The organism is Halonotius roseus (assembly GCF_006861655.1).
In the GTDB taxonomy this organism is placed as follows: domain Archaea; phylum Halobacteriota; class Halobacteria; order Halobacteriales; family Haloferacaceae; genus Halonotius; species Halonotius roseus.
Genome location: NZ_SESI01000001.1, coordinates 1 through 55,247 on the forward strand (window position 1 = coordinate 1; position 55,247 = coordinate 55,247).

Below are 55,247 nucleotides of genomic sequence, written 5' to 3' on the forward strand. Positions count from 1 at the left end.
CGCGGACGATGCTCTACGACATCAACGAGCTCGAATGGGACGACGAACTCCTCGACGAGTTCAACGTTCCGCGGGAGATCCTCCCCGAAGTTCGTCCGTCCTCGGACGACGAAACCTACGGTTCCACCGACGCCGACGGCTTCCTCGGCGCCGAAGTGCCTGTTGCAGGCGCGCTCGGCGACCAGCAGGCCGCGCTGTTCGGCCAGACCTGCTTCGACGCAGGTGACGCCAAGAACACGTACGGTACCGGCTCGTTCATGCTCATGAACACCGGCAACGAGGCCGTCAGCTCCGATCACGGTCTGCTCACCACGATCGGCTTCCAGAAATCCGGCGGCGACGTCCAGTACGCCCTTGAAGGTTCGATCTTCATCACTGGCGCGGCCATCGAGTGGCTCGAAGACATGACGCTCATCGAGGACGCTGCGGAGTCCGAAGAACTCGCACGCAGCGTCGACTCAACTGACGGCGTCTATGTTGTCCCGGCGTTCACTGGCCTCGGTGCCCCGCACTGGGATCAGCGCGCACGCGGGACGATCGTCGGCATGACGCGTGGTACCCGACGCGAACACATCGTTCGCGCCACGCTCGAATCCATCGCCTACCAGACGAAGGATGTCGCCGAGGCAATGGTCTCGGACGCCGACATCGATCTCTCCAGTCTGCGTGTCGACGGCGGAGCTGTGAAGAACAACTTCCTCTGTCAGCTTCAGTCGAACATCATCGGCACGGAGATCGTCCGGCCGGTCGTCGACGAGACGACCGCCCTCGGTGCAGCCTACGCCGCCGGCCTCGCCGTCGGCTACTGGGACACGGTTGACGAACTCCGCGACAACTGGCAGGTCGACCGACGCTTCCCTGTCGACGAGGACGCCGACATCGAAGTCAACTACGACCGCTGGAAAGACGCCGTCGAGCGATCCGAAGACTGGGCCCGAGACGAAGAGTAAGCCGTCCCGAGTTCCGTTATTTTTTGCTGTGCGAAACCCTCATGCCGACAGCGTGCCGAGCGTCGCGTATGCGCTGGAAGCTGTTTGCGGATCTCGCCGAGCGCGCCGGTGACGACGAGATCGAGGTCTCCGTCGATGGCAGCGAGCCAACCGCCGACGACGCGCTTGCGGCCTTACTGGCTGACTACCCTGAGTTGGAAGAACGGGTGTTCACAGCCGACGGCGATCTCGAATCCCATCTCAATCTGCTGCGGAACGGCGAGAACGTCAGCGACACCGGTCTCGCCACCCCCGTCAGCGACGACGACGAGCTCGCGCTGTTTCCACCGGTCAGCGGTGGGTAACCGACCGCTGCCACCGCTACCCACAGACTCAACACGGTATAGCGACACTGCGCAGATATGTATGCGGTCGTCGGCTGCAACAACTGCAGTATGCTGTGGCTCCTTACTGATCCCGACAGTGCTGACTCCGCGCAGTGCCCGCGATGTGAGCGAACGCATCAAACAAGCAAGCTGAAACGGTTGTTCGAATCCGAGGATCGATCGGCGGCCAGAGAGGCCCGGTCGGCGTTGCTGGCGAAAAAACAGGGCGACTCCGAAGCCTTCGCCGATGTCGCCCATATCTCCGAACTCGAACAGCAGGCCGAGGACGCCGGGATCGACGACCGCGAGTATCTGGAAGGATCCGGTATCGACGCCGACAGCGTCGCTGCCGCGGGCGAGACGACACGCGAGACGGCGGGCTCCCACGACGAGATCGTCCGCGAAGCCGTCCGCGAGGCTGGCGACGATGACCGACCGACAGCGTCCGAAATCGTCGCCTACGCCGCCGACCGTGGCGTGCCGAACGAAAAGACACGCAAACTCCTCGAAAAGCTCTGTCGGGTGGGCGATGCCTCCGAAAGCCGCGGTCGGTATCGGCTGCTGTAACTCGCGGCGGCGACCGCACCTCGCAGTCAGCGACCCAGCGATTCGTGCGCACTCGACAGATGCCGCGAGCCGAGCGCGGCGAGCAAGGAGAGTTCGCCCGCCAACGCGCCGACCGCGATCGCCTCTGCCAGCGCGTCGGCGTTGCTGCCGGCGGGATCGCCACCGCCGCCGACGCCGAGGATGTCGAGAGCCTCTGATTGGGTTGGGAGCTTCGTTCCGCCGCCGACGGTGCCGACTTCGAGACTCGCCAGCGACACCGACATGTAGAGATCGCCGTCGTCAGTCTCTTCGGCGGTCGTGATCGCGTTCGCACCCTCGACGACTTGGGCTTCGTCCTGTCCAGTGGCCAGAAACATCGCCGCGACCGGGTTGGCGACATGGGCGTTGAACCCGAGCGCGCCCGCTTTTGCCGAGCCGAGCAGATTCTTTCGGGTGTTGATCTCGGCGATCGCTTCGGGTGTCGTATCCAGCGTCTCGGCGACGACCTCACCGGGCACAACGACATCGGCGGTCACCGAGCGGCCGCGGCCCTCGACGGCGTTGATGGCGGCCGGTTTTTTGTCCGTACAGAGGTTCCCCGACAGCGCGACTAGGGAGGCGGCCGTCTCGCGTTCGACGACCTCGCAGGCCGCTTTCGTGGCGATGGTGACCATGTTCATTCCCATCGCGTCCTTCGTATCGTAGCGGAATCGGAGATAGACGTTGTTGCCGACGACGTAGGGTGTCACGTCCTGTAACTCGCCGTGGTTCGTCGTCTCCTCGGCGGCCTCCCGCAGCGTGGCCTCGTTGTCCCGAACCCACTCGACGAGCGCGAGGGCTTCGGCCACGTCGGTAACGCTGAACACCGGCGCGCGCGTCATCCCGGCTTTCGTCACGCGGGCGGTCGCGCCGCCGGATTTGTTGATGACCGAACAGCCCCGATTCACGGAGGCCAACAGCGCGCCCTCGGTCGTCGCCAGCGGGAGGTATCGCTCGTCGTCCAGCGCGGCCCCGTTGATATCGACCGGGCCGACAACGCCCAGCGGCACCTGCACGGTGCCGATCATATTTTCGATGTTTGGCTCGGCGACCTCCGCCGGGAAGCCGTAGTCGCCGATGGCCTCGCAGTCAGCGTCGGCAGCGGTTTCGACGACCTGCCGGCGGACGGCGGCGGCGGTGTCAGGATCGGTGTGGTCGGCCAGTTCGTGGAGGCGAAGCTTGCCGGCCTCGACGCGCTCGACGAGATCGGCCACGCGGTCGGCGTCTGCGGTCATAGGGAGGCCTGCGGGCGGCGGTTGCTAAGGGTTGTCGGTTGTCGCTGTCGACGGCGGCCGATCACCGTACGATCACCACCGATGGTCGACTGTCGACCGGAGGAACGTGAGTTGGTGGCCGACGACTGTCTCAAAGTCGGCCTCGAAAACGCTCATGTGGTCGGCCGGGAGTTCGATGTACGTCGACTCCGGGATGCGGTCGGCGGCGGCTGCCGGCCCCTCGGCGGGAACGATCTGGTCGTGACTCCCGCCGATGACGAGCGCGGGACAGCGGATCTCATCGACGGTCGTGATCGGTCGATATCCGGGCAGCGCGAGAAAAATCTGTGCCGGCAGTCGATTGACCCAGTCGGAGTCGCGGTCGACCGCATCGAGGATCGCTCGCCGCGCGCCGGGAGCAGTCAGCACCGCGAACTCGCCGGGCTCATCGACGAGTCGCACCTCGTGACCCCGGCCGACTTTTGCGCCGACTGCGTCCCGCAAACCAGCAAGCGTTGATCTGAGAAACCGCTTGGGCTGTCGCAGCGAGCGGCGAAGTTCCTGCCGGCCGTCGACGAATGGGGCCGTTGTGATCACCCCAGCGACACGAAAATCGTCGGCAGCGACCGAGAGGACGTGACCACCCGAAAAGGAGTACCCCCAGAGAACGAGCCGGTTACTGTCGACAGCATCGGTGTCGATCATCGTCTCGATCGCGGCCTCGTAGTCAGCGATCTGTTTGGCTGGATCAGCGAGCCCCCGTGGCTCGCCGTCGCTGTCGCCGTGGTGCCGGAAGTCGAAGACGAACGCGGCGAAGCCGGCGGCCGCGAACCGCTCGGCGACCGCCGGGAGGACGAAGGATCGCCACATCCCGAGGCCAGGAGCCATGACGACGACCGGCGGCGTGTCGACGTCGGCAGGCAGATACAGCGTGCCCACACAGGTCTCGCCGTCGCTGTCGAACTCGATGGTGCGGGTCGAGTACGCCTCCGGCGTCGGGCGGCGAAGCGACTGCTGGGCTCGCGCGTTCGGGCGTCGACGGCCACGGGGGCGAGCTGACTCGCTCATCGGGCCTCCGGGTGCAGGGTGGCTGTGTTGGTCATACATCCTCTCTGTCGGCTGGGAACTAAACCGTTGACCCGAACCATCGACCAAGAGCCAAACTGCACATCGTTTGTAAGCGACCGCAAACGACCACTTGCGAGCCGGGTAGTGACCAAATTCAGTATATCTGATGCTAAGCGTCGTTTCGAGGCTTTTTTATCTTGTAGCGACGATCTACTCGGATAGTACCCCGTCATGAGAGCACGGCTCCAGCGCGCGTTCGAAACCATCGGGTGGGCCGGAACCGCCCTCCTGTTGGTGCTTTTCGGCCTCTATCAGGGGATCCAACAGCAGGTGCTCACCGTCGAACTGCTGTGGCTCTCCCTCGAAGTTGTCTGGCTTGATGCCGTTTCGGCCAGCCTCGTGTTTACCGGCTTCATCCTATTCACAGGATTACTGCTGATTCACGAAGTCTCGACGCCCGCGACCAACGTGACCGAGATCACCGATGGCCCAAAGCTGACTGCCATCATCCCGGTGTACCGCGACGGCAACGTCCTGTATCGGAGCGTCGAGAGCCTCCGGGAGTCGAGCTACGAGAACCTCGAGATCGTCGTCGCCTGCGAACCCGACGACGAGGCGACGATCACGACTGCTGAATCCATGGCTGACGATGTGGTGTCGGTCATGATCAACGAGTATCCGGGCTCGAAAGCCGGCGCGATCCAGACGGTTGTCGAGCGATCCGCAAGCGACTCGTTCGCCGTCTTCGATGCCGACGAGGTCGTTGACAAGTCGTTCCTCGCCAGCGGTATGGGCGCGCTCCACGTCGAGGGCTACGACGTGTTTCAGGGCCGGCGGGTTCCCGAGCCGACCGGGCTCGTCGAGACGCTGGCGTACTGTGAGCGCGTCACGTTCCACGCCAGCTACAAGCTGGTCGAACTCACCGGGTTCCGCAACTGCCGGAGCTCATCGACCGTGTTCACCCGCGAAGCCTACGAGACGGTCGGTGGCTACGACGACCTGCTGACCGAGGATCTCGCCTTCGCCCACAAATGCTACCGCCACGACCTCTCGGTTCGACAGGCCCGAAACTACACCAGCCTGATGGAAGCCCCGCATACGCTCGCGGATTTCTGGGGCCAGCGCAAGCGGTGGCGGATCGGCCAGGTTGAGGTGCTGCACGCGTCGCTGACGGGCCGACTCACCGACGGGATCCGACACCGCCGCTGGATCTCGATGTCGCGGATGATCACGAGCATCGGCGGGAGCATCTTCCTGCTGGTGTTGCTCTCGAAGCTGTTCGTCCTGGTGTTGCTCAACGCCACACTGTACTACCTGCTGCCGATCGTCGCCACCGCGCTCGTCGCCGCCGGTGTCGGGTGGGCCGACTCACGAGCCGGTGATATCGGCTCGGTCGTCCCGATCACGCTCGTCGCGCCGCTGGTCTACCCGGTCTTCGGCGTGTTGATGCTCCGGTCGATCCTTGAGTACGCCCTCAGCTGGGATGGCACGTGGTACCACGTCGAGAAGACGGGTACCTGACCGGTATCCGCGTCACTTATTGAACTCGCCGACCCACCTCGGGTATGTCCCGACTGCTGCGCGACCGGCAGTCCCTCCCTGCCCGTGATGATCTGCCGTGGTGGCTGTCGCCGGTGCCGACGACGCTGGAGAACCTTGGCTTCCGGCTCGTCTGGCTCGTCGTCGCCATCAACCTCGCGGGCACCGCCTTCGGGTTTTGGTACTACCGGGCGCAGTTTGCCGCGACGCCAGCCGAGATGTGGCTGTTCGTGCCTGACAGCCCGATGGCGACGCTGTTTATTGCTGGTGCGTTCGCGCTGTGGGCACTCGGACGGCAACACGACACGCTGACCGCGCTGGCGTTTTTTGGCAACATCAAACTCGGGCTCTGGACGCCGTGGGTGCTCGTTGTCTTCGCCGAGGAGTTCCTTGCGTTCACCCCACTGCCGCTGTATGCGTTTCTGCTCGTGAGCCATCTCGCCATGGTCGTCCAAGCGTTCGTCCTCCACCGTCTCACCGACTTTCCGGTTCGGGCGGTCGGCCTCGCAGTCCTGTGGTATACGGTCGATCTCACGGTCGATTACTTCGTTCCAATCGTCGGCGAGCCACATCATACGGCGATCCCGCTGGCCCGCGAGACACCGATCGCGCTGGAGGCGACGGCGTTCCAGCTGGCGGCGTGGGGCGCGGTCGTCCTGACCATTATCCCGCTGTTTTGGGCGTTGGCAACGCGGGTTCGGAAGCGCGACAGCGAGCGGCCACGCGATAGCTAACCGGGAGGCGACGAGAGGTTTTACCGGCTGGCACGCCAGGGATCTGTATGTCCACAGACGACGAGGTTCGGCTGTGTATTGTGGGTGCCGGACTCGCCGCGGCGGGGATGGCCGACGCGCTCAGCGAGGAGGGGATCTCGATCACGGTTCTCGAAAAGAGCCGCGGCGTCGGCGGCCGCGCGGCCACCCGTCGCCGCAACGGCTGTCGGTACGACCACGGCGCGAACTACATCAAAGACAGCGACGAGCGAACCCGTGAGCTGCTGGAGTCGCTCGGCACAGACGGCCTCGTCGATATCGACGCCCCGGTGTGGCCCTTCGATTCCGACGGGACGATCTCCGAAAGCGAGCGGCCGGAGTCCCACAAATGGACGTGGGAGGCCGGCATCACCCAACTCGCAAAGCGGCTGTTCGGCCGGACTGACGCTGAGATCCGAAAAGAAACCCGTGTCGACGCGCTTCGAGAGGATCCAGCAGGCTGGACGATCAGTGATACGGACGGAGCAACACACGGCCCGTTTGACGCCGTCGTGTTGACGCCGCCGGCCCCTCAGACAGCCGATCTGCTTCGAGCAACCGAACTCGTCGACGGCGAGGGCGACCTCGCCGCGGCCACCGACGCTGTCGATCAGGTACCGTATCGGACGATCCGAGCGGTCCTGCTGCATTACCCCTTTGAGATCGATCGCCCCTACTACGCACTGGTCAACGACGACCGCGAGCACGAGATCGGCTGGCTGTCGCGGGAATCCTGCAAACCCGGTCACGTGCCGGCCGGCGAGGAGTTGCTTGTCGTTCAGATGGCTCCCGACTGGTCGACAGCGAACTACGATATCCCGCTCGACGACGCCGCAAGCGAGGTTGCTGAGCAGGCGGCACAGCTGCTCGATGACGACCGCCTCACAGAGCCCGACTGGGTCGACGACCAGGGCTGGCGGTACGCCCTGCCGGATGCTGGCGTCGACAGCGAGGCCGTCGCACCGCTGGAAGCACACGGCCTCTATGTCGCTGGCGACTGGGTTGTTGGCGAGGGCCGAGCCCACGAGGCCCTGTGGTGCGGCGTCGACGTTGGCGAACGACTCGCGGCGACGATATGACCGACCGCCGAGTACAGAGCTTTTTGTCCGTGTAGGGCATCGTGATCCGTATGACAACCCTCCAGATCGATTTCCACGTCCACTCGGAGGGTTCCTACGACGGCCACGAGCCGGTCGAACTCATCCTCGAACACGCCGCCGACATCGGCCTCGACGCTGTCGTCATCACCGACCACGACGTGATTCACGAATCCACGCGTGCAGCCGATCTCGCGGCCGACTACGGCCTCATCGGGATCCCCGGTGTCGAGGTCTCGACCGCCCACGGCCACCTGCTTGCGATCGGTGTCGAGGAGATGCCGCCACGCCGCGCCCCCTACGAGGAGACGGTCGCCTGGATCCGCGACCACGGCGGCGTCGCCATCGTCCCCCACCCATTCCAGCGCACCCGCCACGGCGTCCGCAAGAAGAACATCCCCGATGTCGACGCGATCGAGACGTTCAACGCGTGGCTGTTCACCGGCTACAAGAACCAACGCGCCAGGCGGTACGCCGAGGCCTACGGCTACCCGACGGTCGCCGCCAGCGACGCCCACACGCTGCCGTACGTCGGCCGCGCATACACCGAGATCACGATCCCGGAGGCCGACCGCACGGCGGTCACAAGCGCGGACGTGTTGACGGCGATCCGGGAGGGGTCGACAGCGGTACAGGGGCGGCGCGCGCCTGTGCCGATGGCGGCCAGACATTACGCGATCGGCGCGGCGCGGAAAAGCGGCTACTACGCGAAGGAAGGAACCCTGCAGACGGCCGCCTATGCCAGATTCGGGACGCTCAAAAGCGGATCGCTCATCAAAACAGGCGTTGAAAAAGGACTGCGTGGCGTCGGAAAACTGCTCGCTGCAGTCCGGTAGCGCGGCCGACTACCGCGTCACCGGGAAATCAAGCACGTCGTCGAACTCCTCGCGGAGGGCCTCGGTGTCGACCGGTTTTGTGACGTAGCCGTCGGCACCGGCGCGGGCGGCCTCCCGCATCTTTTCATTTTGCGAGACGCTGGTGACCATCACGACAGTGGTCTCCGGCGATCGATCCTTGATACGGCGGAGGGATTCGATCCCGTTGAGCTCCGGCATCATGATGTCCATCGTGATGACATCCGGTCGCTTTGCTTCGAACACCTTGATGGCCTCCCGGCCGTTTTCGGCCGTTCCGACGACATCGAACCAGTTACCGATCGTATTCGAGACGATGTTTCGCTGGAACGAGGAGTCGTCGACAACGATCGCCTGCTGGGTCATAGCCGTAGGTCGCTGGGTGCGTATATAATGGTTGCTCATCATGTTCCGCTGGAAGATAGTCCAGACGCTGTGGTCGGCTCAGTCGTCCGACGACCGCGGCTGGAACGAAAGCGTCGACAAATCGAGAGACCAGCCACGGAGAAAGCGTCCAAGTACCCACAGCCCAGCACCAAACGAGATGAGATACAGATACTGTAGTTCCCACGGCTCTTGAATCAGGGCGCGTTCGACAGTGACTGTCTCGACAGACTGTAACGTCCCGTGCGCACCGATCTCCGTTCCGACAGCCGCATCAGCCACCGACTCACCGGTCAGCGTGAACCGAACGGGTTGCCCGCGTGGGTCGGTTTCGATGACGACGGGATCGGTTGTAACAACAGTGCCCCAGACCGTCACCTGATCGCCGACAACAGCGTCGCCGTCGGTTGCGATGGCTTCGGGGCCGGGATATCGCCCGTCCGCCGCGTTCGGCGCGAGCGTGCCATGCCACACCGAGAGACCGGCCAACAGTCCGATGAGGAGTCCGACGACAAGGAGCCGCCGACCGCGTGGCGTCATTGGCTCAGTATGCCGACAGCAGACTCAAAGCTATTGGGATCACAAGCCGGAGCAGAAAGGTATAGGGGCGAGAATCGAACCTCAGTCGTTTCGCTCACTACGTTCGCTTCACTCCCTGCTTCGATTCTCTTTTGCTTGACCTTCTCCTCACAGAAGTCTATTCGCGGTGCTCCATACGGAGCACACGCTCATAAGGTGAGGTTCGGAGAAGGTCCAGGGGCGAGAATCGAACCGAAGCCAGACGTGCTCGCTGACGCTGCGCGCGACTGGCAGGGTTCGATCTCTTCAGATGGACTTGTAGCTCCTCGCGTGAGTGCTCGGAGCAGAAAGGTCCAGGGGCGAGAATCGAACCCGCGTCTCAGCCTCCACAAGGCTGAAGGATAGTCCACTACCCTACCCCGGACACGCATCCCATCGTATTCCGCTCGGGAAGATATACGTTACGACTCGGTGACTCCGCGGGAACCGCTGGCATCCAACCGCCGACCGCCGAGCGCGACGTTTTTGTCGTCGCCGCCGCTATCGCCAGGTAGCTGTGGCCATCACGGACAAGATCTACGTCAAAAACCATCGCCAACTCGCCTCGCAGTTGGATACGAGCTTCCCGAAAAGCGCGTTTGCGGGGGCAACGCTGGATCTACTGTTTACCGGCGATAGCCTCGCCAAACTCGACAGCACGACCCGTGACCGCGTCCTCGATTTCTCCGAGGATTTCCTCGACTGTAGCTGTGAGTCCCACCCCTACTGTGGCTGTGCCGAACGGAAATTTATCGACTACCTGCTGGAACTCCGCGCTCAGGGGTTCGGCCCCGACGCCATCGTCGACGTGATGGGCGACGACTACATGCTGTATGCCTACTCCGGCGACATCCTCTCATTTCTCGATCAGTCAGTCCGCACGCTGGAGGCCGCCGAAGCCCTGGCCGAGATTGAGGACACGGGTCGGAGCGACGCGATCAGAGCCGCAAAACGAGATCTCACCGGCTGAGCCAGCAGGATATCTCAGCCGAGGCGGAACGTTGGTTCATCTTCCTCGTCGGCCCCGACCTCCGAATCAAGATCCTCAAGCCGGACGATATCCTCCTCGTCTTCGGTTTGCTCATCAAGCCGGTCGTGGAGATACGTCACATACTGCTTGTGCTCCTCAAGCTGTTCGCGGAGGTGGTCAGCTTCGAGTTCGAGCCGTTCGTGCTCCCGGACGAAGCTCTTCGGCACCTCGACCTTCGGCGGGAAGGCGTCGGTGTCGTCGACCTCATCGATGCGTGCTTCGGGGACGACCTCAACCTGACCGTCGTGGGCAACGAGTGTCTCGACGTACTCCCGGAAGACCGCCGACAGCGAGATGTCGCGCTCCTCAGCGATCTCCCGCAGCTTCTCGAAGGAGTCCTCGTTGACGCGGAAGGAGATCGTCTTATTCTTGTTTCCCATCGTGGTACCTCAGTTGGTCGCTAGTGGGGGACGCGAATACTTAATGATTCGTCAGACGTTAGTTACCACATACAGAAGATAGACAACGATTGTGAGCTAGCTATTTATTATCTATCTCTAACGCCATGATTCAGATACTATCCATTGGATTGACACAGCTGCCAGTTGCACTACAAGCAAGTTTAATAACAGGATTCATTACACTTCTCGCAGTTGTCATTTCACAGATAGCGATAGAATATCGGCGTAACACGCAAGAACAGGAAGAAATTAACGCGATTAAGGCAGCTCTCAAAGCCGAGCTTAGACAGATGCAGTATATCGATGAGCTACCTGATGACTGGAAATCCTCAGAAAAAGTTTCTTCTGATGGACAAATACCAATTGAAATGATACCTCCAGCAGAGCATATCTCAACAACGATCTACAATGAGAATGCGTCCGAATTAGGTAAATTGGATGCCGATGAAGTAGAGAAACTCGTCGAATTTTACGGAAATATAGAATATGTTAAATCTCTGATAACCGATATTCGAGAGAATAAACCAGAATCAGAAAATCCCTATGAAGGACTATGGGTATTACTAATCAGCTACAGAGGAATGAGAAAAGATTTGATTCAAATGTTAGACGGTGATTTAGAACCGGAAAACGTGAATTCCTCGCAAGTTATAAAAAAAGTTGGAGGAGAGCTAACAGAAGCCGAAAATGTGGAGCCTCCATCTCCTGAGGAAATCTTAGATAAATAAATAACGCTGAGTCGACGGGAAAATTATCAGGCTTGTGGGCTAGGGTCGGCGGCGTCAACGGCGTTTGCGTCGTCGCTATTGTCGTTGCCATCAGCGAGTTCATCCGTGGTTTCGAGGCTTTCGAGCCCTTCGATCACGGTGTCAGTGTACCCCGAGACATCGTCGCCGTACTGCTCAGTTGCCATCCGAGCGTACTCGTTGCCGGCGTCGTCGAAGGCCTCGATCCGATCGAGCGTCCGGTCGGCCGTCTCGACGACCCAGCGGTCACGGGTGGCGGCATCTACCTCGGTGATCGATTCGGGGCGGACGGAGACGTTGATCTCGCCGTCGTCGGTTTCGTAGGTGCGGGGCTTGCCAACGACCGCGACGTAGGCCGGCGGTTCAGCCTCACGCAGCGCGCTGGCGGCGTCGGGCTGGTACTGACCGGCGTAGACGAAGAAGGTTCCCGTCGGATCGACGATCCGGCCGCGCCAGTACTCGTTGTCCTCGCCGACATCCTCGGTTTCGGTGAGTGTGCCAACGATGAACACGCGGTTGGCGCGCTCGCCGGTCGGCAACAGCAGGTAGACCGGCGCGCGGTCGTCGTCGCTCTCCTTGAATGTGTAGCTGGCGTCGTTGAACTCACCGGCGAACACACGCTGTGCGACCTCGCGGCTGACAGATTCGGATTCGGATTCGCTCATCTTAGATCGACCTCGCTTTGATCAGCACGCTCTCGGCATCTGCTGGCCCGTCGTGTTGTTCGAACTCGTTTGCGAGCACGTAGCGGCCGAGTGTCGGCCCGGTGACGGTGAAATACCGGCCGAGGATATCGGCACGCATCTCGTCGGCAACGACCGTTGTATCGAGGGCGTCCTTGGCGAGCTGTTTGGCCTCCTCCAGCTCGATACCGGTCAGCTTCTCGGTGGCCTCGCGGTTGAAGATCACGTCCTGTACCTCGTGGCCGTCGTCGAGGACAGCCTTGATCCGGAGATCGAACTCGCCGTCGACCTCGCCGTGTTCGGCACACCGACCGTTCTGGAGCACGCGCGTACAGTTCTCCTCGGGACAGCGTTTGATCAGGCCGCTGCCCGACTGCACGTCGACCAGCGCGCCCTCAACTGTCTCGCTGTTGTCGCCGACCTCGATCTCCTCGTCGATCTCGGTGATCGTTGTCGTGCGGTTGAGTTTGACGGAGTAAGTGCCCTGGTACTCGTCGGTGACGACGTTCGAGAGCTCGTAGCACTGCCCTTCTTCGAGCTGTTCGAGCTCGCTCGTCTCGAAGGCGACGAACTTGATCGTCCCCGACTCATCGCCAAGCAGGCCGACCTGGGAGATGGAGTCGCTGCGGGGATCCCAGAGATCGACCAGCTTCACGCGCAGGTCGACCCACTGCTCGTCTTGGTCGACATCGTTGACCAGTACTTGGTCGTTGCCGCCCTGGCTGATCTCATCGCGTTCGATGCCGGCTTCTTCGAGGTAGCTGTTTCTGACGCTCCGCGTGGCCTCATCAAGGGGTACCTGGTACTCCTCGACAAGCTGTTGGAGCTTCGTTTCGACCTCGTCTTCGGTGACATCGACATGGTCTGAGAACTGTTCTGCAATCTCGGCTGCGTGTGTTCGCAGTTCGGTCATGGTGGTTGCCTCCGCGGTGTTTTCAATGGGAGACATACGGTGGTTGGTTCCGGATCGTATAAAAGGTATTGGGAGGGGAGTGAATGTAAAATTCGACAGCAGGCGAGCGGGTGGATCGATAGCGGGTCAGTCTCAACGATGGGTGTTGGCCTCATGAATCTAAACTGACGCACTGGCAACGAACCTAAACCAACTCTCGCCGAAAGGAGGCTATGGACGAGAGCGTCGAAGGCTTCCTGCGGGAGCGACTCCGGGCAGCCGGCCGAACCTACGAGCGCACACGCGCCGCCGTACAGGAAGGCCAAGCCGCCGTCGACGACAGCGAGGCGTTGCCAACCGACGAGAAGGGCCGTGCGAAGCTTGTCTGTCGCCGCCACGCAACGAAGCGGGCTGTCGCGCTCGACGGGGAGGGCCGGCCCGTCTGTTTCGACGCCGATCACATCGACTGCATCGGGTGTGTCGAGGATATCGAGGCCGGGCGGATCGAAACCTGGTAGGCGTCGAAAAGGCGCGATCGACTACTCAGCTGCCTGTCGAACGCGGATCGCACCCTCGGTTGTCAGGCTGACGAAAAGCCGCGTTTTGACGTTCCGCCCCTCAACAGCCGAGGAGGCGGCATCACTGACCCGTTTCATCAGGTCGGGTGCGGTGTAGCTGACCTTGATCCCTGCCTCGTCGGCGGCATCGAAGATCAGATTTGGTACATCGTAGAGATCGGTCTCCGGTGGGATCTCAACGCGAACGGGGGCCGAAAGCGACTCCGCAAACCCAACCGTTTCGGTCGCTTTTTCGACATTTTCGCGGGCGCTACTCTCGATATTCGAGACGTTGGCCCGTGAGGTGCCGAGTCTGTCGGCGATATCCCGCTGGCGGAGGCCGTGTTCCCGAAGCGCGAGCACCTCGGCTTGCCGACGCGTGAGCACGTTTGTCTCCGGATCGAAGCCGATCCGATCGAGAAGCGCGGCGACATCGATCCCCTCATCGTCCGCATCCGGGATCGTCGCGGGTGGCGTGCGATCACTGTCGGTCATTACTCAGGGATTGTCAGCGAGTCGCAAAAAGCTACAGATTTGACTGTCCATGGCAGGGGCATGCGAGAGCTGGGGTCAGCCGCCCCAGAAGTTCTCACGGCTGCCGAGGCGGTCACGGTCGGGGCGATCCGGGCCATCATCATCGGACTCATCGTCTGCGTCCTCGTCGGCTGCGTCTTCGCTATCGTCGTCGGAGTCGTCGTCGACACCGGCCTCGTCGGCAGCCTCCGACTCGTCGGCTTCGTCGTCCTCGTCGTCCTCCAGCGGCAGGCGTTCGACGATCTTTTTCGCGCGAGCGTGGCTTCCCTTGACGCGATCGATCCGCACCTTCGCGCGAGCCGGCGGGAGGAGCCCGTCGACAAAAACAATAAAGCCATCCTGGGTGCTGCCGACGCCGGCCCCGCTTTCGTGGATATCATCGATGTCGACGATGACCTCCTCGCCGGGGGTAACCGGCTGCTGTTTGAGCTCGCTGATCGGCATCCCGTAGTGCTGACACCACTCCGCGCCGCCACGGTTCTCCTCGTAGTGTTGACACCCCATGCCCTGTACCCGCTCGGAGAAGCTGGGGCAGTCATCCGCCAGTGGACAGTTCGCCATACACCGTCGTAGCAAAGCCCCCGTCTAAACGCTTCCGCTGCCGCTATCAGCAAACGCGTGACTCTTTGCCATTCGGCGCGAGTCACGTGTATGAACCGGTATGCCCCCGAGTTGGCGTTGATCGCGGGCGCGATCCTCGGGCTCGCAGCTGGGGGGTTCGTCCTGTTTTCACTCGGTGAGCCGGCCTCGGCGATCGTCGCAACGGCCGTCTGCTGGTATCCGTTCGCCGCCTATGCGGTGGCCACAAGCGAGTCGCCGACAGCAGTGGTACCCCCGCGGCTCGTCACGGTTGTTGCCGGCGGTGCGGCGATCATCGTCTGGGGTGGGATCGTGGCACAGCGGTCAGCGACGGTCGAAGCAGGAGTGGGTGGGTTGCTGTTGGCGCTCTGTGTCTTTCTCCCGGTGGCGAGCTACGCCTGTCGCTACGGGGCTCCACCAGCACGCGGGCGATCAGAAGCCGTCTTCGTTGCAACAACCCTCGGCGCGGCCGGGTTGCTCGCCGTCGGTGGTCTCGCCGCGACCGGGGCTGCGGCCGTCAGCGCGCTGCTGGTGTATCTGGCCGGCTGGCTCTTCTATGCTGCCTACGACAACCCGACACAGCAACGACACCGACACACATTACTCGGTGGGATGGGGCTGGCCGCTGGGCTGGTTGTCGTGGCTGGCCTCACCGCGGGGCCATCCGAACCGCTTGTCGCGGCGGCACTGGTCGCCGCCTTCGGCCCGCTGTTCGGCTACGTGTTGACAACCGACCGCCGCTGAGTGGTCGACGCGCTCACATGAAATCGTGCACGTCGGAGTACCACATGTCGTGGTGGTCGACCGCATCGATGCGCTCGGCGATCTCGACGGCCAACGCGTGCCAACACTGTTCGTCCGCATCGAGGTTGTACTGGCTGTCCTTACAGGTACAGCCGCCGTCTTCGATCACATACTCGGATTCGTAGCCGACGACGACGGTGAAATCGCGGTACTGTTTGACCCGCTGTTCGGCGACCGCATCGATCGCCCGCCCCCCGCGGTCGCCGTGGGCCGACAGGATCGCTGTCACGATCGCCGGCCGAAGCTCACCGGCCTCGGCGAGTGCCGCCCGCCAGTCGTCGACCTCGGTCACAGCCGGGGTATGCGGACGCCACCCTAATCAGGTTCGGTGTTCTTTTTGTCGTCCCGCCGCAGACGGTCGCTATGGAACTCAGCGAGGGCGGCGTTGAGATCGCCGTCGACCAGCCGCGGGACGGGACACGGGAGGGCAGCGGCGACGGCGTCTTCTTCAACCCGACGATGGAGCTCAACCGGGATATCACGGTTGCTGTGCTGCGCGCCTATCAGGAGCGGGAACCCCGCGTCGCCACCTATCTCGACGGGATGGCAGCGTCGGGGATTCGCGGCGTTCGCGCGGCCAACGAGGGATATGAGGTGACCTGCTGTGATACCGACAGCGAGGCCGTCGAGTTGGCCCGCGAGAATCTCGCGCGCAACGATCTCGATGGATCAGCCACCGAACGCAACGTCAACGCCCTGCTGCACGAGGAGATGTTCGATATCGTCGATCTCGACCCCTTCGGCACGCCGATCCCCTTCGCTGACGCCGCCTTCGCCCAAACTCGCAATATGGTCTGTGTGACCGCGACCGACACCGCGCCGCTCTGTGGGGCGCATCTCAACAGCGGCAAACGCAAGTACAGCGCGGTGCCGCGCAACACCGACTACCATCCTGAGATGGGGTTGCGAACGCTGATCTCCGCGCTGGTTCGCACCGCCGCACGCTACGACGTGGCCGCCGTCCCGATTTGCTCACACGTCAGCCGCCACTACGCCCGCACCTATCTCGAACTCGACCGTAGCGCGAGCCGCGCCGACGACCTGCTCGACTCGCTTGGGTATGTCCACCACTGCGAGGACTGTCTGGCCCGCGACCACGAGTTCGGCTGGTATCCAGAATCGTCGCCCGAGACCTGCCCGAACTGCGGGAGCAACCGCGTCGTCACCGCCGGCCCGATCTGGCTCGGCGCGGTCGCCGACGAAGAGTTTACCGAACTGGTTCGCCAGCAACTCAGCCCCGAGTTGGGCGAACGAAAGCAGGCCGACAAGCTGCTGTCGACAGTCGCCGCCGAACTCGACACACCAACCCACTACGATCAGCATCGTCTCTGCAAGCAGTGGGGCGTGCCGGCCAACGCGATGGACGAGTTTCTCGACGATTTGCGAGCCGCCGGCTACGAGGCGACCCCCGCTCAGTACAGCGGTACCGCGTTCAAAACCGACGCGGATGTGACCGAGATCCGTGAGGCGGCCGCTCCTGCCGCCGACAGCTGAGTTGCTGCATCACGCTGTCACAGTACCGATATGCGTGAGTACGCACCCTGTTGAGACACTGCCAAAGCCGCAACTCTAGAACGGAATATTATGTGAACGACTCAGATGTTTCTCGAATAAAGCTATCACAGAGCCATCGTAACGGACCCATGCTCAGTGAGATGGCGTACGTTTGCTGGGTTTGCGCAGCGATCGGAACAGCATGTTTCGTGCGAAACGTCTCGGGCACCCCTCTCAGTGAGAAACCCAGTCATCGATAAACTCCTCTTGCCCACGGAACGCCGAACGCGATGGATAGGTATCGACGAGCGTGTCGATGGCGGCCGCCAGATCGACCGGCGAATGAGCGTGGTTTGCAACGAGAATCAGGCCCTCATGTTCGGACGGTGGAAGCGCGCTAAAATCCGAACAGTCCTTGGTTACGACGATGAGACCATGCTCTCGGGCGTATGGAAGGATCTCGCTGTGGTCTGCGACACCGGGTTCGAGGACATCAATGACGAGATCGGCGTGATACCCACGTTGGGTGAGTTGGGTGGCAACTTCTCGCCCGACGTTCTCGTCGAGGAAGAAGCCCCACTCAGAGTCACCCATTTAGGGAGGTGCGACGCCGTCCGGCCGGGTTGCGTTGATCTCTTCGCGGTGGGCGTCGGTTTGCTCTTTTCGCGCCTCACGGACAGCCGCCATCTTTTCCGGGTGGGTGTGATAGTACGCGAGTGCTTGATAGACGGCCGCGAGATCGAGATCGTAGTCCGCAGCGGTCGCCTGCGGTGTGTCGCCGATCTCCTCAACGCGGTCGCGGAGCTGGAGCACTGAGATCCGCCGCCCCTCGACATGCGGCTCATCAAGGAGCTTCTCCGCGACGCCCGACGTTTGTACTGCCATCCTATTTCTAGGTAAGTGTGGCAACAAATATAATTTTCCCGAGCCCAGCCAAATCCCAGAAGCGACCATTCTTGGATCGAGGTATCCAACAGCTGCGCTGTGTGGGCGATCCATCTTGCACGCCCGGCACCCATGTTACGCTCATCGGTGTTTCGCTCAGTTGGGAAGGAGCCAATGGGGACGTTGTTAATTGGGGAGAGGCTGTTCAGCAATCTTTGACAATGAGAATAGGCATTGATTACCGACGCCGAAGCCCGACCAACCCCGACTACTTTTCGGCGACTCCCCACAACAGGGAGTCGTGAACGCTCGAACACGGGCCGCGTCAACGACGAAGGCGGTCGTGGCGACGGCCAGAGACAAGGAGATCACCTTTCTGGCCGCCGCCGTCGCCTACTACGCCTTCGCCTCGTTGCTGCCGGCACTGCTGTTGTTGCTCGTCGTGGCGACAACACTCGGTGGCGCAAACGTCGCCGACCAACTCGTCACCCTGACCAGCGGCTTTCTGACGCCGGCCGGCCAGGAGACGATCACCGGCGCGATCGCCGACGCCCCCGGTGCCGGCGGCGCGACCGTCGTCGGGGTCGCCGTTCTCGCGTGGAGCACGCTCAAAGTCTTCCGCGCGCTCGACACCGCCTTTTTGACCGTCTACGGCCAGACCGACACCGCGGGGTTCGGTGGACAGCTCCGGGACGCGATACTGGTCGTTCTCGGGATCGGCGGCGGGATGGTAGTCATGATCGTGCTTGCGGTCGTGTTGGCCGCGCTCCCGCTCGGCCCGTTCGGCTGGCTGGTCGGGATTTTTGGGCTGCCCGGCGTGTTGGCGCTCGCCTTGCTGCCCGTCTACCGGCAGTTTCCGAACCCGCCGATCCCGGTGCGGGAGGCCCTGCCGGGGACGGTCTTCGCGGCAGTTGGCTGGACGCTACTGCAGGCCGGCTTTCAGCTGTATGCCGCAAGCGCGACCCAGTACGCCGCCTACGGCGTCATCGGCGGGATTCTGCTGTTGGTGACGTGGCTGTATCTCGCGGCGAACATCGTGATCCTGGGGGCGATCATCAACGCGGTACTGGCCGGCGTCGATAGTGTGGAGGTACCGACATGACTGAACTGTTCGGCCTCGGTTCCGATTCCGGATCGGCAGTTACAACACCCCGGCAGCCGAGATGTCGGATACATGTCGCCTGAGCGAACCGGTGAGGAGTCGACTGCTGACGACGGGTCGAGCGGCGGCGACGGCGCGGATGCGACAGCGGCCGACGACGGCGACCGCGTCGAGCCGCGCGGTGCCCCGGATATCGGCGATCTCGACGACCGACTCGCGGAACTTCGCGCGGAGTTCGACGAGTTCGAGGATGATATCGAGGATCGAACCGTCGACAAATCGGCCGTCGAATCCGATCTCAAACGGTACGTCCGCCGGAAGCTTCGCCGCGGCCACGCCCGCGGCTGGGGCCCGTATCTCGTCTTGCTGTACGGCACGATCATGACGCTCGGCGCGTTCTATTGGCTCCAGAACGACTGGGTAGCGATCCTTGCGATGCTGATCATCTTTCTGTCGACGCTCGGCCTCTACACGCTGTTCGTCATCGTCGGCGTCGGGTTCAACGTCCTTGGCGCGCCCGGCAAGGCTCTCGATCTCGTGCGTGATCGACGGGACTGAGCGCGGCGTTTGTGCCGACAGCGGCGGCTGACGGGCGTCTGACGCTGGGATAGGCTTAGGTGGCTGCCGCCCGATAAACAGCTCAAATGGTCAAATCCACAGTCAGATTCTCCGAGACGGTGATGGATCGCGTCGAGGAGCTTGTCTCCGGCGATCAGTTCTCCAGCAAATCGGAGTTCCAGCGGTTTGCCGTCGAGTACGTCCTGTCGGAAATCGACGACTACGAACCCGAAATGCTGGATTTCGATGATGTCCGCGATGAGGTGTTTCCTGATCGTGTAGAGCGGGGGGAGGTAGCCGGCGAGGACGACGGCGAGTTCTACCAGGTCGCCGCTCGCGTCCGACAGTTCGCCTTGCGCGGTGAGATCGACACCGCCCGCGAGTTGATCGATACACAGTATCCCGCGACCGACCCGCGGGCGATGGTGCTCGACGACATCATCGAAACCTACCGCACCGGTGACTCGCTGGGGAACCGCGTTGCCACCGAGTGATCGTTCGCCGCGATGAGTGAGCCACACGTCCTCGGACTCGTCGGAAGCCTCCGCGAGCACAGCTACACCCGGCTGGCGACCGCCCACGCGCTTCGCGGAGCCGAGGCCGCCGGCGCGACAACGGAGTTGCTCGATCTCCGTGAGTATGACCTGCCGCCGTTGAACCCCGACATGGACGAACAGGGCGATAGCGCGACCGTTATCGATCGCGTCGACAACGCCGATGCCGTGATCCTCGGCAGTCCGATGTATCACGGTTCGTACTCCGGCGTGCTGAAAAACGCACTCGACTACTGCGGATTCGACGAGTTTGAGGGGAAAACCGTCGGCCTGCTTGCCGTTTCTGGTGGTGCGTTCCCGGTGACGACACTGGAACATCTCCGGTCGGTCTGTCGCGCGCTCAACGCGTGGGTACTCCCACATCAGGCCGCAGTTCCAAAGGCCCACGGCGCGTTCGAAAACGGCGAATTCGTCGACAGCGACACCGCCGACCGGGTGTCGACACTCGGCGAGCGTGTCGTTCGGTATGCGGATATCGAGCGCGAGCCGCCGACATTCGAGAGCGACCAAAACCAGGGAGCAGACGACTGACGGGTCGCACACCTCACTCGGCGTTCGACAGCCCGGTCGACCTGCTGTGTTTCCCAAAATAGCCTGAAGCAGACCGATTATAGTTATCCAGCCGTTGAGAGCAACTATGAGCCAAGATCCACTGGAGACGGTGCAGACGCTGCTTGAATCGGTGATCGAGGAGACCGACGACGCCGAGGTTCATTACAAGCTGCGCTCGGCACTCCAGATCCTGGAAGCAAGCAAGGAGGAGGTTTCGACGCTGAAGGAGGCCGCCGCGGATCACCCGGAGCTCGAAGACCGACTCAGCGATCTCGGCTACCTGTAGTCACGCCGGCCGAAGGTGCTCACAGTCGCCGGCATGGACGATCTGCTCGCCGCTGTCGGTGTCGACGACGAGCGCGCCGGGGAACTGTACGTCGACGGCCTCGCCCTCGATCTGTTCTCGGCCCGTATCGACACGGACTGTCCGGCCGAGCGTGCTGCTGTAGGCCCGCCACTGCTCGATGACCGTGTCTGGATCGGCCACCAGCGTCGACAGCGATTCGAGGATCGTCTGAAGCACCGCCCGGCGATCGACCGCGCCGACCTGTTCTTGGAGGCTTGTCGCGCCGGCCGGCAGCGCGTCGCCGGCGATGTTGACGTTGAGCCCGATGCCCACAAGCAGCCACGAGACGCGATCGGCCTCGCCTTCCATCTCGGTGAGAATCCCCGAGAGCTTCCGGCCGCCGCGGTCGTCGGCCGGGTCGTCACCTTCGTCCACATCGCCGCCTTCGCTGTCGTCGTCGACGAGCACGTCGTTGGGCCATTTGAGCGTCGCGTCGACGCCGACGGCGCGACAGGCGTCGACGACGGCGACGCCGGCCGCCAGCGTCACCAGCGGGACATGCGCCGCCGGCAACGACGGATCGAGCACCGTCGACGCCCAGATCCCGCCGGGTGGAGAGTCCCACGATCGCTCAAGTCGCCCCCGACCGCCGGTCTGTTCGTCTGCAACGACGACGACATCGCGGTCGCCGTCGGCCGCCAGCTCGCGGGCGCGATCGTTCGTACTCCCGATCGAGTCGTGGTACTCGACGGTGTACGGGGCGTCTAACTCGTATTCGATGGCGGCCGCGCCGTAGTCGGGTACCGCCGTGATCGCGTAGCCGTCGTCGGTGCTCTCGATGGCAAAGCCATCGTCCCGCAGGGCTTCGACCTGTTTCCAGACGGCGGCCCGCGAGACACCCAGCTTCTCGGCGAGTGCCGGCCCCGATATCGGCCCCTCGGCGAAGGCCGAAAGCAGTTCACGACGCGTCTCGTTCATACCCCCAGCTTCGACGCCGGCGGCAAAGAGCCGTCGGATACAAGCAGGGCCGGGCCGAACCGGAGGTATGCTCACGCTGCTCGCCGGCGGGACGGGGACGCCGAAGCTGCTGGCCGGCGCGAAAGCGCGGGTCGATCCCGCCGCGCTGACCGTCGTCGGCAACACCGGCGACGACATCGAGCTCGGCGGCTTGCTGGTCTGCCCGGATCTCGATACCGTGCTGTTCCACGAGGGCGGTGTTCTCGACACCGACCGCTGGTGGGGTATCGACGGCGACACACACGAGACAAACGAGGAACTCCACCAGTTGGCCGACGCCGCCGACCTTGACGATGGCCCGCGATACCTCCCCGACGATCGACAGACCGCCGGCCGCGAGCTCGCCCGGTGGCGACGCTTCTCGGCGGTTGCGGAGTTTCTGACCATCGGCGACCGCGATCGCGCGATCCATCTCACCCGAACCAGCCTGCTCGACGAGGGCCACTCGCTCACCGAGACGACCGCCGTCCTCGCCGACGCCCTCGATGTCGACCTGACGCTGCTGCCGATGAGCGATGATCCCGTTGCGTCGCTCATCCACACTGATGACGGAGCCGCCGGCCCGATGCACTTTCAGGAATATTGGGTCGGCCACCGCGGTGACGTTGCTGTCGACGATGTTGAGTTCCGCGGTGCCGACGACGCCGAACCGACCGACGAAGTGCTCGGCGCGCTCGAAGAGCCGGTCGTGATCGGCCCCTCAAACCCCGTCACAAGCATCGGCCCGATGCTCGCGCTGGATGGTGTCGAAGCCGCACTCGATGCGACCGAGGTTGTCGCTGTCTCGCCGTTTATCGAAGATCGCGTCTTTTCGGGGCCCGCGGCCGACCTGATGGCTGCAACCGGCCGCGAACCAAGCACACAGGGTGTCGCCAACAGCTACCCCTTCGTCGACGCCTTCGTCCTCGACAACGACGACGACACCGACCTGGATCGTCCGGTCGTCCGCACCGACACCGAGATCAATACCGCCGCCGACAGCAAGCGCGTCTTCGCGGCTGTCATGGAGGCACTCGACCGTGTTTGAGCCGCGACTCGCCGTCGCCAGCCTGAGCGGCGAGGCCGACGCCGAGTGGGGGCTGGCCGCGGCCGACCACGCAGGCGCGGCCTTCCTCGGTGGGATCGCCCTCGACGAGCCCGCCCGCGAGGCGGCCCGCCAGCTTGTCGCCCGCGACCGCGAGGAGTTTCTGCCACCCGATCCGCTGGCGTTTATCAACGAGCAGCTTGCGGCGGTTGCCGACGCCGATGCCGGGATCCGGCCCGGGATCAACGTCAGAAGCACCACAGTCGCGCCGATCCGTGAAGCCGCGGCGATCTGTGCCGACTACGACGCGATCCTGGAAATCAACGCCCACTGTCGACAGGACGAGCTTTGTGCGGTTGGCTGCGGTGAGAGCTTGTTGGCCGATAGCGACCGACTGGCCGAATACGTCGCTGTCGCCGCCGAAACTGGTGCGGCCGTCAGCGTCAAGGTCAGAGCCGAAGTCGACGGCGTCGACCTCGTCGCGGTCGCCGAGCGGATCGAGGCGGCCGGCGCCGACGCGATCCACATCGACGCGATGGATTCCGAATCAATCGTCGGCGATGTCGCCGCCGCGACCGATCTGTTCGTCATCGCCAACAACGAGGTCAGGGACGCCGCAAGCGTCCGCGAATATCTTTCCTACGGAGCCGACGCCGTCAGCGTCGGGCGACCGAGCCGCGATCCCGAAGGACCGGTCTTCAGCCGCGTTGCCGCCGCCGTCGCCGAGTGCGAGCCGGAGGTGCCGCCGTGAGCGACGATCCCAGCGGTTCCGAGCCGCGCCGCACGGCCGCCGATAACGCCCAGCTCGCCCTCCTGCTTGAGGTGAGCGCGACGCCGAAACCGGGCAACGTCGACCGCCACCGCGATCTCGACGACCTCCGCTTTGAACAGTTCATGGCCGGCGCGGTCGGCGCGGGCGCGGGGTTGCGGCAGGCGGCCGACGGCGGTGAGATCGGTCCGGCCTTCGAGCGCGCGGTCGCCGGCATGGCCGAGTTTGCCGGCGAGAACACGCAGTTCGGCTGCCTGCTGTTGCTCGTACCGCTCGTTCGGGCCGCCGCAAACGACGCACTCACACCCGACGGCGTCACCAAACTCGTCGAGGCAACGACCGTCGACGACGCGATCAGTTTCTACCGCGCGTTCGAACACGTCGATGTCGCCGTCGGCGATCCACCCGAGGACGCCGATGCCCTCGACGTACGCCGCGGGAGCGACGCCACCGAAACGCTCCGCGAGCGGGAGCTCACCCTCTACGACATCATGGGGCTCTCGGCCGATCCAAACGATGGGATCCCCGACGGCAACGCCCGCGAGTGGGTGACCGGCTTCGAGCGCGCCTTCGACGCCGCCGATCGGCTGCTGGCCGCCGAGGGCCCGATCGGCGACCGCACGGCCCGCGTCTTTCTTGCACTGCTGGCCGAGGAGCCGGACACGCTCGTGGCGATCAACCACGACGAGGCGACAGCCCGCAACGTCTCCGAGCGCGCCGCCGAGGTCGCCGACGACATCGCTGCTGGAGACGATCTCTCGGCCGCCGAAGAGCTGGCCGAGGAGTTCGTCGACGCCGGCTACAACCCCGGGACGACGGCCGATCTGACCGCCGCCGCGCTGTTTATTGCGCTTGAGCGTGGGCTGTCGGTATGACCAGCGACGAGCCCGGAGCACCCCGCGACACGCCAACCGGCGACACGCCGGTCGACGAGCCGGCCAGCAACGACGACTGGCCGGTCGCGCTCCGCGGCGTCACCGAGTCGATCGTCGCCACGCTCGGCCCGAACGACCGCTGGAACATGGCCGCCCTCGGCCTGCACGCGCCCGACGAGCCCGACGAGCCGGTCGAAGCGACGACGTGGGGTAACACCCGAACCAAGCGCAACTTTCACCGACAGGGCGGCGGTGTCGTCCAGTTCACCGCCGATCCGCGGGAGTTCGTCGACGCGGCGGTGACGATCCGCGAGGAGGATCACCCCGTGTTGCCGAACGCCGACGCATGGGTCGCGGTTGACGCCGAGGCGATCGATCGCGGCACTGAGGGCGACACCGAGTGGGAGCGATGGGAGATTCGGCCGAGAGAACCCGGTACCGTCGCCGACGAGCGGCCGCTGACGATCAACCGCGGGTTCGGGGCCGTGATCGATGCCACGGTCGCCGCCTCCCGGTTGGACGTGCCGAGCTACGAGACAGCGACGTTGCTTGATCGGTTGTCGTACTTCGCAGAAACAGTCGAGAAATGCGGCGGGCCGCGGGAGCGGGCGGCCTTCGAGACGCTCAGCGAGGCGACCGAGTGGCGGGCGCGCGTCGCTGACGATGGGTGATACGGTTTGCTGTAGGAAGGTACCGTTCGACCGCCGCCCGGTGGGCAGTTGGGGCGGTAACCGTCTACAGTAAACAGTATGAGCACGCCGTCTCGGAACGAATCGTTTTAGTGTCGCTCCGGACAATCGCGGGTATGGCAATCAAACCGAAGTACGTCAAGCAGCTCGGTCGGACGCTGCTTGAGGATTATCCGGAGGCGTTCAACACGGATTTCGAGACGAACAAGGAACACGTCGCCAAGCTCACCACCGTCGAATCGAAGGGCGTCCGCAACCGCGTCGCCGGCTACATCACCCGCAAAAAGGCCGCCAAAGTCTGATCGCTTTTTCACTACTCTTCGCAGCCCGCCGAATCAGTAGACGTATTCGTCGGCGGTCAGTTGGACGTAGCCGTTTCGCTTGAACTGTCGTTTTCGCTTTTTGTAGCTGTAGTACACCTTCGCGCCGGCAAACCCGGATTTCAGCGCGCTCGGGGTGAACAGCGTCGGCCCCCGCGCGGTCAGCATCTCCCGGACGGTCGCAAACGTCCGATCCCAGTCGTCGGGGTCGTACTCCCGACAGAGGTCGGCAAAGGTGACGTTCCGCAGTAGCTCGTCGCCGATGGCGTCCTTCCAGCGATCGTTGTACGCCGAGAGGTCGCCCCCGGCGGCCAACTCGCCGGCGATCGCACCCGCGCGGACGGCGACGTGATCGCCGCCCTCGTGGAACGCCGAGGTCGTCCCCATCGCGCCGCCGGCGACCGCGATGCCGGCGTCGACGGGTGATTCGATCGGTCGCGTTGAGGAGATAGAGTAGGTTTCGGTGCCGTCGCGCTTGCCGCGATCCTCGACGAGCGGGAAGTCGGTCTCGATGTCGTACTCATCGCCCCACACGCGTTCGAGCAGCCGCCGGATGTAGGTCGCGCCGTCGGGGATCGACTCGTCGTCGGGATGGATCAGCGGGTAGTCCCCGCGGTCGTCGACGGCGTCGAGATCGAGACCGATCGGCATCGTCAGCCCGACCCGGCAGACACGGTTGTCGTTCGGGAATACCCACGGGTAGGCGGTGTGGCCGGGCATGTGGCCCCACCAGAATTTGATCGCCGTGTTGAGCTCCGCGAAAACCTCCTCGGGGAAGCGACGGTACTCCTGGTAAGCGATGTGGTTGGCTGTCGGTGCGGCGAGCCGCTTGGAGGCAGCGGTCTCATCAGGGAGATAGTCGTCGAGAACGGCGTTGGTGACCGTTCGCTGTGGGCCGTCGGCGAGCACGAGGAAGTCGGCCCCGATGTCGTCGCCGTCGGCGGTGTGGATCGTATGTCGTGGCTCATCGCCGCCGGTCGCGGCCGGATCGCTGTCGACACCGCGGACGCGGACGCCGACGCGGTAGGTCGCCCCGGCGGCTTCGGCGCGCTCTCGCAGCCAGTCGTCGAAGCGGGCGCGGTTGAACGTGTAGCCGAAATGCTCGTAGTCGGCGTCGATACCGGTGCTCGTCAGCGTGCAGGATTCGGTCGGGCCGATAAACTCGGCGCGGTCGAGGTGCTGGACGAGAACGTCGTCGGGGAACTCCTCAGGGTGGATATCCATGATCTCCACCCAGTAGTCGAGGATGCCCGCCGCGTCCGTGGAGTCGGGGCCGAGTGTCTCGCGGTCGGCCCGCGGGACACCCTTCTCCAAGACGAGGGCCTCGGCACCGTCGCTGGCGGCGGCGTGGGCGGCAGCCATCCCGGCGGGGCCGCCGCCGACGATGGCAACGTCTACGCGTTCCATACCGTTCACCCGGCCGGTTCGAGTATTAAACCCACGGAACGCGGGCGGAACCTCAACCGCTAACCGGCTTCGGTGCCGAACGCCGGTATGACCGCGAGCGAGGAGCTGGCTGAGCTACTCGAAACCCGACACGCAACCGCCGAACCGACGATCCCATCGCCGGCGGTCGCCGAGTCGGTTGCGGCTCACCTCGGCGAGATTCGGGCGGCCGCACCACCGGCCGCGGAGGGCGGTGGCGACGAGCCAGCCCTCGACTGGGCGACCGAAGCGATAGAGGAGACACCGGTCAGCATGGCGATCTCCGGGCCGGCCTACGCCGACAACCCGATCTGGTATGTCAACGACGCCTTCGAGATGCTGACCGGCTACGACGAAGGCGACGTGCTCGGCGAGAATCTGCGGCTGCTACAGGGCGAGACAACAGACGCCGACGCGGTCGCGGATCTCCGCGAGGCGATCGACATCTGGGCGGCAGCGGTCGTTGAGCTCGACAACTATCGGGCCGACGGGAGCCGGTTTCGGAACCGGGTTGCGATCGCGCCGATCCCCGACGAGACGGGGACGATCAGCAACTGGGTCGGGCTGCAGGAAGTCGTCGACAACGCGTAGGGTGGGCTGTCGTCACGGGGCCAAAACTACTCTTTTCGATCACGGTCGGCGGCGTCCTCCTGGATCTCCTCGATAGCGGCCTCCTGTTCGCCGCGGGCCAGCCCACCGGATTCGACATGCCGGCCGTTGTACTGGCGGCTCGGGATCGCATTCCACACCGAGCCACCACCCTCGTCGTCGCTGCCGACGACACGCAGGTAGAGGAGAATCGAGAGCCCAACCACGACAAGCGCGGCCGCAAGCGGCGGCAACAGCGACGCCGGCGCGGCGATCACCGGCGCGAGCAGCAGGAGGGCGGCGAGCACCGTTAGCATCCCTTTGGCGAGCGAGGAGAGTCCACGAAGGGAGACCATACCTGATAGTTCGGCTACAGTATCAAAGAGGTTCAGTCGACAGGGGTGACTCCCACGAGGCCCGTAGACTCAAGCCGCTGGCACCGAACAAGGGGGATATGTCCTCCCCACAGATCGCTGTCCTGCGACAGAAGATCCACGGGCTCTCAGCCGACGATTACGCGGCAGCACTGCGGTCGGAGCTTCCTGAGGCCGAGATCGCCGTCGCAGACACCCCACGCGAGGAACGCGAGCTTGTCGGCTCGGCACCGATCGTCACCGGCTACGATCTCGATGCGGAGCTGATCGAGACGGCCGAGAACCTCGATCTCTTCGCCGGCGTCTACGCGGGCGTCGATCATCTCCCCTTGGAGACCTTCGAGGCCAACGACGTGGCGGTGACCAACGCCTCCGGGGTGCACGGCCCGAATATCGCGGAGTACGTCATCGGCGCAATCTTGAGCCACGTCCGGGGATTTAGTCGAGCGCGACGCCATCAGGACAACCGCGTCTGGCAGTCGTATCCCGCCCGCGAACTCCAAGGGAGTACGGTGACGGTCGTCGGCCTCGGCGCGATCGGCTCGGCGGTCATCGACCGGCTCGATCCCTTCGGCGTCGAGACGCTGGGCGTTCGCTACACCCCCGAGAAGGGCGGCCCGACCGACGAGGTGTTCGGCTTCGATGAGATACATGCGGCCCTCGGCCGCACCGACTATCTCGTCTTGGCCTGTCCGTTGACCGAGACGACAGCAAAGCTGATCGACAGCGACGCGCTGTTGACGCTGCCGACGGAGGCGTTTCTCGTCAACATCGCCCGTGGTGGCGTCGTTGACACCGACGACCTCGTGAGCGCGCTTCAGGCCAACCGGATCGCGGGGGCGGCCCTCGATGTGACCGATCCCGAGCCGCTGCCGGCCGACCACCCGCTGTGGGGCTTCGAGAGCGTCTCGATCACGCCACACAACGCCGGCCACACGCCACGCTACTACGAGCGAACTGCTGAGATCCTCGCCGGCAACGTCGAGCGATACCACAACGGCGAGACCGACTTCGAGAATCAGGTGGTGTAGCCCGGCTCAGCCGGCCACCGACACCACGATCGCCGGGACGACAATCAACACTGTCGCCCCATAGACGAGGGCTGAGCGGAGCCACTGGCCGCGAACCGCCGTCGCCTGCTCCTCGTAGGGGCGGCCGCCGGCCCGTGGGAGCACCAGATGCGCAAAAAAGGCGTAGATGAAGCCGACGACAGCGACGACAGCGAGCAGATGTGCTGGGAGGGAGACACCGAACGCCGCACCCAGGGTCGGCATCGCCCGATCGACGCCGAGAGCGACCAGCGCGTACAACAGCCCGGCCAGCCCGCCGGCGAGATGGTGAGCGACCATCGCCGTCCGAAACCGGACATCCCGGGCGGGGGTGCGTGTCAGGACGCCAGCAGCGATGTACGCCGGCGTGAACCCTTCGGGCTGACGGCTCATCGGCCAATCCATCACAAGGGCGGCGATCACGCCGACGATGACGGCGATAGCCAGAAACCACGGCACCGGCACGGTTCCCGGCGGAAGCCCGCCCGTAAGCGGTTCCATGGCTGTTCTCAGCAAGGCGATCCGTAAATAAGCTCGTCAGACGACGTGGTCGGTCTGCACCCGGCGACGTTAGGCGTCCGGGAGCGTGATATAGAACGTTGTTCCCTCGCCGGGCGTCGACTCGACGCTGATCTCGCCGTCATGGCGGGTGACGATCCGCTCGCAGATCGCCAACCCGATGCCTGTCCCGTCGCTGTCGCCGCCTTTATCGAACAGTCCAAAGATCTCATCCTGCTGGTCGGCGGGGATCCCGGGGCCATCATCGGAGACGGCGAAGCGATAGCCGTTGGGCTGCTGTGTGGCACTGATCTCGATGGTCGTCCCCTCACCGCCGTGCTCAATGGCGTTTTTGATGAGGTTTTGGAACAGCTGGCTGATCTGATCGCTATCAGCCTGGATCGTCGGCAGCGATTCGGTGGTGAGCTCGGCATCGTGCTCCGTGAGCTTGAACTCGAGATCCATCCGAACGCCGTCGATGACGCTGTTGAGATCGGTTGGTTCGAACGCCGTGCCCTCAGTTTCGACACGGGAGTACAGCAGCAGGCCGTCGATCATCCCGCGCATCCGCTCGGCTCCGTCGACGGCGAAATCGATGTACTCCTGGGTCTCCTCGTCGAGGTGGCCTTCGAGTTCCTCCTCTATCAGACAGACGTAACTTGACACCATCCGCAACGGCTCCTGGAGGTCATGCGAGAGGATGTAGGCGAACTCCTGGAGGCGTTCGTTCGAGCGTTCGAGATCCATCTCGTACTCCTTGCGATCGGTGACATCCTGCTGAAACCCGACGAAGTCGGTCACCTCACCCTCATCGTCGGTCACGGGCGCGATCGAGACGCGGTTCCAATACTCCTCGCCGTTCTTCCGGTAGTTTCGGAGTTCGACCGTCACCGGTTCGGCGTTGTCGATCGCCTCACGCATCGCCGCGACCGGTTCCTCGTCGGTGTTTTCACCCTGCATAAACCGGCAGTTGCGACCAACCACGTCCGACTCACTGTAGCCGGTGATCTGTTCGTAGCGATCGTTGACGTAGACCATCGGGTTGTCGTCTTGCTCAGCATCGCTGATCACGATGCCAACCGGTGCGGCTTCTACCGCGCGGGTTTTCTGCCGGAGTTCCTGCTCCCGTTCGGCCCGTTCGAGTTCGGTGCTTGCCCAGCCGGCGAACAGCTCGACGAACAGCTCCTGTGGCTCGGTGAACTCATGATCTCTCGGGTTCCGGTCGGCAAAACAGAGGGTGCCGACCGCCTCGCCGTCGACCGTTAGCTCCGCACCGACGTAACAGCCCAGCCCAAACCGCTCGAAGGCTGGGTCGTCGTCCCATCCCTCCTCGGCGGCGTTGACGACCGTCATCGGACTGTCAGTGTCGCGTCCGATCGTTCGCCGGCAGTAGGATTCCGAATACGGCGCGCTCGCACCCTCCTGGAGCTGCTCGTTTGCGCCGACGCCGATCACGATCCGCTGGGTTCCGTCGTTGATGTTGGTGAGAAAGCCCTGTTCGACATCCATCACCCCGCGGCCGAACTCCAGCAGCTCGGTGACCCGCTCCTCGAACGGGATCGGTTTTGAGATGGTCTGGTGGAACCGCCGGAGCACCGCATCCTGTGTTTCGAGGCGATCGATCTGCTCGCGTTCGTCGGAACGCTCCGCCCACTCGGCGAGGACATACCCCTCGCCGTCGATCGTGGTTTCCGAGAGCTGAACGCGCATCTGGTGTGTTTCGCCCTCGGGGTCTGCGAGCGTCCACTCGACGGACTGTGCCTCGTCGACAGCCGCCCGCACCTGCGTCTGAAACTCGCTCGGCGAGTCGTCGGTGTCGTCCGGTGTGCAGACATCGATCGCGTTTCCACACAACGTCGACGACGGGTGGCCGGTCAGCCCTTCAAACCGGCTGTTGACGCCTTTGAGCACCGCCGTCTCCGGATCGTGAACCGAGAGACCGACACTGAGATTATCACAGAGTGGCGGCAGGAGCTGAGACATTGACCTCTCTCTACGCGGACGAGCATCATAAACCGTGGTGTACAGCTTCGGGTTCGATGGTGCTGTGAGCTCGCCACGGCGGAGGCTTCGCGTCGGCACGATCGTCTACTGTCGCGTCGGCGCGGTGGTCCCTGTCGCGTTGGGACAGTCAGCCCCTACGCGCTAATAAAGTCAGCCCCTACGCGTCGTCACTGTCGCTGACGACCAGGACGGTTGCGTCGTCGTGTGGTTTGCTGTGCTGATCGAGCAGCCGCCGAGCCGTGACCGTCGCCGACTCGTCGTTGTTCGCCCAGACTGTCGAGAACTCCCAGTGAGAGTCGATCCCGTCGGAAAACAAAACGAGTCGATCGGTGGGATGCCACTCGCTTTGTGTGATCTTCGGGCTCGGGCCGTTGTTGCCGACGACACCGCGCCGCGGGATCACCGTGAGATCGCTCTCGTCGTTGGTCTTGTGGTTGATGTTGCCGACCGTGCCAACTGTCACCGTGTTGTCCGTCCAGTCGAACCGGGCCAGTGCCATAACGACACCGCGTGTCCCACGACAGGCTCGCTCGGTGCCCGAAAAGATCGACGCCACCGAGTTGTCGTAATGCGTTTCGATATACTCCGTCGCCGCGTTCGACGCCTTGTGGGCCTCATCGCCGTGTCCAAGCCCGTCGATCACGCCGATGAGGACGTGATCGTCCCAGCGTTTGATCACGAAGCTATCGCCGTTGACCGTCTCGTTGGCGGCCGGCCGCGAGGCGGCCCCGAACGATAGCGGACAGGAGGTTTGCGGCTCGTGGTCGGCTCGAATCCAGCGATCGGCGACGATCTTCGTCCCGAAATCCGGCTCGCCCGGTGCCGCGACCGTCAGCTGATGCATCAGGCGGTTGACGGCCCCGAGGCCCCCACCCAGACTGCCCGCGGTCGACGTGCCGTCGGCGAACGCCGCATCAACGTTGACGATGCCGGGGCCGATATCGAAGGATTCGATCCGGATGCCTGCTCTGTCGCCATCGCTGAGTTTGCTGACAGCGAGTTCCCCGCTGTCGGCGTGTTTACGGACGTTCGATGCGAGTTCGGTGGCGACGATACCGATCTCCCCGACCGCCGACTCATCGAACCCGATATCCGCGGCCATCGACTCGGCGGCCTGTCTGGCGAGCACCTCGTCGCCGTCCTGTTGGATGTCGTGCCGTTCGGTCTCACCGCGTGTTGGTTCCGACGACATTACTGCCACTTCCGAACCGTGATCGTCGTCCCGTCCTCGGCGTTTGAGGTCAGATCGAAGGCGTCCATGAGCTTTTTCGTGCCCTGAATCCCGCGTCCCATCCCGCCCGATGTCGAGTGTTCGGCGCGAAGGACACCCTGGATGTCGTCGATGCCGGGGCCCTCATCGTCGAAGACGAGTTCGATGCCGCTGTCACGGCCGGCTTCGATCTCGCGCCACGTCATGATACCGTCCTCGGCGTAGAGATGCATGTTGCGCGCAAGCTCGGAAACGCCGGTCACGATCCGGGTTACATCGGTTGTCGAAAACCCGATCTCCTCGGCGACCGCTCGCGCCTCCTGTCTGGCACGGAGGATGTCATCTTCCGACCGGACACGGATCGTCCCTGACCGAAGCACCTGCGCGTCGACGGCGTCCGACGTTTTTCCATCCTCACTCATCGGCCTCCTCCGGGTGACAACGCGGAGCCGGATCGGTCGCCGTCGTCGTGGGTGGTCGCCGCCTCGCTTTCGGACTCTGCGGCCACATCGTCGGCGTCCTCGACCGTGACGCCAAGCATCAACAGCGCGTGGTCGGTACTGCGGGCGGTATCGACCGAGTCAAGCCCGAAGCCGAGTTCTGCCGCCGTGATCGCCACGCTGGGACGCATCCCGACGACGATGGCCCGTCCACCCATCAGCTCGACCATGCCCGCGGTTTCCGAGATCACCCGGGCGAAAAACGAATCCAGCGTCGTCACCTCGGAGATATCGAGGATCACGCCACGCGGATCGGTCTCGTTCATCTGGTTCAGCACCTCCTGCTGGAGGTTGTCGACGGCTTGATCGGTCGGCCGCCCGGGGAACGCCGCGATCAACACATCGTAGACCTGGGTTACCGCGGCTGACTCACTGGCTGTCATTCAAAGCTCACACCCTGCCACGAGAGGGCGACACGGAGCCCCTCCATCAGCGACGACTGCGTTTCGACGCCTTCGAGCCGCACACCGAGTTGGACGAGCGTCTGGGCGATCTCCGGGCTGATCCCCGTAATCACCACGTCGGCACCGAGCAGATTGACCGCGTTGATCGTATCGATGAGGTGTTGGGCGGTCGCGGTATCCAGCGCGGTCACCTCGGTGATATCGATCAGCGCGATGGCAGCCTCCGTCGAGACGATCCGATCCAGCAGATCCTCGGTCAGCATCTCGGCTTTCTGGGTATCCAACGATCCCACAACGGTCGTGAGGATCACGCCGTCCCAGATCTCGACGACCGGCATCGAGAGCTCCTGTATCTCCTGGGCCATATCCTGTAGGCGGCGTTCCTGTTCGAGCTGCTCGGTGATGTCCCGGCCGATGCCGACGATCGCTTCCAGTTCGTTTTCGGGCTTGAGCGGCGACATCGAGAACTCGTAGGCGATTTCACGGCCACCCTTCGTCTCGATCTTCGCCTGTACCGCTGTCCGAATCTCCCGGTTGAGCACCGTCTCGACGGCGTCCTCGATGGCGTCCTGATCGTCGCCCGTGAACAGCTCTGTCGGCTCCATCGAATCCAGCTCCTCGGCCGAGTAGCCCGAAACCGACGGAAGCTGTTCGTTCCACTCGATGAAATCACCCTCGGGATTGAAAATGTAGAAGATGTCCTCCAGCTCGTCTAATCCGGTCGAAATGAGATCCTCGTCCATACGACTACGTTACGATCGAGCCAGATAGGGGTTGGGGTGCCGGTTCTGTCGATCAACGGTGTCCGTTTTGTCATTTCGTGTGGTCGGCAGATGGTTATTCTCTCATCTCGCGTGGCCGAATATCGGCGTCGAGAAAAGCCAGCTACGCAGTCTCCAGGGTAAAGTAGAACGTCGTCCCAGTTCCGGGCTCGGAGTCGACCCAGATCTCGCCGTCGTGGCGGGTGACGATCCGCTCGCAGATCGCCAGCCCGAGGCCGGTTCCCTCGCTGTCACCACCCTTATCGAAGAGGCCGAAGATCTCATCCTGTCGGTCGGTCGGAATGCCGGGGCCGTCGTCGCTGACGGCAAAGCGGTGGCCGCCGGGTATCTCGGTGCCCGATACCTCGACAGTTGTCCCGTCGCCGCCGTGTTCGATGGCGTTTTTCACCAGGTTTTCGAACAGCTGCACCAGCTGATCCTCGTCGGCCTGTGCTGTCGGCATCTCCTCGACGACGAGCTCCGCGTCAGTTTCGGCAAGCTTGAGCTCAAGATCCTGTCTAACGGCCGCAAGCACGGAATTCACATCGGTTGCAAGGAACTCATCACCCTCGGTCTCGACACGGGAGTACAGCAGCAGCCCGTCGATCATCCCGCGCATCCGTTCGGCTCCGTCCACGGCGAAATCGATGTACTGCTGGGTCTCCTCATCGAGGTTGGCTTCGAGTTCCTCCTCTATCAGACAGACATAGCTCGACACCATCCGGATCGGCTCCTGGAGATCGTGCGAGAGGATGTAGGCAAACTCCTGGAGCCGTTCGTTCGAGCGTTCGAGCTGTTGTTCGTACTCCTTGCGATCGGTGATATCGGTCGAGATCACCGCCAGCCCGTCCTCGTCGGGGTACACCTGCAGTTTCGCCCAGTAGTCGCGCTGCTCGTAGTAGTGTTCACAGGACGCCGGCTCCTGTGTGTCGAGGGCCTCGCGGAACGTCTCTTCGACGAGGGTTCCCTCGATATCCGGGAACTGCTCCCAGATGTTCTCGCCGAGGATCTCCTCGGCGGGGGTGCCGACCCGCTCGGCGATCACGTCGTTCCAGTAGGTGAGCCTGAACTCGGTGTCGACCGCGTAGTAGGCATCCGAGATCCGTTCGGTCAGCCGACGATACTTCCGTTCACGGTTGGCGCGTTCGATCTCGTAGCTCGCCCACTCGGTGAGCAGTTCGACGAACGTCTCCTGAATCTCGGTGAACTCCTTGTCGGCCGGATCGCGGTCGGCGAAACAGATCGTCCCGACGACCTCACCGTCGACGCTGACCTTTGAGCCGGCATAACAGCCCAATCCGAACCGCTCGAAGGCAGGGTCGTCGGCCCACCCCTCGTGTTTGGCATCGGTCACCGTCAGCGGGCTGTCGCTTTCGGGATCGACCGTGTGTCGACAGTAGGATTCCGAAAACGGCGCGCTCGCCCCGTTTTGGAGCTGCTCGTTCGGCCCGACACCGACGACGATCCGTTGGGTGTCGCCGTCAAAGCGGGTGAAAAACCCCTGCTCGACGCCCATGTATCCCCGGCCGAACTCCAGCAGCTTGGCGATCTTCTCCTCAAATGGTTCGGCCTTCGAGGCCGTTTCATGGAGGTGTCGGAACGCTTCCTCCTGTTTTTCGAGGTGTTCGAGCCGCTCCTTTCGGGCGGAGATATCCCGACCGATCCCGATCACCCCGCGGACAGCCCCGTTGCTGTCGGTGAGCTTGGTGCCGGTAAACTCGTGGGCGGTCGTCTCGCCGTCCGCGGCGAGGAGCTCGGCCTCGACGACCGCCGAGCCGCTGTGGAGAACTTCCTCGATACCCTCGCTGATCGCGTCGTGGTCGGCCTCCGGAAAGAGCTCCAGTGCGTACATCCCGGCGAGTTCCGCCGGCGTATACCCCGTTCGCTCGGCGAGTGTCGTGTTCCAACGCTGGAGGCGGCCGTCAGGATCAAGCAGATAAAACGCGTCGTTCATCGTCTCTAAGCTCTGCTCGATGAATCCGCGTTCGGCCTCCAGATCGGCCGCCTGCTGTTTGCGGTTGCTGATATCCCGGATCTCAGCGATAACGTACGCCTCGCCGTCGAGTTCGGTGCGTGCGAGCCGCACCCGCACCGGGACGCGCTCGCCGTCCGGCCGTTCGATCCGCCACTCGAAGGCCTGCGGATCACCGCCGGCGGCGGCCTCGATCCGCCGTTCGGCGTCGGCTTGGGTAAACCCCTCGTCGGTCGCGCTGTAGTCGGCCACCGACAGCTCACGGAGCTCGGCCTCGGTGTAGCCGTAGAGTTCTTCGAGTCGACTGTTGACCCCCTTGATCGCCCCCGTCTCCGGATCGTGGAGCGTGATCCCGATCTCCAGATCGTCGAAGACGTTCGAAACGGTCTCTTTCACTCTGAGGTTCTTATCGGAGCGTGGAAATAAACTGTCGGGCAAACTGGGCCGTATTTCGATGCCGGACTGTCCGGAAAATATGTGTCACTGACACAACCGACACGAATACCTAAACCGGATGGGTTCGTACCGTCGGGTATGACTCTTTGCGGACAACTAATCGAGCGGTCGGTCGATGGGGTGTCGGGATGAGCGCGCCGAACGACCCCGTCGAGATTCTCTTGGCCGAGGACAACCCAGGTGACGTGATGCTGACAAAGAAGGCGCTTGAACAGGGCAAACTCGCCAACAATCTCCATGTGACGACCGACGGCGTCGACGCCCTGCAGTTCCTTCGCCAGGAAGGCGAACATGAGGATGCCCCGCGACCGGATCTGGTGCTTTTGGATCTCAATATGCCGCGAAAGGACGGCGAGGATGTGCTCGAAGAGATGCAGGCCGACGCGAGCCTTCGTCGCATCCCGGTTGTCGTGTTGACCAGCTCGGAATCCGAGGAGGATATCGCCAAATCCTACGAGCTCAACGCCAACGCCTATCTGACCAAACCAGTCGATTTCGACGGCTTTGTCGAGATCGTCAACCGGATGGAGGACTTCTGGTTCCAGGTCGTGAAACTCCCGGAGGACTGAGATGTCGATCAGCGTTACCGACGAACTCAATGTACTGCTCATTGAGGATAACCCGGGCGATGCAACGCTGTTCGAACACCACCTTTCGGCGGACGGCACCGAGGGCTTCCCGCCGGCGACGGTAACCCACTGCGAGGCCCTTGATGCTGGGATCGACGAGCTCGCTGGCGACGCCTACGATATCGTCCTGTTGGATCTCGGTCTGCCGGAGAGCACAGGACTGGCGACGCTGGATCAGTACAACGAGGCTGTCGACGACCGCGAGGATCTCCCATCGGTGCCGGTGATCGTCCTCACCGGGCTGAAAGATGAGGCCGCCGCCGTTGAGGCGATCGAGCGCGGCGCTCAGGACTACCTTGTCAAGGACGACGTTGACAGCGGGTTGCTCCACCGGGCGATCCGGTACGCCTTGGAACGCCACCGCCAACAGCAGGAGCTTCGCCGGCAGAACGAACGCCTCGAACGGTTTGCCCACGTCGTCAGCCACGACCTCCGAAACCCCCTTGGCGTCGCCCAAGGCCGGGTCGAGCTGATCGACGACGAGGAACACGCCCCGATCGTCGCCGACAACCTCGACCGGATGGAGGCGATCATCGACGACGTGCTCACGCTTGCCCGCGAGGGCCAAGCCGTCGAACAAACCGAGCCGGTCAAACTCGACGTTCTGGCCGCCAACTGCTGGGCAAACGTCGAGACCGCCGACGCGGAGCTATCGGTCGCCGACGGGGTGGTCATCCATGCCGACGGGGGGCGGCTCCAACAGCTACTCGAAAATCTGTTGCGCAACAGTATCGAACATGTCGGCGACGACGTGGCGATCACGATCGGCGCGCTGCCGGATGGCTTTTTTGTCGCCGACGACGGCCCCGGGATCGATCCCGACAACCGCGATGAGATCTTCGAGGCCGGCTACACGACCAATCCCGATGGGACGGGCTTCGGGCTCAATATCGTCAAGGAGATCGCCGCGGCCCACGGCTGGGATGTCGCCATCGCCGACAGCGAGGACGGCGGCGCGCGCTTCGAGTTTACCGGCGTTCGGCTTGAGGCGTGAGGAGGGATCCGCGAGGCGGTTACCCGAAGTAGTGAAACAGTTCTCTCGGAGTTCTATTAGGTGGTGCAGTGCGAGACCGAATGTGCGTGTCTTGAATTATCTGCTCGTGACAAATATAAATTATTAATAGTTATATTTATCATCTAGTAGGTCAATCATCTAAAGATGGTGAGCACTACGATCAAATGCAGTAAATGTAGCCGGGTGTACAATTCCAATGTGAATGTACGTTGTCCACAGTGTAAAACCCCGAAACGGCCACCAACAGACATGGGACTGATGTGGCAGAATAAGTGACCATCCCATACTCTGTGTCGGTCAATCTATTATCTATCAACTCAACTCCGCGCTTCGCTCTTTTTTGTCGGTGATATCTCGAACGGCTCCCACCATTCGCGTCGGAGTGCCAGAGATGTACTTCTCACACTTTTGCCATTACTTTTAGAATTTTTAACAAAACCATTTTTTGAAGTCGGTCTCCGATAGCGTGCATGGCCGACCCCCTCCATCTCCTCCATGTCGATCCGGATCCAGCGGTTCGCGACGCCGTCGCAGCGACGCTTGAGCCGGCAGTCGAACCGCTACAGGTCGCTTCTACATCGGATTCCGAGACCGCCCTGGGGCGACTCTCCGAGAACTCATTTCAGACTGTCATCAGCGGCTATGACCTTCCGAGTCGAACCGGTGTCGAATTCTTGAAAACGGTGCGCGAGCGGCATTCCAACCTCCCGTTCGTCCTGTTCACCGACAGCGGGAGCGAAACCGTCGCCAGCCGAGCTATCGCCGCGGATGCAACAGCCTACATCCCACACGACGACAGAACCGAGCCACAGCAGCGATTCGTCGAGCAAGTCACTGACGTGCTCCCTGACACACCGGCCCAGCGAACCGACGTGTGGCAGGAAACCGTCGTCGAGAACATGGGCGAGGGGGCCTACATTCTTGATGCCGACAACGTCCTCCAGTACGTCAACTTCCGACTGAGTGATCTCGATGCCGATGCGGCCGAGTGGGTCGGCCGACCGGTGTCCCATCTAGCGACAATGGGCGTCCTCTCCGAGTCCGCGGTCGACCGCATCGAGACGGCCGCTGACCGAATTCGTGCCGGTGAGATCGACAGCTCCCGCCTCGAAATCACGTCGCCGATAGTAGCGGAGGATCGAACGCTGGAACTCCGGCTGACCGCCGCCGACGCTGACCGCGACCTCGTCATCGGAACTACGCGGGATATCACCGACCGCAAGCGGGAGGAAGAGAAGCGACGCGAAATCATCGGCCGCGTGACCGACGCCGTCGTCGAAGTCGATGCAGATTGGGCGTTTACGCTGGTCAACGATCAGGCCGAAGCACTCTACGGGCGGTCGAAATCGGAGCTGCTCGGCGAGGACTTCTGGGAGGTCTTCGACGGCGCCCGCGGGACGCGCTTCGAAACCGAGTACCGGACGGCAATGACCGAGCGAACCACGACATCATTTACTGAGTATTACGACGGGCTCGACGCGTGGTTCACCGTCCACGTCTATCCCAACGACGACGGCGGGCTGGCGTTCTATTTTCGGGATGTCACCGAGCGCAAAGAGCGGATGCGCGAACTCGAAATCGCCAAATCGCGGTACGAGGCACTGGCCGAAAACTTTCCAAACGGTGCCGTCTTCTATTTCGACGACGACAAACGCTACCAGATCGTCTCCGGCATGGGGTTCGATCCAATCGATACCTCGCCGTCCGATCTGATCGGAAACAAACCATCGGCTGTCGAACCGTATTCCGAGGAAGAAAGTTCGAGGATAGCGCGGCTGATGCAGAAGACGCTCGATGGAAACCAAGAGATAGTCGAACTCCCACCGTACGAAGGCCACATCTACGAAATCCGCTCGGCTCCGATCCGTGACGACGACGGCGATGTCGTCGCCGGGCTCTACATCTCGCAGGATATCACCGAGAAACGCAGGCGCAAACAGGAACTCGAAGCGCGAAACGAACGGCTGGAGGAGTTCGCCCAGATCGTCTCCCACGACCTCAAGAACCCGCTGTCGGTGGCACGCGCCAACATCGAAATGGCTCGGGTGGATTTTGAGTTCGAACAGCTGGACAAAATCGAAGCGGCGATCCAACGCTGCAACCGGATCATTGAGGATGTACTGACACTCGCCTCCGATGGAACCGATATTCGAGACGTGGAACCTGTCGCGCTCGATTCGGTGGCGAGTGACTGCTGGGACACAGTTGCGACCGCCGACGCAACGCTCGATATCGAGACCAACCGGACGATCCGTGCCGACCGAAGTCGCCTCCGGCAGGTTCTCTCAAACCTCATGCGGAACGCCGTTCTCCACGGCGGCAGTGATGTGACTGTCCGACTCGGCGCGACCGCCGAGGGGTTCTACGTCGCCGACTCCGGAACCGGGATCCCAACTGACGAACGCGGATCGATCTTTGATTCAGGGTACACCACGAGCTCCGAAGGCACCGGATTCGGCCTCTCGATTGTCAGTCAGGTCGTCGACGGCCACGGCTGGGAGCTCACACTGACCGAGAGCCGATCCGGCGGGGCCAGATTCGAGATCACCGATGTCGAGTTCGACGAATGAAGACCGCTGTCGTGCGATTAGTTTTGCCCGAACATCTGACAGCCGTCGGGAATTTGTAGGTGACCGATAGTCTTAATCTTGTCTCAACGCATGATTAAATTATGCAGTTCGGGCTAGAGGCACATACTACCGATAACAGCTCCTCGCAGCTGTTTGTAGTTGGTGCTGATTCATCCGCTCGCAGTACGCTGCAGTCGCTGTTGGCAACAGGCGACACCCACTACACGGTAACCGGTGTCACAGCAGCCGAACACGCGGCACGGTCGGTTTCGCCGTCGACCGCCGGGGTCGTCTATCTCGGGTGTCTCCCGCAAACCGGGCCACAGGGCGATGCCGAGCCGTTGACCACGACGACGCCACGGATCGTCGTCGGGGCGGACGTTGACCCCGCAGATGGGTTTGCCAACGGCGCGACGGATGTGCTCTCGCTCAGTGTCGAGAGCCACGCCGACACGATCGTAACCCAGATCAAACAGGCCGTCGCCCAGGCGAACCACCACCAGTTTTCGGCTGACCTTCTCAACGAGACCAGCGATGGGATCGTGGTGCATGACCCCGAGACAGGCGAACTCATCGCCTGTAACGATCAGTTCTACCGAATGCTCGGCTACGATCCCGAGACGACGACGCTGTCGCTGGCCGATCTGACGGGCCACAACGACGAGTTTACCGAGGAGCGGGCCGTCGAGATGATCCGCCGCGCCGCGGCCGGCGAGACGGAGACGTTCAGGTGGCCCGATCCGACCCATTGCGGCGATCAGCTCTGGGTCGAGGTGACGATCAAGCCGGCCACGCTCAATGGCTCGACGTACGTCGTCTCCACGGTACGGGATATCAGCGAACGCAGAGCGCGGGAGCAAGAACAGCAAGCCGATCAGGCCGCCCTTGAACGCTTCCAGGCGATCACGGCCGACCCGTCGACCGATCTCACCACACAGGTGCAGGATCTCCTTCGTTTCGGGGCCGACTATCTCGGGATGGACATCGGGTTCCTCTCGAAGATGGAGCCGGCGGCCGACCACTTCGAGATCGTTGAGGCGGTCGGCGACCATCCGCTCATTCAGACCGGCAACGAGGCCGACCTCGGGGAGACATACTGCCGTCGCACCCTGCATGCGGATGCCGACTCGCCGCTCGTCTACGAGGATGCGGCCAACGAAGGGCTAGCCGACGATCCCGCCTACAAAAAGTTCGATCTCGGCTGTTATATGGGCGCGAAGATCACCGTCGACGACAGCCTGTACGGCACGATCTGTTTCGCCGACACACAGCCACGAACGGAGCCGTTCAGCGAGATGGAACAGACGATCCTCGACCACATGTCACAGTGGCTCCAACAGGAGCTCGAACGCCGCGAGTATCTCGAAGAGGTCGAGGCGGCCAGACAGCGCAACCAACGGATCTTGGAACGCATCGACGACGGGTTCTTCGGCCTCGACGAGGACTGGCACATCCAGTACGTCAACGACGCCGGCGGCGACGTACTCCGCCAGGCGATGGGGCTTGACTACGACAACGACGAACTGATCGGCAAACACCTCTGGGAGGAGGTTCCGTCGGCCGTCGAGACGATGTTTTACGAGAAGTACCACCGCGCACTGGACGAACAGGCCAGCGTCACCTTCGAGGAACGGTACGACCCGCTGGACGTGTGGTTCGAGGTGCGGGCCTACCCCGACGAGCAGGGGCTGTCGGTGTTCTTCTCCGATATCACCGAGCGGAAACAGCGCGAGCAGGAACTCCACATTCTCGAACGTGCGATGAAGGAGGCGTCGCTCCCCCTGACGCTCTCCGATCCGTCGCAGGAGGACAATCCACTGGTCTTTGTCAATGATGCCTTCGAGGAGCTGACCGGCTACGAGGCCGACGGGATCCTCGGCCAGAACTGTCGCTTCCTGCAGGGGCCGGACACCGATCCCACGGCCATCGACGAACTCCGCGACCACATCGAGGCCGAGGAGTCCTACACGACCGAGATCAAGAACTACCGGAAGGACGGATCGACGTTCTGGAACCAACTCGACATTACCCCGATCTACGACGACGACGGCACGCTGCTACGGTATCTCGGCAGCCAAGCCGACATCACCGAGGCCTACCGCACCCGAGAGATCCGTCGGCGACTGCTGTCGACAACACAGGAGTTGATGAACGCCGACACCCGCGAGGAGATCGCCGAGATCGTCGTCGAAGCGGTCGTGAAGGTTCTTGAGCACGATCCCACGGTCGTCTATCTGCGCGATCCCGCCGGTGAGGATCCGCTGACCCCGGTAGCGTGGCCCGAACGGGTCGACGAGGTCTTCGGCGGCCCGCCGGAGTACCAGGATAACGGCCCGCTGCTACAGGCGTTCGAGGCCGGCGAGCCGGTCGTCGTCGATGATATCGCCGCCCGCGACGAACTCGATGCCGAGGGGTTCCAGCCGGTCGAATCGCTGCTGTTGCTCCCGCTTGGGGAGTACGGCATGCTGGGCGTCGGCGGCTACGAGACGGGCTCGTTCGATGCGGCCGACGTGGAGCGTTCCCGCCTGCTGACGGTCAACGCGACCAGCGCGCTCTCGCGGATGGATCGCCGCCAGGAACTCGAACAGTACGAGACGCTGTTCGAGACGGTTCAGGAGAAACGATACGTCACCGACAGCGACGGCTACATCGAGCTTGTGAGCGAGCCGCTCGCCGAAGCGGTCGGCTACACGCCGACGGAGCTAGAGGGAACCCACATCTCGGCGATCACGACCGAGGAGACCGACGCTAACCGTCGCGGCCGCGAACTTGACCTGCTGGTCACACCCGACACGGTCAGCAGCAGCTACGAGGGAACGTTGCAGGCGCGTGACGGCACCGAAACGCCGGTCGAAATCGAGATATCGCTGCTACCCTACGAGGATCGCTTCCGCGGTGCGGTCGGTGCTGTCCGTGACATCAGCGAACGCCGAAAGCGGGAGGCCGAACTGGAAGTCTTCCAGGAGGCCATCACCGAATCCGGGATCGGACTGGCGATGTACGGCGACGACGGCCGGTTCGAATACGTGAACGACCACTACGCACAGCTGGTCGGTCACACGCGCGAGTCGCTCCAGGCCGCGCCGGTCTGGGAGACGGTGGCGACGCTGTCGGCGGCGACGTTCGACGGCTACTGGGACTCCTTCGAGGCGAACGAAACCCGTACCGAGGAGATCGAACACGAGCGCGCCGACGGGACGACAGTGCCGGTCGAAATGACGACCACCGCCGTCGAGATCGACGGGGCCAGCCACAACCTCATGTTGATCCAGGAGATCACCGGCCGGCGCGAGCGTCGCCAGCAGTCCGAGGTGCTCCACCGGATCATGCGGCACAACCTCCGGAACGACCTTACGGTCGTGATCGGCCGGATCAAGATCCTCCTGGAGGAACTCGACGGGGCGGCGGCTGACCACGCCGAGATCGTCCGGGAGAACGCCGAGAACCTGCTGACCACGATAGAGGCTGCCGCCGACGCGCGCGATGTCATCGGCCGCGATATCGTCCGCAAGCCCATCGATGTGGTGTCACTGCTCCGCCAGGAGATCGAAACTATCGAGGACTCCTTCTCTGGAACCATTCACACCGACCTCCCCGACTCGCGGCGGGTTCTCGCGGATACGCCGCTGCGCCACGGGTTCCAGCACCTCATCGCCAACGCGGTCGAACACAACGACGCCGCCGAGCCGGAGATCGCCGTGCGCGTGACCGACGCCGCCGACCGCGAGGGGTGGGTCGCCATCGAGATCGAGGACAACGGGGCCGGCATCCCGGCCGGCGAAATCGAGGTGCTGACCGCAGGCGAAGAAACGGAGTTACACCACGGCAGCGGGATCGGCCTCTGGGTCGTCCACTGGGTCGTGACGCGCTACGGCGGCGACCTATCGTTCGAACACCCAGCCGACGGCGGCAGCCTCGTTCGGATCACACTCCCGGCGGCCGAGCAATGATCGGTGGACGCAATCGCCACCGGCCGTGGAACCCTGGTATTCTTTACAGCCGCGGCGCGAATCACGAATATAGAGGCAGAGTCCACGGATGAGCGATCCCGACGAGCACCCCGGCGTGTTAGTGGTTGACGACGAGCAGAGCATTCTCGGTATCATCGAGCTGTGGCTCGGCGATGACTACGACGTTCAAACCGCGACCAACGGGAGCGACGCGCTGGAGGCACTCGACGAGACTGTCGATGTGGTCTTGCTCGACCGGCGGATGTCGGGGCTATCGGGCGACGAAGTGCTGGCCGAAATCAGGGAGCGACCGGGGAGCTATCAGGTCGCCCTCGTCACCGCCGTCGACCCGGATTTCGATATCGCCGACCTCGCCTTCGATAGCTACGTCACGAAACCGCTTGACGAGGCAACCGTCCGGCAGGCCGTCGACCGGCTGCTCGCACGAGCGACCTACGACGACCTCCTTCAGGAGCACTACGCTGTCGCCGAGGCCCTGGCGACGCTGGAAAACGAGAAGACGGACGCCGAGCTGTCGACCAGCGAGGCTTATCAGGAGGCCGTCGACCGGTTCGCCGAGCTCGAAAAACAGGTAGCAGACCGCTCGGGATCGCTTCGACGGGACGATCTCGTGAACTCGATGCCCAGCCACGAGCTAGCCGCCGACCCAACAGCCGGCAGCAAGGAGGCGGCCGATGAGTGACAGCCCCAAGCCGTATGATCTCGCCGCCCCCTCGGGCAGCGTGTCGCTGCCGGCCGGCACGAGTCTGCTCGTGATGGCTCCCGGTTCGGTCGGCGAGCGATTCGTGACATCGTGTTTGGCCCACGGGCTCGACGCCGGCGAGGAGGCCCTCGTGTTGACGACCGATTCGCCGGCCGGCGAGATCGGCGACGAGCTTCGGGATCGCGTCTCGCTGGCCGACGAGTTCGTGGCCGAGCCGGTCGAGATCATCGACTGCCAGACCGATCAGCTCGACACGACCGACGAGGCCATCGTCGACAAGGACGTGAACACGCCACGGAACCTGACCGACATCGGCATCGCGTTCAAGGACGCCTTCGACCGCTTCGAGCGTCAGGGCGTCGACCGGGTTCGGTTTGGCGTCCTCTCGCTGTCGGTGATCCTCTCGTACGTCGACCGCGAAACAGGGTACCGGTTCTGTCAGACGCTGACCCGCGGGCTGGCACAGGAGGGCGCGCTCGGGCTGTTCGTGGTGAACGAAAACGCCCACGACAGCGACACTATCGACACCCTCAAGCGGGCCTTCGACGGCCACGCCGAGGTCGAGGACGGCGATCCGTTTTCGGTTCGAATCTCCGGTATCGACGGCGTTGCCGAGGAGTGGATCTCGCTGGACGAGTGATCGCTCACGGTCAGTTACGCGCGTCTTTGTCATTCTTGACGGCGTCGCTCACACAGCCATCGCGGCGACGCTGATGGCAGTGCACTCCACACCTTCATATCAGATATCCAATTATTCTCACCAGGTCAGACAGAGCCTCTGTGAGTTCGCTCAGCCACCAGCAACAGTAAACAACAGGAGATTATGGACGCCCGGGCCGAGCCCGACGGCGGCGACAAAGCCCAACAGCGCGTACCCCTCGGTCGGCTCGGCGTCGACATACTCCCGAAAGAGCACGACGACCCCGCCGGCAACACCGATCTTGACGAGGACGAACAGCCAGCCAACGCCGATGAACTCGGCGGTTGGCAACGTGTCTGCCGCGTGGAGGATCAGCCGCGACAGCGGCGTGCGCTCGCCGAACCCCAGCACGTCGACGCCGATCGCCGTCGAGACGCCATCCAGCGTGTGACCGAAGAGCGCAAGCAACCCGACCGCGCCGGTCGTCGCCGTCGCCGCCGGGCGGAGCCGCCGGAGGCCCAGCCAGCCGCCGGCGGTCAGCGCGACCGTCAGCAGCAGGCCGGCAGCCGGCCACGCTGGCGCGAGCGTGCCGCGAGCCAGCCCAGCACGAACCGCGACGGCGACCGTCGCAAGAAGGGCGACGAGTCCCCCGCCAGCAAGCAGCGATGGCACCTGCGTCGGGCGAACAGCGTCGACAGCGAGCCAGCCCGCCCCCGCCAGGATCGCGGTTGTGAGATACACCGCGGCCGTCCCGCCGAACGGGGCAACGACTGTCGGGAGGCCATCGATGCCGTAGAGGACGTGCAGCGTCGAGCCAAGGGCCATCCACGGCGTCAGCGAGAGGATGTGGCGGGCCGTGACCGGCGGCCGTCGCCGGGCGAATCCGACACCGACGACGGCTCCACCAGCGAGCAACACGAGGGCGTAGGGCAGCGGCGGGAGGCTGAAGCCAGCCGGAAGCAACACCATACCCTCGGTTTCGGTGAGTCGGTAGAAAGGGTTGTGGTCGCCGGCGTCGCGTGTTGCTCACTGGTGGGGAGCTTTTTGCCGATGGGTGGTCTCCGGGGCGTATGAAGCGCGCCGACCTTGCAGCGATGATCGACCACACCGTCCTCGGGCCGACGACGACCGCCGACGATGTCGCCCGCGTCGTGAGCGAGGCCACCGAGGCTGGGATGAACGTCTGTCTCCCGCCCTGCTATGTCGACAGCGTCGCCAGCGACACGCCGGACGACCTCACCGTCGCCACCGTCATCGGCTTCCCACACGGCCAAGACGACCCCGAGATCAAGCGCGAAGCCGGCGCACGGGCCTGGAAAGCTGGCGCGGACGAACTCGACGTGGTGCTCAATATCGGCCGACTCAAAGCGGGCGAAAACGACGCGGTCGCCGACGAACTCGGCGCGGTCGTCGCCTCGGTGCCGATCCCGGTGAAGGTCATCATCGAGACCGCGCTGCTCACCGACGAGGAGAAACACCGGGCCTGCGAGGCCGCCGTCAACGCCGACGCCGATATGGTGAAAACCTCGACCGGCTTTGCCGACAGCGAGCCGAGCGGGGCGACCGTCGCCGATGTCGAACTCATGGCCGACTACCTGCCAGTCAAGGCCAGCGGCGGGATCGATGACTACGAGACCGCGATGGCGATGATCGAGGCAGGGGCCGAGCGGATCGGTGCCTCGGCCGGCCCCGCGATCCTGGCGGGCGCGCCGGAGTAACCGAGAACCGGCCGAAAGCCACTCGCTTGGGGTGAGTGGCCGAAAAGCCAACCTCTTAGGGTGCCGACCGAATTGCCTTCGGCAATGAGCGACTCCCCTTCCGATCCCGAGGACTCCGTCCGGGAGGCCGTCGAGCGATCCCGCAGCGGCGCGCCCGCGGTCGGCGAGGTGCTCCGCGACCGGTTTTCGGCCGACGAAGTGTTTCAGCGGGTGGTGGCCGCCGCCGACGAGGAGGTTACCTCCGGCAGCCGCGAACTCTTTTTCAGCGCGGTCGCCGCCGGCTTTGCGATCACGATCACCTTTCTCCTCTATGTCTCGATGTCAGCGGCGAGCGACAACGCCGTCGTCGGCACGCTGCTGTACCCGCTCGGGTTCATTTACATTATCATCGGCGGCTATCAGCTGTACACCGAAAACACGCTGCCGCCGGTCGCGCTCACGCTCGAACGGCTGGCGAGCCTGCCGACGCTGTTTCGCCATTGGGGGATCGTGCTGGCGGGGAACTTCCTCGGCGGGGCGATGGGGGCGATCTCGCTGGTGTACGGCGGGATCTTCGAACCCGAAAGCCAGGTGAAAGCCATCGAGATCGCCAGCAAGGGGTTTGCGACCGACTGGTGGTCGCTGTTTTTCAAGGCCGTCTTCGCCGGGCTGATCGTCGCGGGCGTCGTCTGGGTCGGCTTCGCGGCCGGTGATACGGTCTCGCGGCTGTTGGTCGTCTATCTCGCCTTCCTCGCCATTCCGAACGGGAACCTGTTTCACGTCGTGGTTTCGTTTACCGAGGTTATCTACCTCGTTCTCACCCCGGCAGCTGACTACTCGCTGCTCGCCGGGCTGACCGGCTTCGTCCTCCCCGTGTTGCTCGGAAACACCCTTGGTGGCGTGGTGTTAGTGACAGTGGTAAACTACTTCCAGACGAGCGAACGCCGCCTAGAGGATGCCCGCTTCGAGGGGGCCGACCGGCGGCTGACGATCCCCGAGTGGACGTTTGGGCGGTTTGCCGGCCGTGGGTACGTGCCGGTGCTCGACTCGGTTGAGGCGACGCTCGTCGGCGAGGATCGCTACCGGGTGATGGTGCCGATCACCAACCCACGTACCGACACCGAGCTCGTCGAGCTCGCGGCCAACGTCGCCAGCCAACAGGAGAACGCCACCGTCCATGTCGTCCACGTTGTCCAAGCCCCCGAGCGCGTCTCGCTTGTCAGCGGCGGCAACATCGAACGGATCGAGGCCGAATCCAGCAAGCGGATGCGGGATATCTACGCGCTCGGCGAGCAGTGTGATGTCGATATCACCGTCACGTCGCTGGCGACCCACCACGCCTTCGGCGAGGTGTTCGATATGGCCCGCCGAACCCGGCCGGATCTCGTGATGATGGAGTGGGGCGGCGACCAGCTGTGGAACGCCGCCCGTGCCGAAAAGCCGCTCGACGAGCTCACAAACCAGCTTCCCTGTGATTTCGCGGTGTTCAAGGATCGAGGGTTAGACGCCTCGGAGTTCCTGGTCTCGACGGCGGGTGGCCCCGACTCCGAGCTGAGCGCGGAGATCGCCGCCGCGTTGCGGGATGCGATCGGCGCGTCGATCCGGCTGCTCCACGTCGTCGACAGCCCGGCCGACCGCGAGGCCGGCGAGGCGTTCCTCGACCGGTGGGCGGTCGACAACGGCCTGCCGGATGCCGAGCGGATCGTCGACGACTCCGGGGATGTGGAGGCGGCGATCGAACGGGAGGCCGCCGACGCGACGCTGCTGGCGATCGGCGCGACCGAACGCGGGCTGCTCTCGCGGCTCGCCACCAACTCGCTGCATCTCGATGTGGTCAACCATGTCGACTGCTCGGTGTTGTTGGCTGAACGCCCCTCCTCGCGGTCGCTGCGCTCGCGGCTGTTCGGCAAGGGGCGACGCGAAACCGAGTCCGCGACTGTCGACGACTAATCGTCTGCTCGCGGCAGGGCGATAACAGGTCTGTCGGCCTGAGTGACGAGTTTGATCGAGAGATCGCCCGAAAGGAACTGGACGAGCCGGTTCCCCTCGCGGGAGCGGTAGGCGATCGCGCTGGCGTCGATCGCGCTGGCGACCTCGAAGATCGCATCGACAACGTTCCGGCTGTAGGCCGTCTCCAATTCCGCGTCAGGGAACTCGGCTCTGACCGCCGCGGCGGCAGCTTCGGCCATCTCTTCGGACTGTTCGACCGGCGTTTTGTCGGGCGAGCCGCCGCCTTTCTCGATGACGTGGAGGACAGTCACCCGCTTGGGAGTGTATGGTGCGAGCGCGCGCGCCGTCTCCCGGGCGTCGTTTTCGGTGGCGACGGGGAGGAGGACGTGGGCAAGCATGTTGTGTGTGTCGTGATCGACCGGATCGTCCATACTGGGTTCACCGAGAGCGGTCGCATAAGGGTTGTGTCGAGCGGTGGCTCGCAGCCGAACCCATTAAGAGCGGTGGCCGCCACCACCCGGTATGTTCGGTCGCTGCTGTCTCACTACCGCAACCGTTTCGACCCGGGCCGTCGGCAGCGACGTACCGTTCACTGACCTGCTGCGACCGGGGGCCAAAAGATGAGCGACGAGGAACTCGCCAAGGATCTGACGCTCACGTCGGCGTTGACCATCGGCATCGGGACGATGATCGGCGCGGGCATCTTCGTGCTGCCAGGTACTGCCGTCGAGATGGCGGGCCCGCTGTCGGCCGGCGCGTTCATCCTCGGCGGCACCATCGCCATCTTCACCGCGCTATCGGCCAGCGAACTCGGGACGGCGATGCCGAAATCCGGCGGCGCGTACTTCTACGTCAACCGCGGGCTGGGGCCGCTGTTCGGCTCGATCGCCGGCTGGGGGAACTGGATCGGGCTCACCTTCGCCTCGGCGTTCTACATGTTCGGCCTCGGCGAGTACGTCAACGCCTTCGTCACCGTTCCGGGGCTCGCACTCGGCCCGCTGTCGCTGTCGGGCGCGAAGATCGTCGCGCTGCTCGGCGGCGCGTTTTTTGTGACGGTCAACTACGTCGGTGCGAAGGAGACCGGCAAACTGCAGAACATCATCGTCTTCATCCTGCTCGGCATTCTCACGGTGTTCACGCTGTTTGGGCTGTTTAACGCAGATATTCAGACGCTCCGGCCGTTCGCGCCCGAAGGTTTGGATCCGTTGCTGCCGCTGACAGGGATCATCTTCGTCTCCTATCTCGGCTTCGTCCAGATCACCTCGGTCGCCGAGGAGATCAAAGATCCCGGTCGCAATCTCCCGATTGCGATCATCGGCAGCGTCGTCATCGTCACCGCGATCTACGCGCTCGTCCTGCTGGCCGTGCTGGCGGCCGTTCCCAACGAGGTCGTCGCCGGCAACGACACCGCGGTCGTCGAGGTTGCCCGGATACTGATCGGCCCGATCGGCGCGGCCGCCCTGCTGTTCGGCGGGCTGTTGGCGACCGCGTCGTCGGCGAACGCCTCGATCCTCGCGTCCTCGCGGATCAACTTCGCCATGGGACGCGATAAGATCGTCTCGCCGCAACTCAACGAGGTGCATGAGCGATTCGGGACGCCGTACAAATCGATTGCCCTGACCGGCGCGCTGATCCTGCTGTTCATCGTCGTCGGCAACCTCGAACTGCTGGCGACCGCGGGCAGCGTCCTCCATCTTGTCGTCTACGGCCTGCTCAACATCGCGTTGATCGTCTTCCGGGAGGGCGACCCAGCCGAATACGACCCCGAGTTTACCGTGCCGTTCTACCCGTTCACGCCGATCCTCGGAGCGGTGTTGTCGTTTGCCCTGATCGTCTTTATCGAGCCGTTCGTTATCGCGCTCTGTGGGCTGTTCGTCGCCCTCGCCGTGGCGTGGTATCTGCTCTACGCGCGCTCCCGAACGACACAGGAGGGTGTGCTCTCGGAGTACGTCCTCTCCCGGCCCGATGAGATGCCCGACGCCGCGGTGTCGGCGGCCGAATCGGTCGCCCCCGACGGCGGCGAGTACCGGGTGATGGTGCCGCTGTCGAACCCCCGCACCGAGCGCGATCTGATCGAGCTGGCGAGCCTGTTGGCGAAGGCCAACGGCGGCACCGTCGTCGCCACCCACATCGTGCAGGTGCCCGACCAGACGCCGCTGTACGCCGACAGCGAGCAGCTCAACCGGATCGATGCCGAATCCGAGAAGCTGCTCCGGGCGGCCCGCGACGACGCCGAAACCTTTGGGGCCGACGTGGAGACAAAAACGATCGTCTCCCACCGATCTTTCGAGGAGGTCTTTGATGCCGCCCGCACCGACAACGCGGATCTGGTCGTGATGGGCTGGGGCGGCGACTCGCCGATGACCGCCGGCCGCGTCGAGAGCCCGTTGGACGAGTTGACGAGCAATCTGCCGTGTGACTTCCTCGTGATGAAGGATCGCGGCTTCGATCCCTCCGACGTGTTGCTGCCGACCGCCGGTGGCTACAGCTCCGATCTCAGCGCGGATATCGCCGAGGTGCTGCTGGCAAACGACAACGACGTGTCGCTGCTGTACGTCGTTGACGACGAGTCCGAGCAGGCCGACGGCGAAGAGTTCCTCAGCGAGTGGGCCGAGGAACGTGGGCTCAACGACGCAAACCGCATCGTCGACACGTCCGGTGATGTCGAGGACTCCATCGCGCGCAACGCGGCCGACCGGTCGATGGTCATCATCGGCGCGACACGCGAGGGCCTGCTCTCACGGCTCGTCCGCGGCTCGCTGGCCTTCGAGGTGCTCAACGATGTCGACTGTTCGGTGCTGCTGGCTGAGCGGCCACAGAAGCGGTCGCTGACCGAGCGGCTCTTCGGCCGGTAAGCCGCCTCAGTCCCGGTCTTCAAGCCCGCCGACGAGCAGCGCGAGAACGGGGACGATCTCCAGGCGGCCGATCCACATCAGGCCGATCATCACCAGCTTCGAGGCGTTCGAAAACTCCAGATAGCTACCGAACGGGCCCAGCGAGCCGAAGCCTGGGCCGATGTTGCCGAGGGTCGCCAGCGACGCGCTCAGGGATTCAAGCACCGAGAGGTCGTAGCCGATCCGGGCGGAATCCAGACTCAGGAAGACGGCCGCGAGGAAGAACAACAGGATGTACAGCATGGTGAAGACGACGATCCCGCGGATGGCGTCCTCGTCGACGATCCGCCCGCCGAGCCGAACCGGTTTTACCGCCGATGGATGCAGCGAGGTGTACAGTTCACGGCGAAGCGATTTGATGACGATCAGCCAGCGGATCACCTTGATCCCGCCGCCGGTCGACCCCGCCGAGCCGCCGATAAACATCGCAAACAGGAGGACGATCTGGGCGTGGGGTGCCCACTGCGCGAAGTTGCTGGTGGCGTAACCGGTCGAGTTCAACAGCGAGCCGATCTGGAAGGCCGCCTGCCGGATCGTGTTTTCCGTGAGGCCGCCCGTCACACCGCCGCGGTCGAGCGGCGGGGCCGCGCCGCCGACAAGAACGACCGCCAGCACGGCGATCAAGGCGGCGATGGCACCGGCGTAGACGCGGAACTCAACATTGTTTGTAAGCACGCGCCACTCGCCGTGCAGTATCTGCCAAAACAGCGCGAAGTTGACGCCGGCGACGACCATGAACGGGATGATCACCCACTGGACGACCGCGCTGAACGCCGCGATGCTGTCGGCTTTCGTCGAGAACCCGCCGGTCGGCAGCGTCGAAAAGCCGTGGGCGACGGCGTTATACAGGTTCATCTCGGGTGCCAGCCCGCCGAGGTGGAGCCCATAGAGGACGACCATCAACAGCAGCGTGAACCCGAAGTAGATCAGCCACAGCGCACGAGCGGTTTCGGCGATCCGCGGGGTTAGCTTCTGGAGATCCGGTCCCGGTGCCTCGGATTTCATCAGCTCCGCGCCGTTGACCGCGAGCTCCGGCAGAATAGCGATCATCAACACGATGATCCCCATCCCGCCGAGCCACTGGGTGAGCTGTCGCCACAGCATGATCGCATGCGAGTGGCTGTCGACGCTGATCTCGCCGAGAACGGTCGCCCCGGTCGTCGTAAAGCCGCTCATCGACTCGAAGACCGCGTTGATGATCGAGCCGGCGAGCGCGCCCAGCGATGACGGATCAAGCCCGAGTGTCGATCCGGTTCCGTAGCCGGCGAGCAGGTACGGCACCGCGCCGACGGCGGCGACCGCGAGCCATGAGAGCGACACCAACAGCAAGGCCTCAGTCGGGCCAAGGTCGGGATCGGCGTCAAGCTGTTCAAGCGCGACGCCAACCACGAGGGCGATCACGAGGGAGGCCGCGAACACCCAGATATCCTCGCCGTAGACGACGGCGACGGCCAACGGCACGAGCATCGTCAACGCGAGATATTTCACGACCGACCCGAGCAGGCTCACGCTGGCCCGCCAGTCGAGATAGAACGTCATCGGGTGTCCACCATCGTCGTTGTCGATGGACTGGCCGTTGCCTCAATAAGACTTCTGGGCTCGTCCCGAAGACCCCATCGGCGCGTCGATTCATCCGCGCGTCGATCCCTGCGGCGGTTGACAGCCACCACCAACCGATTAGATGACGAACAGAAGATCCCAGGTAATTATGAGACCCCAAACTGAACGAACAGACGCAAATGCACGGGGACTCGGTGTATGATTTTGTCATCTCGTCGTCGGTTCGGGTTGATATCTTGGAGCGACTAGCCGGAGCCCCGCAGCCGACGGATGAACTCATCGACCACCTGGATGCAAGCACGTCGGCGGTGTACACCGCACTCGCGGATCTAGAGCGGCAGGGCGTGGTGTTTGATGACGACGCCGGCTGGCGACTCACCGGCCACGGTCGGCTGGTGGTGGATCTCATCGACCGACGAGACGCCACCGTGCAGACGATCAACCACGACCAAGATTACTGGGAAACTCACCGAACCGATCATCTTCCCCGGGAGTTTCGCCGCCGCCTGCCTGAACTGGGCACCTATGAGGTCATTCGTTCCGAACCCCCCGACGTTCGAGCCCATGCCAGAGTCGTTACCGACCTGCTTGAGCAGGCAGAGAGCTGCCGGACTGCCATGCCGATCCACGTGCCGGAGTATCGGAATGCGTTCCCGGATC

At 63.6% G+C, this 55,247-nt stretch carries 59 protein-coding genes and 1 tRNA gene (1 of these 60 running past the window's edge); 34 read left to right on the forward strand and 26 right to left on the reverse strand.

All coding sequences use genetic code 11. The annotated features are described in order from the left end of the window. From EWF95_RS00005 to EWF95_RS00015, 3 genes are all read left to right on the forward strand, one after another. Positions 1 to 950 (forward strand): FGGY family carbohydrate kinase (locus EWF95_RS00005; protein ID WP_246055602.1); only part of this gene is annotated, 950 nt, incomplete at its 5' end. Positions 951 to 1,018: 68 nt separating this feature from the next. Then, positions 1,019 to 1,294: a ubiquitin-like small modifier protein 1 gene (locus EWF95_RS00010; RefSeq protein ID WP_142441943.1), complete on the forward strand. Its 276-nt coding sequence runs from the start codon at positions 1,019 to 1,021 to the stop codon at positions 1,292 to 1,294. 57 nt (positions 1,295 to 1,351) lie between these two features. Continuing rightward, positions 1,352 to 1,882 carry a DUF5817 domain-containing protein gene (locus EWF95_RS00015; RefSeq protein ID WP_142441944.1) on the forward strand — a complete coding sequence of 177 codons (531 nt, stop codon included), beginning with the start codon at positions 1,352 to 1,354 and terminating at the stop codon, positions 1,880 to 1,882. Positions 1,883 to 1,908: 26 nt separating this feature from the next. Here EWF95_RS00015 and hmgA read toward each other — a convergent pair whose 3' ends face one another. Beyond that, positions 1,909 to 3,135: a hydroxymethylglutaryl-CoA reductase (NADPH) gene (hmgA, locus tag EWF95_RS00020; RefSeq protein ID WP_142441945.1), complete on the reverse strand. Its 1,227-nt coding sequence runs from the start codon at positions 3,133 to 3,135 to the stop codon at positions 1,909 to 1,911. Positions 3,136 to 3,207: 72 nt separating this feature from the next. Beyond that, positions 3,208 to 4,182 (reverse strand): alpha/beta hydrolase, encoded by a 975-nt coding sequence (locus EWF95_RS00025; protein ID WP_142441946.1) that lies wholly within the window; start codon positions 4,180 to 4,182, stop codon positions 3,208 to 3,210. A gap of 231 nt (positions 4,183 to 4,413) precedes the next feature. On the opposite strand from EWF95_RS00025, the gene EWF95_RS00030 reads away from it, so the two are divergent. Genes EWF95_RS00030 through EWF95_RS00045 form a run of 4 tightly spaced genes read left to right on the forward strand, consistent with a single transcriptional unit; the run spans position 4,414 to position 8,406 of the window. Then, positions 4,414 to 5,703, forward strand: coding sequence for a glycosyltransferase (locus EWF95_RS00030; protein WP_142441947.1), 1,290 nt, complete (start codon positions 4,414 to 4,416; stop codon positions 5,701 to 5,703). A 44-nt stretch (positions 5,704 to 5,747) separates the two neighbouring features. Beyond that, entirely contained in the window at positions 5,748 to 6,455 is a 708-nt protein-coding gene (locus EWF95_RS00035) for a DUF1405 domain-containing protein (protein WP_142441948.1), read from the forward strand. Positions 6,456 to 6,502: 47 nt separating this feature from the next. Then, complete coding sequence (locus tag EWF95_RS00040) at positions 6,503 to 7,552, forward strand: NAD(P)/FAD-dependent oxidoreductase (RefSeq protein WP_142441949.1); 1,050 nt, start codon at positions 6,503 to 6,505, stop codon at positions 7,550 to 7,552. 44 nt (positions 7,553 to 7,596) lie between these two features. Then, a complete protein-coding gene (locus tag EWF95_RS00045) occupies positions 7,597 to 8,406 on the forward strand; it encodes a CehA/McbA family metallohydrolase (protein ID WP_142443113.1) in 810 nt (269 codons plus the stop codon). 9 nt (positions 8,407 to 8,415) lie between these two features. Here the strand turns inward: EWF95_RS00045 and EWF95_RS00050 are convergent, their stop codons facing one another. The 3 genes from EWF95_RS00050 to EWF95_RS00060 form a co-directional block, all read right to left on the reverse strand. Beyond that, entirely contained in the window at positions 8,416 to 8,790 is a 375-nt protein-coding gene (locus EWF95_RS00050; RefSeq protein WP_142441950.1) for a response regulator, read from the reverse strand. A gap of 78 nt (positions 8,791 to 8,868) precedes the next feature. After that, positions 8,869 to 9,348: a hypothetical protein gene (locus tag EWF95_RS00055; RefSeq protein ID WP_142441951.1), complete on the reverse strand. Its 480-nt coding sequence runs from the start codon at positions 9,346 to 9,348 to the stop codon at positions 8,869 to 8,871. A 330-nt stretch (positions 9,349 to 9,678) separates the two neighbouring features. After that, positions 9,679 to 9,751: transfer RNA gene (locus EWF95_RS00060), tRNA-His, on the reverse strand. A 132-nt stretch (positions 9,752 to 9,883) separates the two neighbouring features. Here EWF95_RS00060 and EWF95_RS00065 point away from each other — a divergent pair. Then, positions 9,884 to 10,336, forward strand: coding sequence for a DUF5814 domain-containing protein (locus EWF95_RS00065; protein WP_142441952.1), 453 nt, complete (start codon positions 9,884 to 9,886; stop codon positions 10,334 to 10,336). A 14-nt stretch (positions 10,337 to 10,350) separates the two neighbouring features. Here EWF95_RS00065 and EWF95_RS00070 read toward each other — a convergent pair whose 3' ends face one another. Then, positions 10,351 to 10,776 (reverse strand): ribbon-helix-helix protein, CopG family, encoded by a 426-nt coding sequence (locus tag EWF95_RS00070; RefSeq protein WP_142441953.1) that lies wholly within the window; start codon positions 10,774 to 10,776, stop codon positions 10,351 to 10,353. A 125-nt stretch (positions 10,777 to 10,901) separates the two neighbouring features. Here EWF95_RS00070 and EWF95_RS00075 point away from each other — a divergent pair, with 125 nt between their 5' ends. Continuing rightward, the gene (locus tag EWF95_RS00075) at positions 10,902 to 11,525 is read left to right on the forward strand and encodes a hypothetical protein (RefSeq protein WP_142441954.1); all 624 of its coding nucleotides are present in this window, start codon (positions 10,902 to 10,904) and stop codon (positions 11,523 to 11,525) included. Positions 11,526 to 11,551: 26 nt separating this feature from the next. On the opposite strand, the gene EWF95_RS00080 is transcribed toward EWF95_RS00075, so the two are convergent. Then, positions 11,552 to 12,208 (reverse strand): RPA family protein, encoded by a 657-nt coding sequence (locus tag EWF95_RS00080; RefSeq protein WP_142441955.1) that lies wholly within the window; start codon positions 12,206 to 12,208, stop codon positions 11,552 to 11,554. A gap of 1 nt (position 12,209) precedes the next feature. Next, the gene (locus EWF95_RS00085) at positions 12,210 to 13,139 is read right to left on the reverse strand and encodes a replication factor A (protein WP_142443114.1); all 930 of its coding nucleotides are present in this window, start codon (positions 13,137 to 13,139) and stop codon (positions 12,210 to 12,212) included. Between the two features lie 212 nt (positions 13,140 to 13,351). On the opposite strand from EWF95_RS00085, the gene EWF95_RS00090 reads away from it, so the two are divergent. After that, positions 13,352 to 13,636, forward strand: coding sequence for a DUF7091 family protein (locus tag EWF95_RS00090; RefSeq protein WP_142441956.1), 285 nt, complete (start codon positions 13,352 to 13,354; stop codon positions 13,634 to 13,636). A gap of 21 nt (positions 13,637 to 13,657) precedes the next feature. On the opposite strand, the gene EWF95_RS00095 is transcribed toward EWF95_RS00090, so the two are convergent. Together EWF95_RS00095 and EWF95_RS00100 are read right to left on the reverse strand one after the other, a co-directional pair. Then, positions 13,658 to 14,170 (reverse strand): Tfx family DNA-binding protein, encoded by a 513-nt coding sequence (locus EWF95_RS00095; RefSeq protein WP_142441957.1) that lies wholly within the window; start codon positions 14,168 to 14,170, stop codon positions 13,658 to 13,660. Between the two features lie 75 nt (positions 14,171 to 14,245). Continuing rightward, entirely contained in the window at positions 14,246 to 14,770 is a 525-nt protein-coding gene (locus tag EWF95_RS00100) for a TRAM domain-containing protein (protein ID WP_142441958.1), read from the reverse strand. A gap of 90 nt (positions 14,771 to 14,860) precedes the next feature. Between EWF95_RS00100 and EWF95_RS00105 the strand changes: the two genes are divergently transcribed. Next, on the forward strand, positions 14,861 to 15,532 hold the full coding sequence (locus tag EWF95_RS00105) for a hypothetical protein (RefSeq protein WP_142441959.1): 672 nt from the start codon (positions 14,861 to 14,863) through the stop codon (positions 15,530 to 15,532). 13 nt (positions 15,533 to 15,545) lie between these two features. Here EWF95_RS00105 and EWF95_RS00110 read toward each other — a convergent pair whose 3' ends face one another. Then, positions 15,546 to 15,884 (reverse strand): SWIM zinc finger family protein, encoded by a 339-nt coding sequence (locus tag EWF95_RS00110; RefSeq protein ID WP_142441960.1) that lies wholly within the window; start codon positions 15,882 to 15,884, stop codon positions 15,546 to 15,548. A 71-nt stretch (positions 15,885 to 15,955) separates the two neighbouring features. On the opposite strand from EWF95_RS00110, the gene EWF95_RS00115 reads away from it, so the two are divergent. Then, positions 15,956 to 17,086: a tRNA (guanine(26)-N(2))-dimethyltransferase gene (locus tag EWF95_RS00115; RefSeq protein WP_142441961.1), complete on the forward strand. Its 1,131-nt coding sequence runs from the start codon at positions 15,956 to 15,958 to the stop codon at positions 17,084 to 17,086. Between the two features lie 234 nt (positions 17,087 to 17,320). Here EWF95_RS00115 and EWF95_RS00120 read toward each other — a convergent pair whose 3' ends face one another. Together EWF95_RS00120 and EWF95_RS00125 are read right to left on the reverse strand one after the other, a co-directional pair. Continuing rightward, a complete protein-coding gene (locus EWF95_RS00120; protein WP_142441962.1) occupies positions 17,321 to 17,680 on the reverse strand; it encodes a DUF5615 family PIN-like protein in 360 nt (119 codons plus the stop codon). Next, positions 17,681 to 17,971 carry a DUF433 domain-containing protein gene (locus EWF95_RS00125; RefSeq protein ID WP_142441963.1) on the reverse strand — a complete coding sequence of 97 codons (291 nt, stop codon included), beginning with the start codon at positions 17,969 to 17,971 and terminating at the stop codon, positions 17,681 to 17,683. A 301-nt stretch (positions 17,972 to 18,272) separates the two neighbouring features. Between EWF95_RS00125 and EWF95_RS13850 the strand changes: the two genes are divergently transcribed. The 5 genes from EWF95_RS13850 (at position 18,273) to EWF95_RS00145 (ending at position 21,023) form a co-directional block, all read left to right on the forward strand. Further along, positions 18,273 to 19,073 carry a YihY/virulence factor BrkB family protein gene (locus tag EWF95_RS13850; RefSeq protein WP_321167566.1) on the forward strand — a complete coding sequence of 267 codons (801 nt, stop codon included), beginning with the start codon at positions 18,273 to 18,275 and terminating at the stop codon, positions 19,071 to 19,073. A 72-nt stretch (positions 19,074 to 19,145) separates the two neighbouring features. Beyond that, positions 19,146 to 19,631, forward strand: a complete 486-nt coding sequence (locus tag EWF95_RS13855) for a hypothetical protein (RefSeq protein WP_321167567.1) — start codon at positions 19,146 to 19,148, stop codon at positions 19,629 to 19,631. Positions 19,632 to 19,717: 86 nt separating this feature from the next. After that, positions 19,718 to 20,125: a transcriptional regulator gene (locus tag EWF95_RS00135; RefSeq protein WP_142441964.1), complete on the forward strand. Its 408-nt coding sequence runs from the start codon at positions 19,718 to 19,720 to the stop codon at positions 20,123 to 20,125. A gap of 12 nt (positions 20,126 to 20,137) precedes the next feature. After that, the gene (locus EWF95_RS00140; protein WP_142441965.1) at positions 20,138 to 20,716 is read left to right on the forward strand and encodes an NADPH-dependent FMN reductase; all 579 of its coding nucleotides are present in this window, start codon (positions 20,138 to 20,140) and stop codon (positions 20,714 to 20,716) included. Positions 20,717 to 20,822: 106 nt separating this feature from the next. Then, positions 20,823 to 21,023 (forward strand): hypothetical protein, encoded by a 201-nt coding sequence (locus tag EWF95_RS00145; protein WP_142441966.1) that lies wholly within the window; start codon positions 20,823 to 20,825, stop codon positions 21,021 to 21,023. Here the strand turns inward: EWF95_RS00145 and EWF95_RS00150 are convergent, their stop codons facing one another. Continuing rightward, entirely contained in the window at positions 21,024 to 22,001 is a 978-nt protein-coding gene (locus EWF95_RS00150) for a biotin--[acetyl-CoA-carboxylase] ligase (RefSeq protein ID WP_142441967.1), read from the reverse strand. Between the two features lie 67 nt (positions 22,002 to 22,068). On the opposite strand from EWF95_RS00150, the gene cofD reads away from it, so the two are divergent. The 5 genes from cofD (at position 22,069) to EWF95_RS00175 (ending at position 25,699) form a co-directional block, all read left to right on the forward strand. Then, entirely contained in the window at positions 22,069 to 23,067 is a 999-nt protein-coding gene (cofD, locus tag EWF95_RS00155; protein ID WP_142441968.1) for a 2-phospho-L-lactate transferase, read from the forward strand. Beyond that, complete coding sequence (locus EWF95_RS00160) at positions 23,060 to 23,815, forward strand: tRNA-dihydrouridine synthase (RefSeq protein ID WP_142441969.1); 756 nt, start codon at positions 23,060 to 23,062, stop codon at positions 23,813 to 23,815. Before cofD ends, EWF95_RS00160 begins: the two co-directional genes overlap by 8 nt. Then, positions 23,812 to 24,708 (forward strand): triphosphoribosyl-dephospho-CoA synthase, encoded by an 897-nt coding sequence (locus EWF95_RS00165; RefSeq protein WP_142441970.1) that lies wholly within the window; start codon positions 23,812 to 23,814, stop codon positions 24,706 to 24,708. Before EWF95_RS00160 ends, EWF95_RS00165 begins: the two co-directional genes overlap by 4 nt. After that, the gene (locus EWF95_RS00170) at positions 24,705 to 25,379 is read left to right on the forward strand and encodes a DUF447 domain-containing protein (RefSeq protein WP_142441971.1); all 675 of its coding nucleotides are present in this window, start codon (positions 24,705 to 24,707) and stop codon (positions 25,377 to 25,379) included. The genes EWF95_RS00165 and EWF95_RS00170 overlap by 4 nt, the downstream gene beginning before the upstream one ends. Positions 25,380 to 25,513: 134 nt before the next feature. Further along, the gene (locus EWF95_RS00175; RefSeq protein WP_142441972.1) at positions 25,514 to 25,699 is read left to right on the forward strand and encodes a 30S ribosomal protein S17e; all 186 of its coding nucleotides are present in this window, start codon (positions 25,514 to 25,516) and stop codon (positions 25,697 to 25,699) included. Positions 25,700 to 25,732: 33 nt separating this feature from the next. Here EWF95_RS00175 and EWF95_RS00180 read toward each other — a convergent pair whose 3' ends face one another. Further along, on the reverse strand, positions 25,733 to 27,124 hold the full coding sequence (locus tag EWF95_RS00180; RefSeq protein ID WP_142441973.1) for an NAD(P)/FAD-dependent oxidoreductase: 1,392 nt from the start codon (positions 27,122 to 27,124) through the stop codon (positions 25,733 to 25,735). Positions 27,125 to 27,211: 87 nt separating this feature from the next. Between EWF95_RS00180 and EWF95_RS00185 the strand changes: the two genes are divergently transcribed. Further along, positions 27,212 to 27,733 carry a PAS domain-containing protein gene (locus EWF95_RS00185; RefSeq protein WP_142441974.1) on the forward strand — a complete coding sequence of 174 codons (522 nt, stop codon included), beginning with the start codon at positions 27,212 to 27,214 and terminating at the stop codon, positions 27,731 to 27,733. 26 nt (positions 27,734 to 27,759) lie between these two features. Here EWF95_RS00185 and EWF95_RS00190 read toward each other — a convergent pair whose 3' ends face one another. Next, entirely contained in the window at positions 27,760 to 28,086 is a 327-nt protein-coding gene (locus EWF95_RS00190) for a hypothetical protein (RefSeq protein WP_142441975.1), read from the reverse strand. Positions 28,087 to 28,184: 98 nt separating this feature from the next. On the opposite strand from EWF95_RS00190, the gene EWF95_RS00195 reads away from it, so the two are divergent. After that, positions 28,185 to 29,135 (forward strand): D-2-hydroxyacid dehydrogenase, encoded by a 951-nt coding sequence (locus EWF95_RS00195; protein ID WP_142441976.1) that lies wholly within the window; start codon positions 28,185 to 28,187, stop codon positions 29,133 to 29,135. A gap of 6 nt (positions 29,136 to 29,141) precedes the next feature. On the opposite strand, the gene EWF95_RS00200 is transcribed toward EWF95_RS00195, so the two are convergent. From EWF95_RS00200 to EWF95_RS00230, 7 genes are all read right to left on the reverse strand, one after another. Continuing rightward, complete coding sequence (locus EWF95_RS00200; protein WP_142441977.1) at positions 29,142 to 29,654, reverse strand: hypothetical protein; 513 nt, start codon at positions 29,652 to 29,654, stop codon at positions 29,142 to 29,144. A gap of 69 nt (positions 29,655 to 29,723) precedes the next feature. Further along, positions 29,724 to 31,634 carry an ATP-binding protein gene (locus EWF95_RS00205; RefSeq protein WP_142441978.1) on the reverse strand — a complete coding sequence of 637 codons (1,911 nt, stop codon included), beginning with the start codon at positions 31,632 to 31,634 and terminating at the stop codon, positions 29,724 to 29,726. A 178-nt stretch (positions 31,635 to 31,812) separates the two neighbouring features. Next, positions 31,813 to 32,847: an ATP-binding protein gene (locus EWF95_RS00210; protein WP_142441979.1), complete on the reverse strand. Its 1,035-nt coding sequence runs from the start codon at positions 32,845 to 32,847 to the stop codon at positions 31,813 to 31,815. Further along, complete coding sequence (locus EWF95_RS00215; protein ID WP_142441980.1) at positions 32,847 to 33,287, reverse strand: anti-sigma regulatory factor; 441 nt, start codon at positions 33,285 to 33,287, stop codon at positions 32,847 to 32,849. Before EWF95_RS00215 ends, EWF95_RS00210 begins: the two co-directional genes overlap by 1 nt. Further along, positions 33,284 to 33,748 (reverse strand): STAS domain-containing protein, encoded by a 465-nt coding sequence (locus tag EWF95_RS00220; RefSeq protein WP_142441981.1) that lies wholly within the window; start codon positions 33,746 to 33,748, stop codon positions 33,284 to 33,286. Before EWF95_RS00220 ends, EWF95_RS00215 begins: the two co-directional genes overlap by 4 nt. Next, positions 33,745 to 34,512 (reverse strand): PAS domain S-box protein, encoded by a 768-nt coding sequence (locus EWF95_RS00225; RefSeq protein ID WP_142441982.1) that lies wholly within the window; start codon positions 34,510 to 34,512, stop codon positions 33,745 to 33,747. Before EWF95_RS00225 ends, EWF95_RS00220 begins: the two co-directional genes overlap by 4 nt. Before the next feature lie 142 nt (positions 34,513 to 34,654). Next, positions 34,655 to 36,898: a PAS domain S-box protein gene (locus EWF95_RS00230; RefSeq protein WP_142441983.1), complete on the reverse strand. Its 2,244-nt coding sequence runs from the start codon at positions 36,896 to 36,898 to the stop codon at positions 34,655 to 34,657. A 188-nt stretch (positions 36,899 to 37,086) separates the two neighbouring features. Here EWF95_RS00230 and EWF95_RS00235 point away from each other — a divergent pair, with 188 nt between their 5' ends. From EWF95_RS00235 to EWF95_RS00260, 6 genes are all read left to right on the forward strand, one after another. Next, the gene (locus EWF95_RS00235; RefSeq protein ID WP_142441984.1) at positions 37,087 to 37,527 is read left to right on the forward strand and encodes a response regulator; all 441 of its coding nucleotides are present in this window, start codon (positions 37,087 to 37,089) and stop codon (positions 37,525 to 37,527) included. 1 nt (position 37,528) lies between these two features. Then, a complete protein-coding gene (locus EWF95_RS00240; protein ID WP_142441985.1) occupies positions 37,529 to 38,581 on the forward strand; it encodes an ATP-binding response regulator in 1,053 nt (350 codons plus the stop codon). A 491-nt stretch (positions 38,582 to 39,072) separates the two neighbouring features. Then, positions 39,073 to 41,172, forward strand: coding sequence for a PAS domain-containing protein (locus tag EWF95_RS00245; protein ID WP_142441986.1), 2,100 nt, complete (start codon positions 39,073 to 39,075; stop codon positions 41,170 to 41,172). A 101-nt stretch (positions 41,173 to 41,273) separates the two neighbouring features. Then, entirely contained in the window at positions 41,274 to 45,122 is a 3,849-nt protein-coding gene (locus EWF95_RS00250) for a PAS domain S-box protein (protein ID WP_142441987.1), read from the forward strand. 88 nt (positions 45,123 to 45,210) lie between these two features. Further along, entirely contained in the window at positions 45,211 to 45,825 is a 615-nt protein-coding gene (locus EWF95_RS00255; RefSeq protein WP_142441988.1) for a response regulator, read from the forward strand. Beyond that, the gene (locus EWF95_RS00260; protein ID WP_142441989.1) at positions 45,818 to 46,486 is read left to right on the forward strand and encodes a DUF7504 family protein; all 669 of its coding nucleotides are present in this window, start codon (positions 45,818 to 45,820) and stop codon (positions 46,484 to 46,486) included. The genes EWF95_RS00255 and EWF95_RS00260 overlap by 8 nt, the downstream gene beginning before the upstream one ends. A 150-nt stretch (positions 46,487 to 46,636) precedes the next feature. Here the strand turns inward: EWF95_RS00260 and EWF95_RS00265 are convergent, their stop codons facing one another. Next, a complete protein-coding gene (locus tag EWF95_RS00265; RefSeq protein WP_142441990.1) occupies positions 46,637 to 47,455 on the reverse strand; it encodes a DUF63 family protein in 819 nt (272 codons plus the stop codon). Positions 47,456 to 47,556: 101 nt separating this feature from the next. Between EWF95_RS00265 and deoC the strand changes: the two genes are divergently transcribed. Continuing rightward, positions 47,557 to 48,204 carry a deoxyribose-phosphate aldolase gene (gene deoC, locus EWF95_RS00270; protein ID WP_142441991.1) on the forward strand — a complete coding sequence of 216 codons (648 nt, stop codon included), beginning with the start codon at positions 47,557 to 47,559 and terminating at the stop codon, positions 48,202 to 48,204. Positions 48,205 to 48,288: 84 nt separating this feature from the next. Then, positions 48,289 to 50,133 carry a formate/nitrite transporter family protein gene (locus EWF95_RS00275; RefSeq protein WP_142441992.1) on the forward strand — a complete coding sequence of 615 codons (1,845 nt, stop codon included), beginning with the start codon at positions 48,289 to 48,291 and terminating at the stop codon, positions 50,131 to 50,133. Here EWF95_RS00275 and EWF95_RS00280 read toward each other — a convergent pair. Then, positions 50,130 to 50,564, reverse strand: coding sequence for a universal stress protein (locus EWF95_RS00280; protein ID WP_142441993.1), 435 nt, complete (start codon positions 50,562 to 50,564; stop codon positions 50,130 to 50,132). The genes EWF95_RS00275 and EWF95_RS00280 overlap by 4 nt on opposite strands. 189 nt (positions 50,565 to 50,753) lie before the next feature. On the opposite strand from EWF95_RS00280, the gene EWF95_RS00285 reads away from it, so the two are divergent. Beyond that, a complete protein-coding gene (locus EWF95_RS00285) occupies positions 50,754 to 52,988 on the forward strand; it encodes an amino acid permease (protein ID WP_142441994.1) in 2,235 nt (744 codons plus the stop codon). A gap of 6 nt (positions 52,989 to 52,994) precedes the next feature. Here EWF95_RS00285 and EWF95_RS00290 read toward each other — a convergent pair whose 3' ends face one another. Continuing rightward, positions 52,995 to 54,566, reverse strand: coding sequence for a TrkH family potassium uptake protein (locus EWF95_RS00290; RefSeq protein WP_142441995.1), 1,572 nt, complete (start codon positions 54,564 to 54,566; stop codon positions 52,995 to 52,997). Between the two features lie 200 nt (positions 54,567 to 54,766). On the opposite strand from EWF95_RS00290, the gene EWF95_RS00295 reads away from it, so the two are divergent. Continuing rightward, on the forward strand, positions 54,767 to 55,247 hold the 5' portion of the coding sequence (locus tag EWF95_RS00295; protein WP_142441996.1) for a helix-turn-helix transcriptional regulator. The gene runs 299 nt beyond the window's last position; 481 of the gene's 780 nt are visible here — the first part of the coding sequence; its start codon is at positions 54,767 to 54,769; its stop codon lies off the right edge, out of view.

Coding starts and splice junctions, on each gene's coding strand:
- EWF95_RS00225 (WP_142441982.1), bottom strand. CDS start 34,512: ATGGACGAGGATCTCATTTCGACCGGATTAGACGAGCTGGAGGACATC.
- EWF95_RS00115 (WP_142441961.1), top strand. CDS start 15,956: ATGGAACTCAGCGAGGGCGGCGTTGAGATCGCCGTCGACCAGCCGCGG.
- EWF95_RS00040 (WP_142441949.1), top strand. CDS start 6,503: ATGTCCACAGACGACGAGGTTCGGCTGTGTATTGTGGGTGCCGGACTC.
- EWF95_RS00210 (WP_142441979.1), bottom strand. CDS start 32,847: ATGTCGTCGGAACCAACACGCGGTGAGACCGAACGGCACGACATCCAA.
- EWF95_RS00195 (WP_142441976.1), top strand. CDS start 28,185: ATGTCCTCCCCACAGATCGCTGTCCTGCGACAGAAGATCCACGGGCTC.
- EWF95_RS00050 (WP_142441950.1), bottom strand. CDS start 8,790: ATGACCCAGCAGGCGATCGTTGTCGACGACTCCTCGTTCCAGCGAAAC.
- EWF95_RS00105 (WP_142441959.1), top strand. CDS start 14,861: ATGAACCGGTATGCCCCCGAGTTGGCGTTGATCGCGGGCGCGATCCTC.
- EWF95_RS00180 (WP_142441973.1), bottom strand. CDS start 27,124: ATGGAACGCGTAGACGTTGCCATCGTCGGCGGCGGCCCCGCCGGGATG.
- EWF95_RS00200 (WP_142441977.1), bottom strand. CDS start 29,654: ATGGAACCGCTTACGGGCGGGCTTCCGCCGGGAACCGTGCCGGTGCCG.
- EWF95_RS00215 (WP_142441980.1), bottom strand. CDS start 33,287: ATGAGTGAGGATGGAAAAACGTCGGACGCCGTCGACGCGCAGGTGCTT.
- EWF95_RS00070 (WP_142441953.1), bottom strand. CDS start 10,776: ATGGGAAACAAGAATAAGACGATCTCCTTCCGCGTCAACGAGGACTCC.
- EWF95_RS00085 (WP_142443114.1), bottom strand. CDS start 13,139: ATGACCGAACTGCGAACACACGCAGCCGAGATTGCAGAACAGTTCTCA.
- EWF95_RS00030 (WP_142441947.1), top strand. CDS start 4,414: ATGAGAGCACGGCTCCAGCGCGCGTTCGAAACCATCGGGTGGGCCGGA.
- EWF95_RS00240 (WP_142441985.1), top strand. CDS start 37,529: ATGTCGATCAGCGTTACCGACGAACTCAATGTACTGCTCATTGAGGAT.
- EWF95_RS00145 (WP_142441966.1), top strand. CDS start 20,823: ATGAGCCAAGATCCACTGGAGACGGTGCAGACGCTGCTTGAATCGGTG.
- EWF95_RS00190 (WP_142441975.1), bottom strand. CDS start 28,086: ATGGTCTCCCTTCGTGGACTCTCCTCGCTCGCCAAAGGGATGCTAACG.
- EWF95_RS00010 (WP_142441943.1), top strand. CDS start 1,019: ATGCGCTGGAAGCTGTTTGCGGATCTCGCCGAGCGCGCCGGTGACGAC.
- EWF95_RS00055 (WP_142441951.1), bottom strand. CDS start 9,348: ATGACGCCACGCGGTCGGCGGCTCCTTGTCGTCGGACTCCTCATCGGA.
- EWF95_RS00275 (WP_142441992.1), top strand. CDS start 48,289: ATGAGCGACTCCCCTTCCGATCCCGAGGACTCCGTCCGGGAGGCCGTC.
- EWF95_RS00090 (WP_142441956.1), top strand. CDS start 13,352: ATGGACGAGAGCGTCGAAGGCTTCCTGCGGGAGCGACTCCGGGCAGCC.
- EWF95_RS00290 (WP_142441995.1), bottom strand. CDS start 54,566: ATGACGTTCTATCTCGACTGGCGGGCCAGCGTGAGCCTGCTCGGGTCG.
- EWF95_RS00260 (WP_142441989.1), top strand. CDS start 45,818: ATGAGTGACAGCCCCAAGCCGTATGATCTCGCCGCCCCCTCGGGCAGC.
- hmgA (WP_142441945.1), bottom strand. CDS start 3,135: ATGACCGCAGACGCCGACCGCGTGGCCGATCTCGTCGAGCGCGTCGAG.
- EWF95_RS00250 (WP_142441987.1), top strand. CDS start 41,274: ATGCAGTTCGGGCTAGAGGCACATACTACCGATAACAGCTCCTCGCAG.
- EWF95_RS00120 (WP_142441962.1), bottom strand. CDS start 17,680: ATGGGTGACTCTGAGTGGGGCTTCTTCCTCGACGAGAACGTCGGGCGA.
- EWF95_RS00205 (WP_142441978.1), bottom strand. CDS start 31,634: ATGTCTCAGCTCCTGCCGCCACTCTGTGATAATCTCAGTGTCGGTCTC.
- EWF95_RS00280 (WP_142441993.1), bottom strand. CDS start 50,564: ATGGACGATCCGGTCGATCACGACACACACAACATGCTTGCCCACGTC.
- EWF95_RS00170 (WP_142441971.1), top strand. CDS start 24,705: ATGACCAGCGACGAGCCCGGAGCACCCCGCGACACGCCAACCGGCGAC.
- EWF95_RS00150 (WP_142441967.1), bottom strand. CDS start 22,001: ATGAACGAGACGCGTCGTGAACTGCTTTCGGCCTTCGCCGAGGGGCCG.
- EWF95_RS00235 (WP_142441984.1), top strand. CDS start 37,087: ATGAGCGCGCCGAACGACCCCGTCGAGATTCTCTTGGCCGAGGACAAC.
- cofD (WP_142441968.1), top strand. CDS start 22,069: ATGCTCACGCTGCTCGCCGGCGGGACGGGGACGCCGAAGCTGCTGGCC.
- EWF95_RS00135 (WP_142441964.1), top strand. CDS start 19,718: ATGGTCAAATCCACAGTCAGATTCTCCGAGACGGTGATGGATCGCGTC.
- EWF95_RS00140 (WP_142441965.1), top strand. CDS start 20,138: ATGAGTGAGCCACACGTCCTCGGACTCGTCGGAAGCCTCCGCGAGCAC.
- EWF95_RS00175 (WP_142441972.1), top strand. CDS start 25,514: ATGGCAATCAAACCGAAGTACGTCAAGCAGCTCGGTCGGACGCTGCTT.
- EWF95_RS00080 (WP_142441955.1), bottom strand. CDS start 12,208: ATGAGCGAATCCGAATCCGAATCTGTCAGCCGCGAGGTCGCACAGCGT.
- EWF95_RS00100 (WP_142441958.1), bottom strand. CDS start 14,770: ATGGCGAACTGTCCACTGGCGGATGACTGCCCCAGCTTCTCCGAGCGG.
- EWF95_RS00220 (WP_142441981.1), bottom strand. CDS start 33,748: ATGACAGCCAGTGAGTCAGCCGCGGTAACCCAGGTCTACGATGTGTTG.
- EWF95_RS00265 (WP_142441990.1), bottom strand. CDS start 47,455: ATGGTGTTGCTTCCGGCTGGCTTCAGCCTCCCGCCGCTGCCCTACGCC.
- EWF95_RS00025 (WP_142441946.1), bottom strand. CDS start 4,182: ATGAGCGAGTCAGCTCGCCCCCGTGGCCGTCGACGCCCGAACGCGCGA.
- EWF95_RS00125 (WP_142441963.1), bottom strand. CDS start 17,971: ATGGCAGTACAAACGTCGGGCGTCGCGGAGAAGCTCCTTGATGAGCCG.
- EWF95_RS00245 (WP_142441986.1), top strand. CDS start 39,073: ATGGCCGACCCCCTCCATCTCCTCCATGTCGATCCGGATCCAGCGGTT.
- EWF95_RS00285 (WP_142441994.1), top strand. CDS start 50,754: ATGAGCGACGAGGAACTCGCCAAGGATCTGACGCTCACGTCGGCGTTG.
- EWF95_RS00095 (WP_142441957.1), bottom strand. CDS start 14,170: ATGACCGACAGTGATCGCACGCCACCCGCGACGATCCCGGATGCGGAC.
- EWF95_RS00015 (WP_142441944.1), top strand. CDS start 1,352: ATGTATGCGGTCGTCGGCTGCAACAACTGCAGTATGCTGTGGCTCCTT.
- EWF95_RS00075 (WP_142441954.1), top strand. CDS start 10,902: ATGATTCAGATACTATCCATTGGATTGACACAGCTGCCAGTTGCACTA.
- EWF95_RS13855 (WP_321167567.1), top strand. CDS start 19,146: ATGTCGCCTGAGCGAACCGGTGAGGAGTCGACTGCTGACGACGGGTCG.
- deoC (WP_142441991.1), top strand. CDS start 47,557: ATGAAGCGCGCCGACCTTGCAGCGATGATCGACCACACCGTCCTCGGG.
- EWF95_RS00035 (WP_142441948.1), top strand. CDS start 5,748: ATGTCCCGACTGCTGCGCGACCGGCAGTCCCTCCCTGCCCGTGATGAT.
- EWF95_RS00255 (WP_142441988.1), top strand. CDS start 45,211: ATGAGCGATCCCGACGAGCACCCCGGCGTGTTAGTGGTTGACGACGAG.
- EWF95_RS00185 (WP_142441974.1), top strand. CDS start 27,212: ATGACCGCGAGCGAGGAGCTGGCTGAGCTACTCGAAACCCGACACGCA.